General features: G+C 47.8%; 39 protein-coding genes and 1 pseudogene (2 of these 40 cut by a window edge). 12 read left to right on the top strand and 28 right to left on the bottom strand.

Features of this window, described 5'->3' with window-relative positions:
- The 4 genes from DFQ00_RS18420 to DFQ00_RS18400 all read right to left on the bottom strand — a co-directional run.
- Positions 1-156 carry the 5' portion of a TetR/AcrR family transcriptional regulator gene (locus tag DFQ00_RS18420; protein WP_110897941.1) on the bottom strand. Its footprint begins 450 nt before the window's first position, so 156 of the gene's 606 nt are visible here — the first part of the coding sequence; the start codon lies at positions 154-156; the stop codon falls past the left edge of the window.
- Positions 157-453: 297 nt separating this feature from the next.
- Positions 454-1,605: a S1C family serine protease gene (locus tag DFQ00_RS18410; RefSeq protein ID WP_110897939.1), complete on the bottom strand. Its 1,152-nt coding sequence runs from the start codon at positions 1,603-1,605 to the stop codon at positions 454-456.
- An 11-nt stretch (positions 1,606-1,616) separates the two neighbouring features.
- Positions 1,617-2,825, bottom strand: coding sequence for a hypothetical protein (locus tag DFQ00_RS18405; protein ID WP_110897938.1), 1,209 nt, complete (start codon positions 2,823-2,825; stop codon positions 1,617-1,619).
- A gap of 333 nt (positions 2,826-3,158) precedes the next feature.
- A complete protein-coding gene (locus DFQ00_RS18400; protein WP_110897937.1) occupies positions 3,159-3,584 on the bottom strand; it encodes a VOC family protein in 426 nt (141 codons plus the stop codon).
- A 442-nt stretch (positions 3,585-4,026) separates the two neighbouring features.
- Between DFQ00_RS18400 and DFQ00_RS18395 the strand changes: the two genes are divergently transcribed.
- Positions 4,027-4,782 carry a class I SAM-dependent methyltransferase gene (locus tag DFQ00_RS18395; protein WP_110897936.1) on the top strand — a complete coding sequence of 252 codons (756 nt, stop codon included), beginning with the start codon at positions 4,027-4,029 and terminating at the stop codon, positions 4,780-4,782.
- Positions 4,783-4,897: 115 nt separating this feature from the next.
- Here the strand turns inward: DFQ00_RS18395 and DFQ00_RS18390 are convergent, their stop codons facing one another.
- Positions 4,898-7,048, bottom strand: coding sequence for a penicillin-binding transpeptidase domain-containing protein (locus tag DFQ00_RS18390; protein ID WP_110897935.1), 2,151 nt, complete (start codon positions 7,046-7,048; stop codon positions 4,898-4,900).
- Between the two features lie 176 nt (positions 7,049-7,224).
- Here DFQ00_RS18390 and DFQ00_RS18385 point away from each other — a divergent pair, with 176 nt between their 5' ends.
- From DFQ00_RS18385 to DFQ00_RS18365, 5 genes are all read left to right on the top strand, one after another.
- The gene (locus DFQ00_RS18385) at positions 7,225-7,629 is read left to right on the top strand and encodes a CBS domain-containing protein (RefSeq protein ID WP_110897934.1); all 405 of its coding nucleotides are present in this window, start codon (positions 7,225-7,227) and stop codon (positions 7,627-7,629) included.
- Positions 7,630-7,940: 311 nt separating this feature from the next.
- Complete coding sequence (locus DFQ00_RS18380; protein WP_110897933.1) at positions 7,941-10,217, top strand: glycosyltransferase; 2,277 nt, start codon at positions 7,941-7,943, stop codon at positions 10,215-10,217.
- Between the two features lie 20 nt (positions 10,218-10,237).
- Entirely contained in the window at positions 10,238-11,398 is a 1,161-nt protein-coding gene (locus DFQ00_RS18375; protein ID WP_110897932.1) for a hypothetical protein, read from the top strand.
- Positions 11,399-11,429: 31 nt separating this feature from the next.
- Positions 11,430-12,851: an MBOAT family O-acyltransferase gene (locus tag DFQ00_RS18370; RefSeq protein ID WP_110897931.1), complete on the top strand. Its 1,422-nt coding sequence runs from the start codon at positions 11,430-11,432 to the stop codon at positions 12,849-12,851.
- A gap of 14 nt (positions 12,852-12,865) precedes the next feature.
- Positions 12,866-14,107, top strand: a complete 1,242-nt coding sequence (locus DFQ00_RS18365; protein WP_110897930.1) for an alginate O-acetyltransferase AlgX-related protein — start codon at positions 12,866-12,868, stop codon at positions 14,105-14,107.
- Positions 14,108-14,220: 113 nt separating this feature from the next.
- Here the strand turns inward: DFQ00_RS18365 and DFQ00_RS18360 are convergent, their stop codons facing one another.
- Positions 14,221-14,670 carry an SMI1/KNR4 family protein gene (locus tag DFQ00_RS18360; protein WP_110897929.1) on the bottom strand — a complete coding sequence of 150 codons (450 nt, stop codon included), beginning with the start codon at positions 14,668-14,670 and terminating at the stop codon, positions 14,221-14,223.
- 232 nt (positions 14,671-14,902) lie between these two features.
- Here DFQ00_RS18360 and DFQ00_RS18355 point away from each other — a divergent pair, with 232 nt between their 5' ends.
- A complete protein-coding gene (locus DFQ00_RS18355) occupies positions 14,903-15,439 on the top strand; it encodes a hypothetical protein (RefSeq protein ID WP_146236190.1) in 537 nt (178 codons plus the stop codon).
- A 31-nt stretch (positions 15,440-15,470) separates the two neighbouring features.
- Here the strand turns inward: DFQ00_RS18355 and DFQ00_RS18350 are convergent, their stop codons facing one another.
- The 3 genes from DFQ00_RS18350 to DFQ00_RS18340 all read right to left on the bottom strand — a co-directional run bounded on the left by DFQ00_RS18350 (position 15,471) and on the right by DFQ00_RS18340 (position 17,149).
- The gene (locus DFQ00_RS18350; protein ID WP_110897927.1) at positions 15,471-16,028 is read right to left on the bottom strand and encodes an isochorismatase family protein; all 558 of its coding nucleotides are present in this window, start codon (positions 16,026-16,028) and stop codon (positions 15,471-15,473) included.
- Complete coding sequence (locus tag DFQ00_RS18345; RefSeq protein WP_110897926.1) at positions 16,021-16,398, bottom strand: iron chaperone; 378 nt, start codon at positions 16,396-16,398, stop codon at positions 16,021-16,023. Before DFQ00_RS18345 ends, DFQ00_RS18350 begins: the two co-directional genes overlap by 8 nt.
- 91 nt (positions 16,399-16,489) lie before the next feature.
- Positions 16,490-17,149, bottom strand: a complete 660-nt coding sequence (locus DFQ00_RS18340; RefSeq protein WP_110897957.1) for a M48 family metallopeptidase — start codon at positions 17,147-17,149, stop codon at positions 16,490-16,492.
- Between the two features lie 164 nt (positions 17,150-17,313).
- On the opposite strand from DFQ00_RS18340, the gene DFQ00_RS18335 reads away from it, so the two are divergent.
- Positions 17,314-18,069 carry a GNAT family N-acetyltransferase gene (locus DFQ00_RS18335; protein WP_110897956.1) on the top strand — a complete coding sequence of 252 codons (756 nt, stop codon included), beginning with the start codon at positions 17,314-17,316 and terminating at the stop codon, positions 18,067-18,069.
- Between the two features lie 108 nt (positions 18,070-18,177).
- On the opposite strand, the gene DFQ00_RS18330 is transcribed toward DFQ00_RS18335, so the two are convergent.
- On the bottom strand, positions 18,178-18,600 hold the full coding sequence (locus DFQ00_RS18330; protein ID WP_110897925.1) for an ester cyclase: 423 nt from the start codon (positions 18,598-18,600) through the stop codon (positions 18,178-18,180).
- A 253-nt stretch (positions 18,601-18,853) separates the two neighbouring features.
- On the opposite strand from DFQ00_RS18330, the gene DFQ00_RS18325 reads away from it, so the two are divergent.
- Positions 18,854-21,337: a transglutaminase domain-containing protein gene (locus DFQ00_RS18325; protein WP_110897924.1), complete on the top strand. Its 2,484-nt coding sequence runs from the start codon at positions 18,854-18,856 to the stop codon at positions 21,335-21,337.
- Positions 21,338-21,525: 188 nt separating this feature from the next.
- Here DFQ00_RS18325 and DFQ00_RS18320 read toward each other — a convergent pair whose 3' ends face one another.
- The 5 genes from DFQ00_RS18320 to DFQ00_RS18300 all read right to left on the bottom strand — a co-directional run bounded on the left by DFQ00_RS18320 (position 21,526) and on the right by DFQ00_RS18300 (position 27,784).
- Entirely contained in the window at positions 21,526-22,428 is a 903-nt protein-coding gene (locus DFQ00_RS18320; RefSeq protein ID WP_110897923.1) for an SDR family oxidoreductase, read from the bottom strand.
- A 263-nt stretch (positions 22,429-22,691) separates the two neighbouring features.
- Positions 22,692-24,068 carry an amino acid permease gene (locus DFQ00_RS18315; RefSeq protein ID WP_110897922.1) on the bottom strand — a complete coding sequence of 459 codons (1,377 nt, stop codon included), beginning with the start codon at positions 24,066-24,068 and terminating at the stop codon, positions 22,692-22,694.
- Positions 24,069-24,427: 359 nt separating this feature from the next.
- A complete protein-coding gene (locus DFQ00_RS18310) occupies positions 24,428-25,435 on the bottom strand; it encodes a phosphotransferase enzyme family protein (protein ID WP_110897921.1) in 1,008 nt (335 codons plus the stop codon).
- Between the two features lie 75 nt (positions 25,436-25,510).
- Positions 25,511-27,277 (bottom strand): SulP family inorganic anion transporter, encoded by a 1,767-nt coding sequence (locus tag DFQ00_RS18305; protein ID WP_110897920.1) that lies wholly within the window; start codon positions 27,275-27,277, stop codon positions 25,511-25,513.
- A 177-nt stretch (positions 27,278-27,454) separates the two neighbouring features.
- Positions 27,455-27,784 (bottom strand): ArsR/SmtB family transcription factor, encoded by a 330-nt coding sequence (locus DFQ00_RS18300; RefSeq protein ID WP_110897919.1) that lies wholly within the window; start codon positions 27,782-27,784, stop codon positions 27,455-27,457.
- Positions 27,785-27,998: 214 nt separating this feature from the next.
- On the opposite strand from DFQ00_RS18300, the gene DFQ00_RS18295 reads away from it, so the two are divergent.
- Positions 27,999-28,943 carry an alpha/beta hydrolase fold domain-containing protein gene (locus DFQ00_RS18295; protein WP_110897918.1) on the top strand — a complete coding sequence of 315 codons (945 nt, stop codon included), beginning with the start codon at positions 27,999-28,001 and terminating at the stop codon, positions 28,941-28,943.
- Between the two features lie 154 nt (positions 28,944-29,097).
- The gene (locus DFQ00_RS18290) at positions 29,098-29,817 is read left to right on the top strand and encodes a suppressor of fused domain protein (protein ID WP_110897917.1); all 720 of its coding nucleotides are present in this window, start codon (positions 29,098-29,100) and stop codon (positions 29,815-29,817) included.
- A 156-nt stretch (positions 29,818-29,973) separates the two neighbouring features.
- Here the strand turns inward: DFQ00_RS18290 and DFQ00_RS29925 are convergent, their stop codons facing one another.
- The 11 genes and pseudogenes from DFQ00_RS29925 to DFQ00_RS18240 form a co-directional block, all read right to left on the bottom strand.
- Entirely contained in the window at positions 29,974-30,339 is a 366-nt protein-coding gene (locus DFQ00_RS29925; protein ID WP_244213916.1) for a TolB-like translocation protein, read from the bottom strand.
- Between the two features lie 75 nt (positions 30,340-30,414).
- Positions 30,415-30,801 (bottom strand): hypothetical protein, encoded by a 387-nt coding sequence (locus tag DFQ00_RS29920; RefSeq protein WP_244213915.1) that lies wholly within the window; start codon positions 30,799-30,801, stop codon positions 30,415-30,417.
- Positions 30,798-32,378, bottom strand: a complete 1,581-nt coding sequence (locus tag DFQ00_RS18280; protein ID WP_110897916.1) for a glycoside hydrolase family 43 protein — start codon at positions 32,376-32,378, stop codon at positions 30,798-30,800. The genes DFQ00_RS29920 and DFQ00_RS18280 overlap by 4 nt, the downstream gene beginning before the upstream one ends.
- A complete protein-coding gene (locus DFQ00_RS18275) occupies positions 32,375-33,274 on the bottom strand; it encodes a carbohydrate ABC transporter permease (protein WP_174812234.1) in 900 nt (299 codons plus the stop codon). The genes DFQ00_RS18280 and DFQ00_RS18275 overlap by 4 nt, the downstream gene beginning before the upstream one ends.
- Positions 33,275-33,289: 15 nt before the next feature.
- Entirely contained in the window at positions 33,290-34,264 is a 975-nt protein-coding gene (locus tag DFQ00_RS18270) for an ABC transporter permease (protein WP_110897915.1), read from the bottom strand.
- 256 nt (positions 34,265-34,520) lie between these two features.
- The gene (locus tag DFQ00_RS18265) at positions 34,521-36,191 is read right to left on the bottom strand and encodes an extracellular solute-binding protein (protein WP_110897914.1); all 1,671 of its coding nucleotides are present in this window, start codon (positions 36,189-36,191) and stop codon (positions 34,521-34,523) included.
- A gap of 156 nt (positions 36,192-36,347) precedes the next feature.
- Positions 36,348-37,949 carry a response regulator transcription factor gene (locus tag DFQ00_RS18260; protein ID WP_167433769.1) on the bottom strand — a complete coding sequence of 534 codons (1,602 nt, stop codon included), beginning with the start codon at positions 37,947-37,949 and terminating at the stop codon, positions 36,348-36,350.
- A 17-nt stretch (positions 37,950-37,966) separates the two neighbouring features.
- Positions 37,967-39,763, bottom strand: a complete 1,797-nt coding sequence (locus DFQ00_RS18255) for a cache domain-containing sensor histidine kinase (protein ID WP_167433768.1) — start codon at positions 39,761-39,763, stop codon at positions 37,967-37,969.
- Positions 39,764-39,958: 195 nt separating this feature from the next.
- Positions 39,959-40,126 (bottom strand): annotated as a pseudogene (locus DFQ00_RS18250) (DNA alkylation repair protein); the annotation flags it as partial.
- A 239-nt stretch (positions 40,127-40,365) separates the two neighbouring features.
- On the bottom strand, positions 40,366-42,540 hold the full coding sequence (gene gnpA, locus DFQ00_RS18245) for a 1,3-beta-galactosyl-N-acetylhexosamine phosphorylase (RefSeq protein WP_110897911.1): 2,175 nt from the start codon (positions 42,538-42,540) through the stop codon (positions 40,366-40,368).
- 14 nt (positions 42,541-42,554) lie between these two features.
- Positions 42,555-43,574 (bottom strand): glycoside hydrolase family 88/105 protein, encoded by a 1,020-nt coding sequence (locus DFQ00_RS18240; RefSeq protein ID WP_110897910.1) that lies wholly within the window; start codon positions 43,572-43,574, stop codon positions 42,555-42,557.
- A 178-nt stretch (positions 43,575-43,752) separates the two neighbouring features.
- Here DFQ00_RS18240 and DFQ00_RS18235 point away from each other — a divergent pair, with 178 nt between their 5' ends.
- Positions 43,753-44,739: an AraC family transcriptional regulator gene (locus DFQ00_RS18235; RefSeq protein WP_110897909.1), complete on the top strand. Its 987-nt coding sequence runs from the start codon at positions 43,753-43,755 to the stop codon at positions 44,737-44,739.
- 154 nt (positions 44,740-44,893) lie between these two features.
- Here DFQ00_RS18235 and DFQ00_RS18230 read toward each other — a convergent pair whose 3' ends face one another.
- Together DFQ00_RS18230 and DFQ00_RS18225 are read right to left on the bottom strand one after the other, a co-directional pair.
- Positions 44,894-52,609: an S-layer homology domain-containing protein gene (locus tag DFQ00_RS18230; protein ID WP_110897908.1), complete on the bottom strand. Its 7,716-nt coding sequence runs from the start codon at positions 52,607-52,609 to the stop codon at positions 44,894-44,896.
- A 21-nt stretch (positions 52,610-52,630) separates the two neighbouring features.
- On the bottom strand, positions 52,631-57,671 hold the 3' portion of the coding sequence (locus DFQ00_RS18225; protein WP_110897907.1) for a hypothetical protein. It continues 119 nt past the right edge of the window; the window shows 5,041 of its 5,160 coding nt (coding positions 120-5,160); the start codon falls outside the window, past its right edge — the gene reads right to left on this strand; its stop codon occupies positions 52,631-52,633.

Below are 57,671 nucleotides of genomic sequence, written 5' to 3'. Positions count from 1 at the left end.
TTTAAAATGATAATATATATTTCCCTTGCTGCTGCCTGTCGCGGCGACGATATCCTCAATTGAAGTTGCTTTATACCCTTTTTGTACAAAAAGGGCTTTCGAAGCATCCGCAAGTTTTTTCTTTGTCTGCTCGGATTGGAGCTGCTTTTTATTCATGTTCACTTACTTCACTCCATTCATCTATACATACTGAACGTTCGTTCTGTATTTTATCAAAACAACATTGTATCTGCAATAAAAAAAGAAGAACCCGCATCACTGCGCGCTCTCCCTGTTTGTTCAGATCGTTGCTTCCCGGTTTCAATTCCATGAATTCATGGCGTGTTTTGAAGCCTATTGAGATGCATCTTTTACCTCTTTTCGCCCACGACTGCGGAGAACTTCCTGGCTTGGAACGAATATTCAGCAAAATTGGCTTCCTTCAGCGTTTCCAGACACCTAAGTCAGATCATGTTATTGGATCTTTTTCCCTTGTCCGTGCAAAATCTTTATCTGACCGTTCTCATATCCAACCTGGTAAGTAACATTATATCGTGACGTGATGTATTCTCCATCCTTACGTTCTTCTGCAGCGATGACTGCGCTCACTTCCAGTTCATCCTCAGCCTTACGTTTGGAAGATATCTTCTCCAGACTGACATAACTCGTATACGTGTACCCTTCACGGAATTTCGCGTAACTTGTGCTGCTCTGCCAGTCACTTCCAAGCAACGCATAAGCAGCTACATAATCATTCATGCTAAGATAACTGTAAAAATCGGCAACCAGCCCTTCCGCTTCCGATAATTCAGCAGAGGACGTCTGTGATGAATTGTCCCGAATCGTCTGTGCCGACTTGCCATCAGAGGAACGCTCGGACCATTGCTGCACCTGTTTCAGCACGCTGGTGATCGGAATGCTGAACCCTAGACCGCCCTCCTGTTTTACCACCGTTGAGTTAATCCCAAGCACTTCTCCCGTCTCGGCATTAATTAGCGGGCCTCCGCTATTGCCGTTAGTGATTGGAGCGGAGATCTGATACAAGTTGGTATAGATATAAGGCTCGATCTCAAAGCTGCGATCAAGTCCGCTAATAATGCCAGTGGTGACGGTATTTTCGAATCCCAGCGGGCTCCCCAGTGCAAGAATCTCATCACCCACCTCCGCTTTGGCAGAGGAGATGGTCAGTGGCTCCATTTTCACAAGATCCGGGACTCTGACGACAGCCACATCGGTTTCCTCCCCGATGCCGATGACTGTGCCCTGATACTCCTGATGATCCAGAGTCCGAACAGTCACTTTTTGAGATCCCTCTACCACATGTGCATTGGTAATTACGTCACCCTTGTTATTGTATAAAAAGCCGGAGCCCAGCCCATCGCTGCTTTCGATCGTTACCACTTTTTTCTGACTATCCTCAATAATCTGTTTGCGTGTTTTTTTGTTCGAAGGATTAGAAGTGTTAGCTACTGTCGACTTATCCACTTCCTTAGAGGAAGCAACCGCCAGTTTGGGTGCAATCGCCAGCTCATCAACTGCCTGCTGATGAATCCAGAATACGCCTCCTGCCCCACCTCCAATGATTATTGCACTGGAAACAATCGTGCCCCATATTTTTTTACTCATTTGGTCCCCTCCTACTCCACATACCATGATGCATTTGTGACCGTTACATTTGTTGCTTCATACACCCCATAATAGTAGGTTTCAAAATAGCCTTCCTCTCCTACATCTAATATCGACGGGTATACATAAGCATCTGTCTCACCGATGTAATCTCCATTCGAAGCATTAATATTGACGATCAGAGCCACGGACGATATTGGACGTGTTCCCTGGTTAAATACCGACCCACTGATGTACAAGTCTCCATACTCATCCAGCTCGGCAGACAAATCGGTTACGTACACAGCCCCCGTGCGATTTCGAAGTTCCTCCTCGGCCGCCTGTTGCTCGGCAAGTCGAATACGTTCTTGCTCGGCTTTCTCAAATGCCTTCTTCTCCCGCAGCACCTCATCCCGATATTTGCTCAGCTTCTGGTCATCCGGTGCATAGGATAAACCGTTGTCCACGGTCTGAAGCGCTGCTGTAAAATCACGTTTCTTCACCTGTTGCTCCGCTTGTTTATAACTGATCCCTGCCAGCTTGTCGGTGATCTGCTTTCGCACAGCTTCCGCTTCCTTGCCGCTCAGGCTGGATATCGTTTTGAGTTTGCTGGCCAGTGCCTCCACAGTGGTTAACTGATCAATTTCTTTTTTGACCTTCAGCACGGCCAGGGTTACTTTTCGGTTGTTCAAGGCTGCCCTTGCCTTGGCAAACACGGGCTCCTGCCGCTCGTTTAACGTCTTCGCTGCCGCTTGAATAATTTTGTCCGCTTCGGACAGCTTTCCTGTTTTGAGTAAATCCGTAGCCTCATTCAGCTGATTGAACAGATTGTAGGCTTTAGCCGTTATTTGCCGATCCTGAACCAGCCCTTCTACCTTCGGTCTATAACCAAGCGCTTTATCCAGCAGCTTGATGGCCTCCGCATATTTGCCATTCAGTGCGGCTTGCTCTGCCTCATGATGCAGTGTCTTTACTTGAGCATTAATCGCATTCTCCTGAATATAATAGTACGTCAGCAACGCACCCATAATGGCTGCTAGCAGCAGCGGAATAATCCATAGAAACGGACTGTTCTTACGCTGGTTCACCTCTCCGGCAGCAGCTGCATTGCGAGGAGAGAGGCCTGCCGGCTCCCTCCAGATCTGCTCCTCCGTAGAGCTTACTTGCTTGAGCACAGTTCCGCACTTCTGACACTGTGCCTGACCCGAGCTGTTTTTTGCCCCGCATACGTGACAGTACACCCTGATCCCTCCATCTAAAAAATATGTATGTTTCCATTGGTTATCTGTTATCCGGCTATTTCTCTACCCGCTATCAGAATATGTGTATCTGAATCTAGGGGTGAATCGACATATATCATATAGCAAAAAGGTAAAATGCACCATATACTACTGCCATAAAATACATTATTCGCTATCGTCAGCGTAATATCGGGCTTATAATGAATTACCCTTTCCATGAAAAGAAGCATCACAGACAAGCAGCCGTAAATCTTCACCCTGATTCGTACATCTGAAAAAGCCCTCCTGTAATCAGGAAGGCCTCAACGTATAACACTATGCAAAAGGATACCTTTACTCTGTCTGATTGGATGGGAAGGCGCTCAAATTGATATAAGAAACTTCCCACAAGTGGTTGTCCAGATCCTGAAAGCTTCGTCCATACATGAATCCATGATCCTGCGGCTCGTTATAAGGCTTCGCTCCTGCATCCAGAGCGGCTTGCACAACAGCATCCACCTGCTCACGTGAATCAACAGATAAAGCGACAATCACCTCGGTTGTATCCGCAGCATTGGCAATTTTTTTCGTAATGAAGGAATGGAATCGTTCTTCTACCAGAAGCATGGCATAAATGTTCTCTCCGATGATCATGCAGGTAGCTAAATCGTCCGTGAATTGGGCGTTGAACTCAAACCCTACTTTCGTAAAAAAATCAACTGATTTCTTCAAATCCTTGACAGGCAGGTTGACAAAAATCTGATTAGCGCGAACGGCCACTATGGATCACCTCGGATACCTAGAATAGATTCCACCCCAAAATATCACCTCGCGTATGCGCTGTCAATTACGTATAATGAACGTATTCCAACATGTGAGGTGAAAGGGATGTTGTTCCCGATCGTTCGAAGTAATTAGGGCGTGTCTGAAAACGCTGAAGGAAGCAGATTTTGCTGAATTTTCGTTCCAAGCCAGGAAGTTTACCGCAGGCGTGCCGGAGCACGTCAAGGGAAAGTGACGCAGCAGGGGGCGAAAAGGCGGTAAAAGATGCACTTCAGTAGATTTCAAGATACGTCCTAGTCATCGGGCTGGATCAAAACGCGTACCAGCTGCCAAGGGGCAGGTCTGTCCATTTGAGCCTGTTCGATGCTTTACACACGAATGATTGTACAGGGATACACATCCATAATTATAACATCACATATTGGAGGAAGATTGAAGTATGACAAAAAAATGGGATTACGAAGCATTCTATGAACGTGTCGGTCGACAAAACGGTTGGGATTTCAGCACAATGAAGGTTGTATCTGATACCCCTGCTTGGGATTTCTACGAAGAGGTTATTCGCTGCACGCAAACATCAGACTTGCTGCTCGATATTGGCACTGGCGGAGGAGAAGCCGTGTTGTCCATTGCAGAACATGCTCATTTGCTTGTGGGTATTGATCTGGCTCAGGGCATGATTGATACTGCCCGGCGAAACCTGGAGAAAGCGGCCAGCGGTTCCAAGGTCCGCTTCGTTCAGATGGATGCAGACCATCTCGAATTCCCGAATGAGTTCTTCAACACCGTATCCTGTAGGCATTCCGTTTTCTCTGCATCGGAGGTATACCGGGTGCTCGCAGAGGACGGCATATTTCTGACCCAGCAAGTCAGCGAGCATGACAAATTAGATATCGCGCAGGCTTTCGGACGTGAGCAGCATTCCGTCATTAAATCTGCCACGCTGCTGGAACGCTACAGACAGGAGCTTGCACACGCCGGTTTCCGGCAGATCGAGGCCCGTGAATATAATGTAATGGAGTATTATGCTGCACCAGAGGATCTTCTGTTTTTGCTCATGCACACGCCGATTGTGCCTCATTTTGGAGAACATGTTTCCGATCTGGAGACTTTCAAACAGTTTGTGCAGGACCACTGGCACGAGAAGGGGATTCGCACCAACTCGGCACGCTTTATGATTACAGCAAAAAAATAATCTGAAATATATTCAAAAAACGCGCGTTGGCGAATCCGGGTGGATTCAGCCAACGCGCGTTTTGTTCATTATCCATGCCGCTCGCTGTTTATGAATAAAATATTACGGAGTCAAATTACTGATCAAGCTGCAGTTTCTCCAGGAAAGGCTTTAACCGATCCACTACATAGTGACTGCCCCCACGCCCGTTAACCTCTTCGATCACCGCTGCCAGAAGGAACGATGGCGATTCCGTGTCAAACGTAACGAAAAAGCCATTCTCCCGACCTTGCTCACCCTTCTTCGCTTTCAGCTCTGCCGTACCGGTCTTGCCTGCAAGGCCACCAGCAATCGAACTAAGGGCATGTGCTGTTCCTCCTTGACGAGAAACAACCTGCTTCAAAGCATTTTTCACGGTGTTGGCCACATCGGGTGTAATAATTGCCACAGGGTCAGAGGTTTCTTTGCCAACAATGAGCACGGGCTTTACAAGCTTGCCTTCATTCACAAACGGCGTAAAAGCAGTAGCAAGATGAATCGGCGACATTAACATCTCGCCCTGTCCATACGACGTGTCGGCAAGCAGCACTTCGGAGGATAAGTCCTTATGTGCTTCATTGGCATACTGACTCGGCTTCAGGTACAGCTCATCCATTCCGAAGTTATCACCAAACCCGAACTTCTGGATGCCCTCGATGAACTTGGCACTGCCCATTTCGGTCGCTTCCATCGCGAAATAAATATTGTCCGAATATACCAGCGCATCTACCATATTAACCGGGCTCAGGCTTTTCACCCGCTTGACATAATAACCACCCCAGCTGTCATCTTTCCTCCACTGCAAACCGGAAATGTCGTGGGTTTTATTCGCGGTTGTTACGTTCTCCATCAATCCGGCTGCCGCAGTAATTGCTTTGAAGGTCGAGCCAGGGGCATACCGTGTTGTTACTCGATTAATAAAAGGAAGCTTCTCATTCGCCGAATAAGCGTCCCACTCCGCCTGCGTCAAACCTGTGACCATTTTATTCGGATCGTACGAGGGTGCACTTACCAGCGCCAGCAGGTTGCCATCCTTCGGATTCATCATCACCATGGCTCCGGCGTCGCCACCGCCAGCCAGCGTTTGATATAGCCTTTTCTGCTGCGCGGAGCTGATTGTAAGCTGCACATCCTTGCCATTGACCGCATCCTTGCGAATCAATTCGGAAAGGGGATTCCCCGCTTCATCGGTGATCTCAATCAAGGCACCACGCTCCCCGCGCAGTTGCTTCTCCATGGATTGCTCCAGCCCAGCTTTACCAATCCAGTCCTCCGCGCGGTAATATCCCTCGCTGTCTTTGTCCAGATCCTCCTTGGTAGCCTTACGAACATAACCAATCAGATGCGCGGCTGCTTCTCCCAGGGGATAATAACGGACCTCCTTGCTTTGCAGTGAAACACCACGAAGTGAATCAGGAATATCAAACTCCTCTGTAGAGCCAATCGGGACAAAAAATCCCGGTTTTACCCACGTCTGATTCAGCGCCTTTTGAATGCCTTCTACAGATACGCTGTAATGATCTGCGATGCGAGCAATCATCTGATCAGGTTGATCGCCAAGCTTCTCAGGTACAATCCCCCATTCATTCATGGTGCCCTGGGTCGCGAGCGGCAACCCATCGCGATCTACGATATTTCCTCGAGTCGGGAACAGAGTCTTTACCCGAACCTTGCTTCCTTTTACCATATCACTGAGAATTAGCGATGGTTGCCAATTAATTTGCCAGATCTTGCTCCCGTCCTCCAATTCCTTTCTTACTAATGTTATCGTATGAGTCTCACTGATTTCTCCCAAAAAAGTGGTCAGGTGAAGATTATAGCTCGCCTCGTAGAGGTCAGGATTACTTTCGTTCTGTTGTGCCTTATCCTCACTCTCCTGACCCGTCTTGGCTTGTGAACTCGTCTCCCGATCTGTATTCTCTCCGGCATCCGCTCCAGCTTCAGTCTCTGATGACTGCGACGGCTGCAGTTCAGCCTTGATGACAGATACCTTCATTCCTGAGTATATGGCACTGTATTTCTCGACAAACTGCTCCTTTGTCATGCCTGCCTCGGTTAGCGAAGCGGGTGACATCAACGAATACAGCTGATCAAACTCTTTTTTCTGCAGATGCTCTATGTACTGATTTACGGTTGTCTGCGGTTTTGCTTCCTCGGGTTTGTTGTTCTGCATGTATAGAACCATTCCGATGCCGCCTGCAAACAAGATGGGCAAAAGTCCATATAATAACTTACGTTTTGATTTCATGTCAGTTCACCTCTACTCTATACTATAGATTTCCAGCACGGATTACACAATGTAACAAATCTGATGAATTTGTCATTAAAAATAGCCTTATACTCACATAATATGTTTAAATAAGAATAGTGAATTACATACTAAAGCTTTTGCTGTGAAGCAAAAGGCTGAAAAGGAGCCCGATGATGGAAATCAGCTATTTTTTACTCCCCAAAGCCGAAGTGGCCTATATCGAGTCTACCGCTTCCATGAAAGATGCTATCGAGCAGCTGGAATCGCACCACTACACCGCCATTCCCGTAATTGACCCGGATGGAAAATATGTTGCTACTCTGTCCGAAGGCGATCTGTTATGGAAAATGCGGGGCACCCCCGGTTTGACATTTGACAATATGGATCAAGTGCAGGTGCATGAGATCAGCAATCGCGTTTATAATGAATGCGTGTACATCGAAGCAGAGATGGAAGATATGCTGACCCTTGCAGCAGATCAGAACTTTGTACCCGTGGTCGATATAGATCGTGTCTTTCTCGGCATCATTCGTCGTAAAGATATCATTGAATACTACACCCGCAACATTTCGGATTAGATGAGTCTGATTGCAGCAGCAGATACGTGTTCATGTCTGCAAGAGTCATACGAAGAAGGCGAGCTTACGAGCTCGTCTTCTTTTGCTTTTTTTAAGCAAAATATCAAAAAAATCCATATAGTGGTTTCATAATAAAATTGTTGCTAATTTAATCCTAAATAAATACAACATTCATCACTTTTCAACATTTATCATCATCACTATACAAGCTCATGTTCAGAATCTGTTCAGTACTTTATTGTATGATAGGTCACAGCTTCTGGCTGAATGAACGCTCATGATTTTACCACGCATAGAGAGAGGTAGACACCTTGAATCGTTTAAGCACGCGCAACAAAATACTGGTCACCGCAACAGTCATTATGTCCTGTATTTACGTCATCTGGCGTACATTCTTCACTATCCCCTTCGGTCATGGCCCTCTTGCTGTGACTGCCGGTCTTGCCCTACTGATTGTTGAACTCATCGGCATGTTTGAACTGGCTGTGCATTTTTATAATATGACCCGGCTTGAATATCCTGAGCTCCCCGTTGTGGATGAATCTTTATATCCGGATGTCGATGTCTTTATTGCCACCTACAACGAACCAGCATCCTTGCTCTTCAAAACGATTAATGGCTGTCTCAACATGGATTATCCCGATCGCTCCAAAGTACATATCTATCTATGTGATGACTCCAATCGTCCCGAGATGCGGGAACTTGCTTCTCATATGGGCATCCACTATTTGACCCGAACCGAGCATATCCACGCCAAGGCTGGAAATCTGAACAACGCCATGAAACATACTTCCTCACCTCTAATCGCTACGTTCGATGCCGATATGATTCCGAAGCATGATTTTCTGACGTCCTGTGTGCCTTATTTTCTGACAGAAGAAAAAATCGGCTTTGTTCAGACTCCGCAAAGTTTCTATAATCCCGATCAGTTTCAATACAACCTGTATTCGGAGGCTCGTATTCCCAATGAACAGGACTACTTCTACCGTGATGTGCAGGTTGGGCGAAACAAATCCAACTCCGTCATCTATGGTGGAACCAATACAGTGCTGTCCAGACAAGCGCTTGAGGATGTTGGCGGTTTCTATACCGGGTCGATTACAGAAGATTTTGCAACAGGCATTGAAATGCAGAGCATAGGGTATCGTTGCTTTGCCACCAATCAGGTGCTGGCTTCCGGACTCGCTCCCGGTGATCTGAAAAGCCTGATCAAGCAGCGTCAGCGCTGGGCGCGTGGATGTATCCAGACCGGCAGAAAATTGAACATTCTGTTTAAGAAGGGACTTACCTTTGCCCAAAGGCTGAATTATATCTCATCTATTACTTACTGGTATGCCGGTTTAAAACGGCTTCTGTACATTATGTCGCCTATTCTGTTCGCTGTCTTCGGTGTACTCGTCGTGAAATGTACCATTCTGGAGATTCTGGTGTTCTGGCTGCCGATGTACCTGCTGACCAATACCTGTCTGCGCATGCTCTCGGGCAATATTCGAACGACCAAATGGACCAATGTATATGAAACGATATTGTTCCCGTCGCTACTGCCTGCGGTTATTCTGGAAACACTCGGCATCACGATGAACAAATTTGCGGTCACTCGCAAAGATGGAGCGCATAATGATCGCAGCTATCAGATCAAACAGATTATTCCGCATCTCATTCTGGCGGTGCTTTCCGTGATTGGTATTGTGAACTGCATTCACTGGACCTTTAGTCAAGGCACGATTGGTTTTCTTGTCGTTCTATACTGGCTATTGATCAACTTCTACAACATTATGATGTCCATCTTTTTCCTTAGCGGACGCAAGGTGTTCCGTAACTATGAGCGTGTGCTCGCTGCTGTGGAGTGTACGCTGACCACAGAGGGAGAAACCCTCTCGACTGTTACTTATGATATTTCGGAAGGCGGCATTTCCATTCTGCTTGATACACCAAGATATATTCCGAGTGAGCTTGAATTTGGCGTGCAACTGTTATCGGGCCCTTATTCGAGCAAATTCAAAGCCAAGATCACACACGTCACTACATTTGGAACCAAGTGGAAGTATGCATTTAAAGTGCATGAGATTAACGAAGCAGAGCAGCGCCAGCTGCTGCACATTGTGTATGATCGCGAGCCAACGCTTCCTCAGAAGCTGGACAAGGATATCAGTACATTTGAGGACATTCGTCTAAACTTTGTACGCCGTGGACAGATCGGCATGATGTCGAACCGCAAGCTGGCACGTATTTCGCTGAACCACACACTTGATACGTCCGAGTATGGCATGATTACCCTGCTCGACTTTAACTATGACTTTATACTCGTGAAGATGTCTCACCCGGAGATGGCCTACGAGTTTCAGCTGCCTCTTGCAGATCATCTGATTCTGGACTGTGTATGGGTGAAATCCATGCGAAGCAAGCAAGGCATTCTGTACCGGATTCGAAATATTCGTGACATCGCCCGGAGTGGTCAAATGTCCGAGCTGGAAGCCCTTTTGAAGCAGTGGAACATGGCCTATCTGGAGTCCCGCAAACCAAAGGGTACATCGTCTTACAAAAACTTCGTCTCCGAGGATGAACTGAACGAGATGGCTTATTTATAAATAATGGAGGCAAAAAAAGCATGCGTACGAAATGGCAGCAGTGGCTGCTTATCGCAATTGTGACGGGGTTGTGGAGCATGAACAGTTCCTATGCCAGTGCTTCAACACCGCCTGAACAGCTGAAATGGAGCGAACGCTCCATCCATAAGTGGAGCAACGGTGCAACGGTGCAGTCCAGCGTGGAACGTAATGGCAGCTTGCAGATCAGCACCTCCACACAGGGGCTGAGCAAGGGATTCTATTCTGCCTATGTATACGAGTTACAGAACAGAGACTGGTCGAGCAGCGGCGAGCTAAGGTTCTCCGTACGAAGTGATTCAGATCAGGTATTGCCACTGAACGTTGTAATCACCCGAGCGGATCAAGCCGCGCTCACTGTATCCGACGAACGTCAGGTCATTCTGATTCCGAAAGCAAGCAAAGAACCAGAGCTGGTTCGTCCCGTAAATGGATTGATTGAACTTGTGCCAGGGTTTGAAGGCGAGGTGCGTGTTCCCTTTGCCAGTCTCATGGTTCGAAATAAACCGGCTACCATCGGGCACGTCACTCCGGGGAACATTCTAAGCTGGGGCATTACCATGACGACATCGGAAAATGCACAGCTACGCTATCGCGTGGGGAACATCAAGCTGGTGCCTGTTCAAGAAGCCGCCAAGGAAAACAGCTTCTCCACTGTACATATCCATGGAGATGAACGTGTAGTCATCCCCGTAGCTGGTCAATCCATTGCCCAATATACAGTCACTGGTTCGCCAGAGAGCTCGGACGTCAGATTCCAGCTTGCTCATCCTGTGCAGGGCGTATCCATCACAACAGATGGCCTGCTGACACTTGAGACGGAAGCTTCGGAGGCCAAATCTGTTGTAGTTCAAGCGGTAATTGATCAGCGATGGACCAGCAGCTACATCGTGGCGCTAGATCCTTCCACGGCGATGAGGGTCGAGGAGGCCGACGGGACACCACGTTTCATCCCTGCGCCTGACCAGGTAGCCAAGGTGCTGGAGCCTTCTGCCATATGGCTAAAGCCTTGGATGGAATGGATGATTCGCATCGGCCTGCTCCTCGTTGGACTTCTGATTGTTATCCCTTACTGGCTGTGGAGAAACAAACAGCATGCCAGCCAATCGGGTAAAGCCCTGTCCATGAATCATCGTCGTTCCAAACGGTTGTTCCGCATGTAATTGTTTATTTTATCTCCAAGGAGGAAAGGCAGTGCTCTTTTCCAGTGTCGTTTTTTTATTTTATTTTTTACCGCTTGTATTAGGACTCTATTATGTACTCCGATTTTCAGTAACACTAAAAAACATGCTCCTGCTTGTAGCCAGTCTGTTCTTCTATGCGTGGGGCGAACCCCGCTTCGTACTGGTCATGCTCGTGTCCATCGCACTGAATTATGTGTTCGCATTGCTGGTAGACAAATATCGCGACCACCGCAGTGCCGCGTATACCATTATTACTGTGATGCTCGCTGCCAATCTGGGCATGCTGTTTGTTTATAAATATTTGGCGTTTGCCTTACGCATTGTGAATGAAAGCACAGGTTTTGGTCTGAGCATTCCACATATTGCGCTGCCGCTCGGTATTTCTTTTTTCACCTTTCATGCGATCTCATACGTCATTGATGTGTACCGCGGACATGGCAGTGTGCAGAAGAATCCGTTCTATGTCGCTCTGTATATTTCGTTTTTCCCTCAGTTAGTTGCGGGGCCTATTCTGCGCTACAACATGATTGCGGATCAGATGATGCACCGTAAAGAGAGCTGGGACAAGTTCGCAGTAGGCTGCTGCCGATTTATTGTTGGGTTGAGCAAAAAGGTGCTGTTATCCAACAGCATGGCCATTGTTGCCGATCACGCCTTCAGCGCGGGAGGAACATCCGATATCGCTGCCAGTCTGGCTTGGTTAGGAGCTATCGCCTATACGCTGCAAATTTATTTCGACTTCTCCGGTTATTCCGATATGGCGATTGGACTGGCGTTAATGTTTGGCTTCAAGTTTGAAGAAAACTTCAAATATCCATACATCTCCCGCTCTATCACTGAATTCTGGCGCCGCTGGCATATCTCGCTCGGAACCTGGTTCAAGGAATACGTTTACTTCCCGCTCGGAGGATCACGTGTCAGCAACAAGGACAAAATGATCCGTAATCTGCTCGTCGTCTGGGGACTCACGGGCATCTGGCATGGTGCGGAATGGACATTTGTCATCTGGGGTTTGATTAACTTTGCGTTCATTGCACTGGAGAAAATCTTTAATCTGGACAAAGGCATTCGTTTTGCTCCGCTCAGACATGTCTATGCCATGTTTGTTGTTGTCATTGGCTGGGTTATATTCCGCTCACCCGATCTGCTGCAGGCCGGCAACTATCTTGGCAACATGTTCGGCTTGTACGGTAACGGGTTCTGGAGTGATACCACCTGGATGTTCCTGAAGGAATATGCCCTCTTCTTCATACTCGGCATTCTGTTCTCCACACCGATCGCCTTACGTATGAACAAATGGATGGTGGATGGCGTTCGCTTCGGTAAACCGCTTGAACTGATCTACCCGGTAAGCATCATCGCATTGTTCCTCGTATGTGTATCCTATCTGGTCAAAGGAACATACAATCCGTTTATTTATTTTAATTTTTGAGAGAAGGATATGACATGCATAACTTTTTTGCCAAAAAGAGACTTACTGCCTTCCTCTTCATCGTGGTGCTGGCTGCGCTCTCTGTACTCAATCTGATGCAAGCTTTCGAGCCGTTAAAACAGACGCTGGGTTCGGCCGACTATCGTTTCTCCAATGCCAAAAACATCATTAACAAGGTGGATGCGGACATTAACGAGCATGTTTTTGAAAAATTCGGGTTCGTGGAGGCCTATGGTTACTTGCAAGCCCTGATGTGGAAAAACGAGGAGAACAACTTCGAGGTGGTCAAAGATACAGAAGGCAAGCTGCACTATACCTACTTCGCCACAGGACCTACAGATACAAAGCAGCTTTCTGATCGGGTGGCAGAGCTTGGAACTCAATTGGATGGAAAAACAAAGCTGACCTATGTTATGACACCCGACAAATATGTACGTGGACATACAACGTTCCCGGAAGGCATTCCTTACAATTATAATAACGAAACCGCCGATGGCTTCCTGAATCATCTGAAGCAGGCAGGAATCGACACACTCGACTTGCGCGAGGGATTGCTGGAGAATGGCATCCCGGCGAAGGACCTTTTTTTCACGACAGACCATCATTGGAAAATCAAAACGGCCTTCTGGGCCTTCGGCCAGCTCGTTCATCATCTGGATGACATGTATGACAAGCCGCTTGATCCGAACAATTATTTTACAGACATCAACAACTATAACGTCATTCCGTATAAAGACTTCTTTATCGGCTCACAAGGCCGCAAAACGGGAAAATTGTATGCAGGCGATGATAATTTTGATCTTATTTATCCGAAATTCAAAACGAACTACTCGTTTTTCTTCCAGACAGGCGAAACGAAGGCCACATTAAATGGTCGCTTCGAGGATGCCCTGCTAACAACGTATCCGCTGAATGTAAAGGGAGCACCCTATGATCTGACCGCTGACAAATACTTTACATATCTGTATGGTAATCAGGGGATTGTACATGTGACAAATAAAGAAAAACCGAACGGACTCAAGGTACTGTTTATTAAAGACTCGCTGGCTGTGCCGATGATCTCTTTCCTCTCGACCGTTGTCTCCGATGTGTATCTGGTTGATCCACGGTATTATACCGGGGACATTATTGATTTTGCGAAAAAAACCGATCTGGATCACGTCTTTGTGTCCATCTCGCCGCAGGACCTCGTGGATGAATTTTTCCCTTACGGGAAAAACAAAAGGACAGATGCTCCCAACAACAGTTCGAAGTAAAGGAACCAGCTAACCTGAAAAAGGGTACTTCCATGGCGTTCTGCAGCCAAGTAAAGTACCCTTTTACTTATCAGGGATATGTCCAGCATTATCCACACTGGCCTATTGCACCTTTACAGCGTCGTCACTTCTGCCAATTCGAAGTACCACTCCAGGAACGCATTAAAATCCGCCCATTGTGGCTTGCTCTCTCCATTCAAAAAGCGTTCAATCGACTCGCCCAGCTCAACCAGTACAACTTCACCTGTCTGGCGATTATAGAAAAAGCCACCCTCGCCCTCAAAACTGTCCAGCGGAATATATGCCTCAGGCAGTCCGAGTGTGAGCTGAGCTACATTCATATCCTCCAGGTATACCGTATTCTCGATTACCCAACAGATCTGATACAGCTCCTGATGCCGACTGTAGAACGTTGGTCCATCCTCTGCATGCAGGTAAAACTGTGCAAAATCCGAATTCAAATCCATACCAAGCTTACGCAAAGCTTCCTCGTATTCAGCCGGCACATCTTCGTGCCACCAGCCGTTCATGCGACAATGTTCAATGACTTTGGTGGATAACATCGCAAGCCCTCCCGTTCATAAAGCCGTAAAGCCGTACCTGATGGTTAAGTAGGATTACAAAATAAAATACCTTCTCACTATATCGCCTGCGGTGTATCGGTTCAAGTCAGATCTGAAATGCAACCTTCTCAGCTTTTGCCCGTCTAACTTAAAGACTATACCTCAAAAGGAGATGACTATGCGAATAAGCTGCAGTCCCGGTTTTCCAGGGCGTATGATTGGGTCCATCTATTTGAGACCAACTGAACCCAATCCGAGAAGTCAAATTACCGCGCATGTTGACCCGGAACTTATTGTGATTCCCTATAGTATTGATCCTGACTTTGGATCAAAGTTCGATACGATGAAGATCATGAAAGGTACATATCAGGAAGAATTTCACGAAAGCTATGATGTTGAGTTTACGATTGATGTAGATCAAAAAGGTTATATTACGCAGTTTGAGCATACCTTCACGCTGGAGCGTTATTTGGATCTGATCCGAACGCAATCGTACCGGGTGATACAGACGAACTGGCGCGGACAGTCATTTCACGTAATGACCTACGGCTACATGAAGGAAGTGCTCAGCCCCAATAATGTTATCCTCCGATGTACAGATGCAGAGGATGTCTTCATTGTGGCTGAACTCGTTCCCTTCCGGGCAGATGGTGTTGTAGAGCAGCCAAATCATCGCTACCTTCAATTCCACGCTTTGATTTCGGCCCGAGATGACCTGTACCCTATGGATTATATATGTCAGCCGGATTTCGATCTTAATCTGGACTAAGCCATCAAATAACTCCCTTTAACAAACCTTGTCAGTCCACATCATTAAACGGAGAATTCCATACATCGCTTTCCATCAGTTCATCCGTATACACAACTTCAACACAGCCCGACCAGTTCAGAATCGAACCGATAAAATCAGGAATGTCCAGCCCCTTCATCTCGTATGTATCCTCAGTATTCACTGTTCCCGCCGCATCCTCGATCAAGGTTACCTGGAACCCCTCATGTTCTGCGGTAATCGCTGTAAACAGGCAACAATACTCCATATTAAAGCCAACAATGAACACATGATTCACCTGCCGAGCGAGTAGCCACTTTTTCAGTTCATTGTTGCTGAAAGCGCTCGGTTTGCTTTTCTCAAAAACGGGATGCTGCTTTGTATCCAGAACAATCTCAAGATTCTCCGTCTTCTGGCGGTAAAGTGAGGATTGCTCGTCCTGCTCATCTACATGTTTGATAAATACAATAGGCCAGCTCCGCTTCTCAAAGGCCATTATGATAGATTTAATCTTGTCCAGCGTCGCAGACACATCTCTCAGACTTGTTAGTCCACGCTGTACATCCAGAACAATCAAGGCTTTACTCATCTCTCCGACTCCTCTCTACATTCTCCTTCACCCTGAATTCAACCATCTGGCGGATCAACTCCTCTGGCAGCGGCTCATCAAGCGGAAACTGTACGGAGCCCTTTGCTCCCTTGAACCTGGAGAGCTGCTCCTTAAAAGCCGATATACCGCTAGGTGCAGGATAAAACCCGATATGTTTCGTATATGCGGCAAAATGAACCAGATTCCCATGCTGCGCATATGTCGGCATCTTGTAACTGATCTTTTCTTCGGCAAGCGGAGCTGCCTCCCGAATCAGCTGCCGCAGCCTCTGTAATTTAAGCTGCACATCTGCCGGGAATGCAGCGATATATTCGTCCACCAGCGCCGAATGTTGCCCATTTTGATTCATCTTGTGCTCCTTTCCCGCAACTAGATATGAGTAAAATAAAGCCAGTATGCTGTGCAGCGAACTACATGATAATCTGTAAACTAATCTACAGCTATAGCGTCATCGCTCGTCCATTGCGCATCAGATAATTTTCTTTTTCCTTGTAATCCGGCATAATGCTGCCTACCCGCCGCCAGAACGAGCGATCATGATTCATATGATGAATATGGCACAGCTCATGGATTATAACGTAATCCATCACTTCTGGTGGTGCCATGGCAAGCCGGTAATTAAACGTCAGCTTTTTATCCCAGCTACAGCTCCCCCATTTCGTGGGAGAGTCTACGATCTCAATAGACTTCGGCTTTACCTTCAGCTCCTGCTGATAACGTGTAATTCGCTGCCCGATCATGCGTTTACATTCGGCAAAATAAAATTTTTTCAAATTCGCACGCAGCTCTTCTTCCGTAAAGCCCTCTACAGGGATTAATTCATTCAGGGCATAAGTCTTGCCAAAGAGCAGGAATGCCCCCTTGCCCTCCTTCTCGTATTCCTTGGCCTGAGGACCATCCAGTACCTGCTGCATTCGAGCTGACTTTTCTATAATCTCAGCACCATGCTGCATAACCAACTGTCGAAGCACCTCCTCACTCGTACCGTTTGGCGCTTTAATCGTGACCATGTAGGGCAGCTCCATCATAATGGAAGCCTTTTTTCGTTTACCATATTCGATATGACACTGCACCTCATGTCCCTGAATCTCGATTGTAATCATGCTGTACTCCATTTCCATGAATTGAGCTGCTCTGTTCTACAGACTATGTAACATCCTGCAAGCCAGGATCAGAATATTGCTCAATACTTTAGTTTGAATTTTTATACATAAATATGTATTATTATAAATCATATAAATCGAAGGGGGCACTGCATGTGCAGATGACTAAGTCTACGCTTCGCCAGATTGAAGAATTAACGCTTAATCATTGGCAGCCTTTATCCACAGCCCTTTATGACGGTTGGGTGCTGCGTTTTGCCAACGGGTATTCAAAACGTGCCAACTCCGTGCAGCCGATCTACACTTCTACACTGGATGTGCATGAGAAAATTATAACATGTGAGAACTTCTATAACTCCAATCAGTTAAGCACCATTTTCAAAATCACACCCTTTGTCCAGCCTGAAAATATAGACGAGCTGCTGCAGCATCGAGGTTATACGGTCGTTGATCCAACGATTGTACAGCTTCGCCATCTGGATAACCTGGAAACTCCCGAGCCTGTGGACATCCACATCGCCGAGCAGCTGACAGACGAATGGCTGCATCATCTGTGTCGCTTGAGTTCGGTAAACGAAGAATCGCGAAAAACGATGACACAGATGCTGCAGAATGTCCGTGCACATACGTGCTTTATCACCTTGTCCGTTGATAGTCAGGTGGCAGCTTGTGGTTTTGGCGTACTCGAACGTGGAGTCATTGGGCTGCATGATATCATCACAGCTGCATCCTATCGCAACCGCGGTCTGGCAGAACAGATGATTCTGCATCTGCTGCATTGGGGTAAACAGCGCGGTGCACAGTCAAGCTATTTGCAAGTGGTCGCAGATAATGCTCCTGCACGCAGATTATATAAAAAATTGGGATACACCGATGCCTATACATACTGGTACCGGGTCCAGAAATATACGAATTAAAGCTCAACTTCAGCAGTTAATTCAACTCACTAATTAGAACGGCCCTCTCTTATAAAATAAGAAAGGGCCGTTTTCACTTCCATTTTCACGATAGTCATGATTCTCGTTTTATCTGTTCAGGTTGCGCTCCAATTGTCTCTCGATACCCAAGCGATCAATCTGAATCCAGTACTCCGCAATTTGTTCATTCTCCACCCGATAGACCGCACTCGCAATCTCGACCACCGGGAGTCCCGTTGGGCTGTAGTGATCCACCTGTCCCGTATGAGTACCTGTTTGCTTCCAGCGCACATATACTTTGCTACCTTGTGTGATCATCTCCTGTATCTCCAGCGTAAACGCCCCGTATGCTTCGATCATCTCACGCACATGCTCCGCATAATCGGAAGGTGTTCGCTTGACCGTGACTTCTTCCTCGGATATTACTTGATGAGCCAGCACCTGCTCTGCCATCACCTGGCTTGCATAATCCGGATTCAGGCCTGATCGGACTTCTTCAAAAAATATTCTGACAACCTGCTCTGCAGTCATGCACCGCTGCCTCCTCTAACGTTATTCTCCACTGATGAATTTATCAAAGATGATTGAACTATTTTAGCATAGTTTTAACATGAGAACGTTGATCTTTTTGACCTGGTTATAGGTCTTTAAGACCCTTATATTCCCTTGACAATAAGCCTGTATAACCATACACTAGCAATAAATATTAGGAAATTAATAGGAGGTTTAAGCGGTAAGAGGATTGAAAACGAGTTTTAACCAGAAAATTAGAAAGTGGTGTACCATGAAACGATTATTAGTCATGATGTTTGCACTAACATTGCTGCTGGCCGGGTGCCAAAGCAGTGAGCAGGAGAGCAGTAATCCCGAAAGCAATCCGACGGAACCGAAGCAGGGCTCCAGCATTTTAAGTCTGAAAGAGAAGTATGGCACAGCTTCCGAAAAAGCAATCATGCCCATGTACAATGTGGCACAGGATGAAGAATTTACGTTTAAGTTTAAAGGCGATCTGAGTAAAATAGATTATTATTCCAATGATATCATTTCAGTACATACCGATATTAAAGGCCTTAAAGCCAGTAGAGTACATTGGTTGGTAGATTACAAGGATAATAGTGTTTCCGTAAGACCTATGGGCTGGGGTGTTCTAAGTTCTGATTCCATGCGTACAAAAGGAAACAGCAGTTGGGGTGGCGCTCCGATCTATTATATTCGTCTGAACTATGATCCGGATGCAGAGAATCCCACTTTGCTTGACGAACCCATCATTATCCCTTTCACAGTAAAATCCGAGCTTTCGGTGCCTAAACTGAGATATGAGATTGACAAAGACAGACGCTTCAAGCTTGTCTGGGATAAGGTTGAAGGTGCGACCCAATATAACATCTATAAACGTAGCGATCCAACCAAAGCTTTTGAACCGGGTAATCTCCCCCTTCAAGGAGCAGAGAGCGGTTATGAGGGGGGGCTACCTTTGTTAATCGCAACGACAAACGAAACAACGTTTAATGATTTTATGAGAAATGGTCGTGGGGGCCTAAGTGTCTATAACGATATCATTACAACAAATCAAAATTTCGGTATTATAGGAGAATACTACGTAACTGCACTCGGAGACGGCAAGGAATCCAATTTTAGTAATGGAGTGGCTACGGCTCCACTGGCATCGCAGTTACCCTCATCTTTAAAAGAAGACCTCTATCGAAACAAGTTACAAAATGTTAGCGAGCTGCCTCAGAAAATAACCGTGGAATACAATGACGGCTCACTAGCCCGTGAAACACTTGTCTATGATACGGCTAATGTGAAGATTTCAGAGTTCCTTGAAACGGAAATTCCTTTCCACGTCAAAGGAACAGCACTTAAAAGCTACGTCCGTGTAGAGAATGTGACCCAGGAGGATCTGGATAAACTTGCACAGCAGCGTGTGGCCGACTCCAGCAACGGATTTGTTGAACCCAAAAACGACACACCCTATGTGCCTGCACCAGATGTACCAACGATCATCAATAACAATGACACACCACCAGCAGTAGAAGAAGAAACTACCGACACGTCATCGAATGCCACAACAGAGACCACAGACGGTACCAGCGAAGAAGCAACCGATGCAGCAACGACTAGTGATTCTACAAATGCTCCTTCGAATGAAACAGCTGCTCCAGAGCCATCTGCCGAGGAGAACCTGATAGATGAGCAAAAGTCTAATACCGAGCAGCAGGTAGAGCAGGGGAATCAGGAGACCGTGCCTGAACCGGCTACAGGGGATGCGTTCATTAACGCAGATTCAGCTTTGGAAGAGGTTTTAGCTAAAAATATGATTGCCGCTCAGGACAGCATTTCACTGAAAGCTTTTCCTGAAGCACAGAATTTCACTACACTTTCGGACGTTGTCTTGAAGGTAATGTACCAGAATCCGCTCATTCTTGGCGTAGAAGGATTCGAATACAACTATGGCACACTCACCCTGTCCATTCATTACAAAGAGTCGGCTGCCGATATTCAGCGTAAACAAAATGAGATTATTGCCAAAGGCAAAGATGTTGTCGCTTCAATCATCAAACAAGGCATGAGCGATGATGAGAAGCGCAAAGCCATCTATGATTACTTGAACGACAATGCAAAATACGACGACGCTGCCCTGAAAAATGCAGAGCAAAACAACTTTAAGCATGTCGATGCACAGTTCAACGATTCCTTCACCACATACGGTATTCTCGTTAAGGGTGTAGGGGTATGTGCAAGTTATGCTTCCGCATACAAGCTGCTCTCGGACCTGTCCGGATTGGAAAGCATTGTCGTTACGGGAACCTCCAGCGGTGTACCCCATGCATGGAACAAGGTGAAAATCGGAAACGAGTGGTTACATGTGGATGCAACCAATAACCTGACAAACTCCGGCATTCCTTATTTCCTGTACAACGCTAATGATGAGACAGCTATAGGCCAGAAGACGGTAGCCGACAAGGACTACTGGCTTGATTCCGAGCTGGATCGGTTCAAGGGCGATGGTGACGCCAACGATTATTATGTGCAGAACGATCTTGAAGTGAATTCCATTAACGATTACAAGAGCAAAGCGGAGACACATCTGAAAAAAGGAGAAACCTCTGTCATTCTTCGGTTTGCCTCACCGGTTGACTCCGAGGCGCTGATGACAGCCGCAGGTGAAGTCTTGACTGCTGTGAATGAAGCCCTGCTCGATAATGCACAGCTTGCCACACTGGGCAGCTATGTCATACTGGAAACCAAGCCAAAGCAGAAATAATACACACGCACTCTTCATGAATATAACAATGTCTGGAGCATACCTCGGGACACCCAAAAGGGACAAAGCAGCGCGCGGCTGCTTTGTCCCTTTTACTTCACAATAATCCATGTGCGCAACACGCCGAGAAGCCGAATGGTCTGCCGGCAGCCGATCCCCATCCGTTTCTGTGAATGAATCGCTTATGCTTATGGACTAACCGTCCCCCCGTTCGCATTCAGGGTCTCCCCGCTCACATAGCTGGATTCCTGGCTTGCGAGAAATACATACGCCGGAGCCATCTCGGCAGGCTGTCCTGCCCGGCCCAGCGGAGTATTGCTGCCGAAATCAGCCAGCTTCTCTATAGGCTGTCCACCGACAACCTGCAAAGGGGTCCAGACGGGTCCCGGCGCAACCACATTCACCCGAATGCCTTTGCTGCCCACCTGCTGTGCGAGCGCCTTGCTGAAGGTATTGATCGAAGCTTTGGTCGTGGCATAATCCAGCAGAATCGGGGATGGCTTATAGGCTTGTATGGACGATGTGTTGATGATTGAGCCGCCAGCCTTCATATGTTTCACCGCTGCTTTGCAGAGCCAGAACATGGAATACACATTGGTTTTGAACGTAGCATCAAATTGCTCTGTGGTCAGGTCTGCGATCTGCTCCACAAACTGCTGCTTGCCTGCAACGTTAGCGAGAATGTCAATGCCGCCCAGCTCTTTCACTGCGGTCTCAATCAGCTGCTCACAGTATTTCTCGTCCTTCAGATCACCCGGAACAGCAACCGCTTTGCGGCCAGCTTCCTCGATCAGCTGCACAACCTCTTTCGCATCTGCTTCCTCTTCCGGCAGGTAAGAGAGCACCACATCGGCCCCTTCACGCGCATAGGCAATGGCCGCCGCCCGTCCGATGCCGCTATCTGCCCCGGTCACGACGGCTTTACGGCCTGTTAGTCGGCCGCTGCCTTGATAGCTTTTTTCACCACAATCGGGTATTGGGGTCATCTCACGCTGCAATCCAGGCTCCTCCTGCTGCTGCTTCCAGTCTGGAGTGGCCTTCGGATATTGTGTCGTTGGATCTTGAATCGAATGCTGATCTTGCTTCGCCATATCAATTCCTCCTCGGTTTTCGGGTTATGTGTTATGCATTTCATCTGTTCATCTGTGTAAAGGTTCACTCTTTCCTTTGTAACCGAGATGTCCCTAATTTAAACTACACAAAAAAACACTCCAGGAACGTATTGGACTTTGGACAGGTCCTTCCATACGATTCCAGGAGTGTTATTGGCTGCTGTACAGGCAGCTTTAATTTTATTAGAAAAATGCTCTTGTAAAACCGTTACCTTCCCGTGCTGTTATTCGGGCCATCCGTATTATTTAGGATCATTTGCCTTTGATTGTCGGCTTCCTATGCCAAATACGTAATAACCAATAACCACAAGAGCCATAAATGATGCCCCTACAATCAGCGGCAGGCGTGTATCCGGGTTAAAGGCCATACCGATAATGACCAGCACCAGATACACAATAATAATATAGTTGCTGATCGGGAACCATTTGGACTTGAAGTTGTGCTCTGCCAGCCCATGCCCCCAGCGCTTTCTGAATTTGAACTGGCTGATCGCCAGTGCAAACCAAGGCACCATACCTGGTAGCACACTTGCGCTGTAAATATACAGGAACAGCTTCGAATCTGGCATCAGATAGTTCAGAATAACCCCGATCAGAAGCAGCGAGATCGTTACAACGATACTGTTGCGCGGAACCCCGCCTTTGGACAGCTTTTTGAAAAAGGCAGGTGCCTGTCCATTCTCCGCAAGAGTGTATAACATTCGGCCTGCACTGTAGATTCCGCTGTTACACCCTGACATTGCAGCTGTCAGTACCACGAAGTTGATGATGCCTGCGGCGGCTACAATCCCCACTTTGGCAAAGGTAAGCACGAATGGACTTCCAGTCTCACCGACCTCATTCCAGGGATACAGCGTAACGATAACAAATATTGCGCCAACGTAGAAAATGAGAATACGCCATACGATGTTTTTAATCGCTTTGCGCAGCGTGTGTTTTGGGTTTTCCGCTTCCCCGGCTGTAATACCAACCATCTCAACCCCTTGATAGGCCGCAGTCACAATACATAATGCAAAGAGAAAACCTTTGATTCCACCAGGGAAGAATCCCGAATGACTCACAAGATTGGACAAGCCAATCGGCTGCCCTCCGTTGCCCCATCCGAAGAAAATAAGTCCTGTGCCGATAACAATCATCACCACAATGGCCGTTACCTTAATCAAGGCAAACCAGAACTCGAATTCTCCATAGAATTTCACTGCCGCCAGATTCGCTGCCGCAATGATCAATACTCCCGCAAGTGCCGGAAGCCACTGAGGAATATCCGGGAACCAGTACCCGACGTAAATTCCGATCGCCGTGACTTCCGCCATGCCTACCGTAACCCAAAGGAACCAGTAACTCCAGGCCGTGAGGAATCCGGCAAGCGGGCTGATATATTTGTGGGCAAATGTTGCAAATGAACCGGTGACCGGCTCCTGAATCAACATCTCACCCATTATTCGCATAATAAAAAAGATAATGATACCAGCCAGTAAATAGGCCAGTAATACGGATGGACCTGCCCATTTGATCGTGCTTGCCGATCCCATGAACAACCCGACCCCAATCGTGCCGCCAAGTGCAATTAGCTCAACGTGACGAGGTTTTAACCCGCGTGATAGTTCTTTCGCTTCCAAGTGATTCTCCCCTTTTCTGAAATACAGCTTGCTGTCACCATACCATCTTAAAATCATTCACATTAACGCAATGCAGAATTGCTTCACCAAATTGTACGAGATGTGCGGCAGAAATACAATATGGAATGTGAGGAAGTGCAGCTTCATATCGAATGTGTGGAAGAGCATCTTAACGGAAACTGTCCCAAGGCAATGGCGTATTGATTGTAGATGCCCAGCCTGTTACTGATCTTATTTCTGTTTCACCTAGAAGGGCAACAGTAATCAGCCCGCCAATAATAGCCTTTATCACCTTGTACAGCAAAACGAGTATGCAGAAATAGAGGCCACATACTCGTTTTGCTGATTTTTCAAACTCATTATTTCACTAAACCAGTCTCACGAAACTCTTCGATGAAATCGTTGAGCCAATCTGCACCGTAATCCAATGCCCCCATATCACTCTCGATAAACGCAACGTCCAGACCCATAACCCAGAACCTGCGAGCAATGGCAAGCAGATCAATGGCTTGCTCATCTGCGTCTGTAAATCTCCGAACAGAGCGATACCCCTTCATAAGTGCATCCCAGAGCTGTTGCTTCTGCTCGGAATCTCCAGATTGTCGTTTTCGAATCTTCACTTGCGCCAGATCATACGCACGCCATCCTGGAGCGGCCCACTCGAAGTCATAATGAATGAACTTGTCTTGCTGTTGAAACACATTGTTGTTTCCATGCATATCGCCATGGCACAGAGCATATTCCAGGCCAGCGCCGGAGACGACCAGAATCTGTTCTTTTAACATAGCTGCAAACGTTTGCAAAAATATTACTTCTTCATGGCTTTCTCCTATGTAACGAACAATTCGCTCCAACGGCTCATCAATAAGAAATGTTGTATTCAGCTCAAATCTCGAAAAGCCCGGCTCTAACTCAAGCTTGATCTGATCCATAGCCTCATGTAATTCGGCCGCAGACTGACCAAACGCATAGCAGGAAGCCTCGTCTTCCAGATTATTTTCCACACCCTCAATATATTGAAACATAACCGCAGCACGCTTTCCTTCAGCCGCATCCAGCATAATATAACCGCTCTGTTCTGTCGTTGAGACGAAATCTCCAATGCCCGTGTGGGCATGGTTCTTCAGGCTTTCTTTTAGTGTAGTCAATACATCAAGCTCATAACGAACATCCGCTTCTGTCACCTCGGTACGATAGATACGTAATATGAACGTTCCATTGCTCGTCCGTACCCGGTAAGTATCATTCAATCCTCTGAGCCAAAATAGACATTCTTCCCACGTCCCGATATCGTAATGTGCCTGTAATGCCCACTGCAAGTAAGCCGGACTCAGTACTGAACGCAAAGCAGTTGGTTGGTTAAACATCGTTAAGTTCCTTCCTGTCTGATTGATTTGTAATATACTTAATATATCTCAGACAGGAATAAATTGGAATACTAATCAAGATGTTACTTTAGCCGCCACGCGCTTCCACTTTTGCTGTTGTTCAGGCTCAGTCCCAGCGCTCGACAAGGCCGCACATTCCCGAAAAGCAAAATGCTTGCAGCCCTTGCACTTGTCTTGATTCAGATGCTGTAACGCATAATTAATCGCTTCGCCTGTATGCTCGAATCGGTGCGCCGGATTGATCCGCTCCAGCAGACCTGTACGTTTGAGCATTTCAAGTGGCTGCTCTTGAATGCCTGACAACAGTACCATACCGCCTGATCGTTCAAAATGCTTGATCAAACTCGCCAGATTCGCCTCGCCTGTTGTATCCATAAAGGGAACCTTTCCCATACGTAGCAGCAACATGCCCGGACGCTCTGAGAGCGAATCCATCACCGATTTTTCAAACATATCTGCCGCCCCAAAAAATAACGGGCCTTCAATGGTGTACAGGCTGATCTGTGGACAATCATGCCCTTCCCGCACCATGTGAGCCATCACCTTCTCATGTTTGTGATCAGGATCAGGCAGCACCTTGGCAACCTTCAGCATCTCGCTCATTCGTTTCACAAACAGAATGACTGCCAAAATCAAACCAACCTCAACCGCTGTGGTCAGACTCGTGAATACGGTTAGCAGGAAGGTGAGCAGCAACACGAGTGAATCACCTGTTTTGGTCCGCAGCACATGGGCAAAAGATTTTCGCTCACTCATATTCCATGCCACCAGCATCAGCACAGGTGCCATACTTGCTAGCGGAATAAGGGATGCATAGGGTGCGAATAGAATCAGGACAAGCAGCACAACGACACCATGAATCACACCCGACAATGGAGATACTGCGCCAGATTTAATATTTGTTGCTGTACGTGCAATCGCTCCTGTGGCCGGAATACCTCCAAAAAGAGGTGTCACAACATTGGCGATCCCCTGCCCGATCAGCTCCCGATTACTGTTATGACGGCTTCCGGTCATACCATCAGCAACTACCGCGGACAACAGAGATTCGATTCCGCCGAGCATCGCAATAACAAAGGCGGGCTGCAGCAGCTTCATAATCCGCTCCCATGTGACCTCTGGCAGATGGAATTGAGGCAAGTTCGCCGGAATTGCGCCAAAGGATGAACCAATCGTTGCTACCTGACCTTCAAAAAAGATAGTAGCGATGAGTGTTGATAAAATCAGACCAAGCAGCGAGGCAGGCACTTTAGGCGCAAACTTTGGCACAAGCAGAAGAACAGCCAGGCACACCCCCGCTGTCAGCAAACTATATATATTGATCGTGCCGATGTGCATTCCGATTTCTTTCATATTGGAGTAAAAATCCTCATGCTTCGTAACCCCTTTAAGCCCTAGTACGTTAACAATCTGCCCGCTAAAGATCAGCACAGCAATACCCGCTGTGAAGCCAATGGTCACGGGTCTTGGAATGAATTTGATCAGGGCTCCCAGCTTGAACACACCCATAAGAATGAGCATTACCCCCGCCATCATACCCGCTATTAACAGATTTTCATAACCATACTGCATCACAATGGCAAAAAGGATAGGAATAAACGCTCCTGTTGGACCGCCAATCTGAAATTTGGACCCGCCTAACAGTGAAATTAAAATACCCGCAATAATGGTGGTATACAATCCATATTCCGGCTTCACTCCCGAAGCGATAGCAAAAGCCATGCCAAGCGGAATCGCTATAATACCTACAATCAGCCCCGATATTAGATCTTTGCGAAGATCGGATAATCGATAACCCGCATATCTCCCGATGCCTTTCATGCTCCATAACCTTCTTTTCTTCATATATTTGAATATTTGAATATATACTGAACACTACTCCCTGATATATGCCCTGTCAACCGGAAATATCACGCTTTTCCATAAGACTGCTTCCTGCAATCATACAAAAAAACAAGAGACTCCGGTCCAGACCAGCAGTTGCTCTTGTTTTCTGTGTCAGCTGTCTTTGCGCATATCTTCCAGCATTGATATAGCATCGACCAGATGATTATCAAAAATCTGTTTGGCAACCACCAGCAGGTCTTTAATTAACGGATCACGCAAGGAGTACGTAACCGTTGTGCCCTCCTTCATGCCTTGAACCACATTTTTACTGCGCAGCACTGCGAGCTGCTGAGATACAGCGGAACCTTCCGATCCGAGAATGCTCTGCAGCTCGTTTACGTTTTTATTCCCTTCACTCAGCAGCTCCAGAATGCGGATACGCATCGGATGTGCCAGTGCCTTGAAAAAATCAGCCTTAAACTGCTGTACGCTCTGATTCATACCCTTTGCTCCTTCAATTGCTCTATCATGCTGCCCATATCATAACATATCCAGTGCCAGAGCTTCACACCAGACTGAACAAGCCCCTCTGTTTATTCAACATCATAGCCATCACAAGCAGGGTTGACCTTGAAGTATACTTCAAGCTTTATACTTTAATTACTCTCCCCCATCACAATATTCAAATTCGATCAGAAAGGAACGTGAACCAGAGATGAGCCTTTATATCCATAACAAAAAACGCTCTGTTACGAGCTACATATTTGAGAAATATATCGCAACGTTAGATACCAAGAAAAATTTATCAACCCGAGAGCTTACCCGTAAACATCTGGACCATATGGGTATGGAAAATATCAAACCTTATCAGATTGGAAAAGTAAAGCTGGTCTCTCCCATCACAGAGCATATCTATGAGGACATTCAAGTATTTACATTAAATGATCAGCACTCGCGCAAACAAAAGGTCGTTCTCTATATCCATGGCGGAGCGCATACACATCAACCATTATCTCTGCACTGGAAGTTCATGGACCACATGGCCCAGGCTCTGCATGCCAAAGTTGTTGCTCCAATCTATCCGAAAGTTCCACATTATAACTACAAGCATACGTATCCCAAACTGCTTCAAATCTATCGCGACATTCTGGGTTCCGTAGACCATCCCGCACAGATTACCATTATGGGCGATTCCGCAGGGGGCAACATCTCTCTTGGGTTAGCCCACTATGTAAACATGCACCATTTACCTCAGCCCAAAGATATCATTCTGTTATCACCTTGTGTGGACATGGTGCTGGACAATCCGGTGATCTTTGACTATGAAACTCGCGACCCGATGCTGGCTGTGGAAGGCTACGATGTCATTCGCCGAATCTGGGCCGCCGATAAGCCGCTGCATGATCCATTAATCAGCCCCATCTATGGCGATTTCAACGGCTTGGGCAAAATCAGTATCTTCATTGGCACACATGAAGGCTTGTTCCCTGACAACATGAGACTGGACAAGCTGCTTACAGATCAAAGCATTGATCACCATACGTATGTTTATCCCAAAATGAACCACGTATTCGTTCTATATCCCATCCCTGAAGCACGGGATGCCAAGCGCAAAATAATTAACATCATTAATGCTACAGCACCTGAATACAAACCATAATCGAATCAGTCGCAATCAGCAACCTGATCGGAGGGCTGATTGCGACTGCTGCTGAGCAGCTATACAGCACCAGATAAAGCCTCCCGCTGCTACTATGTTCAATATGATATGATGAAAGGGCAGGTATACTACATCGTGCAAGGGAGAGGTAAGCATGTCCAATTCTTCAGAGTTTTCGTCCTCTGGCGTTCCTATTCTTCGTCATAAGCAGCTTGAACGTGAGTTTCAATCTACTTCTTATGTCGAGGACAAATGGCTAAAGAGAATCGAAACACACGCAGACAAATATCTCGGCGAAGCCGAATCCGTATTCCATGAACTGGTGTCAGACCATGTGCACATTGATGTTCATGTGGTTCGCCCAACGCCGGAACGCAATTATTATACGCTGTATACAACCGGTATGAGCGCTTTGGCAATGAACACGCCTGAAGATGCACAGGAATATGAGTATGCAGAGCTGGTGATGTGTTTGCCGCCAGATTGGCCTCTATTACAGGAGGAATTGGATAATTCGGAAAACTACTGGCCAATACGCTGGTTGAAAACGATGGCTCGTTTACCACATGATTATGATACCTGGTTAAGCTGGGGGCATACTGTACCGAATGGTGATCCCGCGTTACCACTCTCCGGCAACACCGATATGTGTGCCTTTATTGTGCTTCCTCCGCTTGAAGTGCACGAAGATTTCCTGACGCTGGATATGGAGGATGGACAAACTGTGCATTTTTATGCGATTCTCCCCATCTATCTGGAGGAGCTTGAGCACAAGCTGGAGTATGGCTTGGATGCTCTGCTTGACCAATTTGAAGCACATCACGTGAATGAAATTTTGGATTTAAGCAGGATGAATACCTGTGCGGATGTTTAACCTAAAGAACTCGGATACTCTTCGCAGGAGAATTTCTCGCCTTAAGCATCTAGGTTGATACCCTCCCCTGCACCCTTGAACGGTGACAGTCAAAATGAAGCGGCCTCCCTCCATTAAATTCAGGATCAAGGCCGCTTCATTTCTTTATCATTGTATTTAAGAAGCTTGTATATATTTGTCCAGCTTCCAGAATTGTTGAAATTCTTTCTGAGTCATTTTTTTAATCGGTTTGACCTTCTTGCTTACTGTATTATATCTAAAAAGACTCAGCTGATTGGAGGGATATTCGCTAATATAATCCAATGCTTTTCCATTGATATGCCAAAGAACAAGTCCTGTACTGATGTAGTTTGTTGTACGTGGCAGATACTCAAAAGCACCTGCATTGGCATCATATACGGCCAGGGAGCTCTTTTCGGTATTTCCATAGGAAATAGCGATCTTATCCCCTTCAGGTGACCAGTTCCATGCCGGAATGCTTTCCACCCCTTTCTTGCCCGCCTTTACAAGAAGGTCATTCAATATCCGGGACTCTCCTGTTTTTAGATTGACAAGAATAATGGCATAACCAGCACTTTTTGATGCCTGTATCGACACTTAGTTTCCTGATTTTGAATGAACAACACTTTGAACCTCATGCAGCTTTTCCGTGTAATGATCTGTTTTAATTGTGTGTTTTACCTTTCCTTCGGTAATGACAATAGATTCAATGACTTTCGATTCAAAAGCCGGAACATGTTCATCTTCAACGATATTTGCGACTAGTTTAATATGATTCCCAGTCCAGATCACCTTGTCGGAACTTACTGTCTTTTTAAACTTTGGAACCTTATCATACAATGTAAAGTCCACCAACGACTCTTTTGCAGCAATAGGTGAAGCTATCTCACCACTCTGAAAAGCCGAAGCTGGAGAGACTCCAGATAAAGTTGTGATGACTCCTGCCACTAACACACCCGATAATATTGTTTTCGCAGTTTTCATTCATTTGATCCGTACTCGAACCAGTCGAAATCAGCGGCCTGATTCGAGGACTGACCGTTACTGCTGCTGAACATACCGATACAGCACCCGACAAAGCCGCCAGCGACTTCCGTGCTCAAGCAGGTTGTATCCACTTGTCCTGCAACCAGATGGTACTCACTTCCATCGGTGCTGTAATAGAAGCTGAGCTGCTGTCCGAGCGCAGCCATTTTGATGTATACACGCGGAGCATCCCCATTCAGCTCTGCCTGAGCCACCTTTGTTTCCTCACCGCCAAGCCACGTCATCACTCGCAGTACCTGCTGCTCTCCTACAAGAGCCCGTTCAATCCGCACATGATACTGGTCATTTTGAATAACCACCAGACCCGCCGTCTCATATTCATGCTGTGGCACAAATTCCAACGCTGTAGCTGCCACATAATCCATATGTCTTTGACGCACGCAGACAAAGCTGGAGTTCTCAAGCTCCTTCAATGTTTGCGGTTTCAGCTTGAGACGCAGATAGCCTTTGCGTTCTGTCAAGGAATACAGGTCCTCCTGCGGATTACGTAGGAACATCCATTGCAGGCCGAGATGATCCCTGTCAAAATGTTCACAGCGCAAATCCGGTGCCACAGGCACTGCGGGCAGATTAAGCACACCCTGCTCTTCCAGCTTGCCAAGCCCCCGATTTACAACAGGCCAGCCATCTTCCCACTCCACGGAAGCAATAAAAGTCTCCCGGCCAAGATTGCTGAAATCTCCGCCATACGGTCTGGAAGCCAGCATCACCATAAACCACTGACCATTAGGAGCTTCTACCAGATCCGCATGTCCTACATTAATTACCGGATAATGCTTACCCATGTGACGATGCGTAATAATCGGATTATTCGGATTGCCCACATAACCTCCGGTCAGGGTGCTGCTGCGTGCGATCGTGACTGCATGATTCAGCCCTGTGCCACCTTCGGCAATCATCAGGTAATAATAATCGCCAATTTTGTACAGATGCGGCCCTTCCGGCCAGATCACATCCACCATCGCTCCGCGCCACAATACATAGCTGTCTCCCACCAGCTTCATACTGCCCAAATCCAGCTCGCGCAGCCACACTTCCCAGTTTCCGTTATAACGTACGCCCTCGGAGCAAGGCCGGGTTCCCAGATAGTAAGCTTTACCGTCTTCATCGAAAAATATCGTTGGATCAATGCCTTCCGCACCTTCAATAAAATAAGGATCGGACCAAGGCCCCGCCGGGTCTGTAGCCGTCACCACGAAATTACCTCCATGAGATACATTGGTGGTAATCATGTAGAAGAGCCCTTCATGATACCGAAGCGTCGGTGCAAAAATGCCTTGCGAATGCCCTGCTCCCTGCAGGTTGAGCTGCGAAGCACGATTCAACACATTGCCAATCTGCTTCCAGTGAACCAGATCGCGGCTGTGAAAGATCGGAACGCCTGGAAAATACGCAAACGTAGATGTGACCAGATAAAAATCATCTCCAGCCCGGCATACAGACGGGTCTGGATAAAATCCCGGCATAATCGGATTGTTAAACGTGCATTGCTCGTGTTGATTGGCATGATTCATTCTTTTACCCCTCCAATGGTGAGTCCAGTGACAAAGTATTTTTGCAAGAATGGATAGAGCACAACGATAGGCATCGCTGTCACGATGGTGATCGCTGCCCGAATAGATACGGGGGTGACCATGTTCGTCACATTTTTGTATTGATCCACATTAACCGTTCCCCCTTGAGATGTTGATGAGGATAACAGCTTCATCAATTCGTATTGCAGGGTGGTCAAATTGCGGTTTCCTGCCGTATAGAGCATGGAGTCAAACCAGGAGTTCCACTGACCCACAGCAATAAATAGAGCAACTGTAGCAAGCACCGGCTTGGACAGCGGAAGCACAATGCGCAAGAAGATACGGAAATCTCCGGCCCCATCCATCTTTGCCGATTCAATCAGTCCCTCGGACAAGCCTTGAATATAGGTACGAATGACAATCATGTTGAACACCCCGATCAGGCCAGGGATGATATATACCCAGAAGCTGTTCAAGAGTCCCACTTGTTTAATCAGCATGTACCCCGGAATCAAGCCGCCGCTAAAATACATCGTGATCACAAAAAGGGTTGTGACCAGTTTGTTAAACATGTATTCCTTGCGACTCAGCACATATGCCAGCATGGCCGTACAGAACAGCTGTACCACCGTTCCGACCACCGTTCTGGCAACCGAAATAAATGCAGCTTGGGTCAGATTTGGATTCTGGAATACCGAAATATAGTTTTGCAGCGTCCACTCCCTCGGCCAGAGATAGATTCCCCCGCGAATCGTATCCAGGCCATTATTGAAAGATACGGCAATGGTGTTTAAAAAAGGATATAACGTAACAACCATGACAAGCAACATAAATATGCCATTAGGGATAGAGAAAATAGAGTCACCCAGGCTTCGTTTTCCACTAATTCGGTTCACTGCGCTTCCTCCTTATCATATCAACCGCTCTTCACCAAGAGATTTGGCAATCCCGTTGGCGATGAAGATGAGCACCAGACTGACTACACTTTTGAAAATCCCTGCTGCGGTAGCAAGTGAGTAGTTTCCAAGATTAATCCCGTATTTCAGCACGAAAATATCAATGGTCTCGGATACATCCTGCACCAGTCCATTCCCCAGCAAATATTGAATCTCAAAGCCTGCATTCAGCACGTTACCCACGTTGATAATCAGCAGGATAATGATCGTTGGTTTGATGCTTGGAAGGGTGACATTCCACATCTTGCGGAAGCGGCCAGCTCCATCAATAGAAGCCGCCTCGTACAAGCTCGGGTTGATCGAAGCCATAGATGCCAGATAAATAATCGTGCCCCATCCAATCTCCTTCCACATGCTGGACAGACCCACGATGCCCCAGAAGTATTTCGGTTCAGCGAAAAAATTGATCGGCGTGTCGATTAGCCCAAGCTTGGTCATCAGCACATTCACAATTCCGTTTTCCGTTGACAGTACATTCGCAACGATACCTGTCACAATGATCCAGGACAGAAAGTGCGGAAGATAGGACACCGTCTGCACGACACGTTTAAATAAAACCAGCCGCAGCTCGTTAAGCAGGAGCGCCAGCCCAATTGAACCAACAAACCCGAGAAACAGACTGATGAGACTCATCGCCAGTGTATTGCGAATGACACGTAGAAAGGTCGGGTCCGTAAATAAGGTGTGGAAATGATTCAGCCCCACCCATTCCTGTTCCATAAAACCAATGCCCGGTCTGTAATTCTGAAAAGCCATCAGCCAGCCCCATAGAGGCCCATAAGCAAAAATAGCGATAAAGATAATGAAGGGGAATGACATCCACATCAATTGACGCTGACTTTTCATTCTGGACAAGTTATACCCGATCCAGCTTTTCCCTGCAGGGATATGGCTGGTATTTAACGAGGGCTGTAGCTCCTTTTTGGCCATATGTTCTCTCTCCTTGATTACGAGTTTTATCTATATCATCCAACCCGGATGATTCGAAATCCATTCCTGTCCAATGGGTACACGTCTATGTGTTGAATAAGAAAGGCTATAGGGATGCCCCATAGCCTCTGACTTATTTCAAACCGTTTACTTGCAGATGCTGCATCCGTGATAACTTGTTGTATTACTTATCGTTTGGCTAGTCATACTACTTGTCGTACTTCTTGTTCGTACTTTTTGCTAATTTGCCCTGCAACTACCCCCACAGTTCTACACGTCTGCGGACTTCTTCGGTCAGTGCATCCTCATAAGCTTTAATATCCGCGCTCTCTTTCAGCGTCGATTGATATTCTTCCCATGTCTTATCGAACTCGGCTGGTGAAGTCATAATGACTTTAGGCAGCCATTTCCGTTTCACATCATCCATCTTCTGTCTCGCAATCGTCTCTGGTTTATTCGGTTCAAAATTGAACGTATAGATCGGGAACCATGGCTCGTTCTCTTCCGCAGGCTCCAGGAAATCGGTAAATTTCGTATATCCGTAAGCCTTGAGCACCTTTTGGTCGATATCATTCAAGGTAGCAAGGTACTCTTCAGGCTGCTCTTTCGGATCTATTGCATTTTTGCCGTCTGCTGTCATACCTTCATGATGCGGGAAGTACACTAGCGGGCTACCCATGTTTGCAAGCACCCAGTCCGGGTCTTTGGAGTTAGCACGCTGCTCCTCATTACGGGAGAAAACTCCTTTGTCATCCACCTGATAATCTACATCTTTTTGTCCCCATGTTCTCAGAACCTCAACTTCTGGGTCGAGCAGATCATTAATATATTGAAGTGCTCCTTCAACATCTTTACAGCTCTTCGTAATCGCAAGTCCGCCGTTGACATTCAGGATTGGCTTATGCTGATAACGTCCTTTGACATCCTCGGATAATGTAATGGACAACGGTACGTATGTTCTTTCATACAGCTTTTGTTTGACAAGTGAAGCCTCTGCATCGAGGAACTGCCATCCCTGATCGACCATACCCAGTACACGTCCCGTTGAAATTTTGGAAATGTACTGATCGTAGTTGGCTGTGAACGTTTCGTTATCCACCAGCCCTTTGTTGTAAACTTCATTGATCTTTTTAAAATAAGCTTTTGCTTCCGGAATTGTATTGTAGTTCTTCGCGGTTAATGTAGCCTTGTCGATAATAGCGGCTCCTTCGTTCGGATAACCAGCCAGGAACAGCGGCGGATTCTCCAGCGCGAAGTAACGCCAGTCGTAAGAGATGATCTCGAAGCCAATCGTTGGCTGACCGTTAATCGTTGGATTCGCTGCTTTGTACTTCTCAATCAGGTCAAAATACTGATCCAGCGTTTTGATCGTTGGGTAGTTCGCCCACTCCAGCACCGCTTTTTGAATCCAGAAGGCTTCCCCGTCGTGGGATACCTTCATGGAATCACCCTGCACATTGCCGAATTGCGGAATGAAATAGATGTGACCGTCGGTTGAATTTTTCATCTTTTTCCAATTATCACCGAGGTAATTTTTAATATTTGGATATTTGTCGATATAGTCTTCCAGCGGCACAAGTGCACCGGCAGATACCAGTTGCTGCGTACCATCACTGCCATCAATAAAGTCCGGATACTCTCCACCTGCAATCATGACACCGATTCGTTCTTTGGCAGTCTGGCCTGTTAGCCAATCCATCGTAACTCTTACACCTGTCTTTTCTTCAATAGCCTTCATCACACGATTGTCGTCAGGTGCGATCTTGCCTGGTACGGCAAAAAATGCGGAAAATTGCTTCAGTTCCTTGCCGTCTGCCGTCTTCTCTTCCGTTTTTGATGCTCCTGGCGTACATCCAGCAAGCACAACCGTAAGCATTAACGTCAGTAAAACAAACTGCCTGAATCTTTTTCTGACATCCTTATTCATCATGACCCCTCCAGCGAAGTATATTGAGAGATGCTCTTTGGAAAGCGCTTTCCAAAGGCTGACTTAAAATTATCATTGTTACCTGTGCTGCTCAACGGGACAAATTATAGGGCCGATCCCAATAATTCCAGATATGCAAAAAATCCTGCTCCCCCCTCAAGGAGTGCAGGATGATGAATCCGAAATATGCATCGCTTGTGCCCTTTTTCGATACTGTGCCGGCGTCTCACCACTGATTTTCTCAAAGCGGTTAATAAAATAATCCGAATCCCGGTATCCAACCATCGCAGCAATTTCATACACCCTGTAATCCGTTCTGCGCAGTAGCCGGGTAGCCTCCTCGATCCGAATCTGATTCAGGTAATCACTGAAGCTGACGCCGTAATGCTTTTTAAAAATCTGCCCCAGATATGCGCTATTCATGTAAAAATGCTCTCCGAGCAGCTTCAGACTGATATTATCCATATAGTGCTCATGAATATACGCCTCAACTCGGGCCAGCACGCCCATCGCATTCCATTTCTGATGCTCCCTCAGCTTCTCGGCACATTTGTATGAGAACTCACACAGATTCTCGATGTTCTCTTCCATGGACAGCATCGCATAGTTCTCCTGCAGAAATGTCGATTGCATCCATTCCCCGTCCAGACTCAGATCGGAGTCGTCTCTGTTAACCAGTCCCAAGAGGGTGTACGCCAAATAATGAAGATGGATACCCACGATGCCCGGCTCGATCCGTTCCTCCAGAAAAAATTGAAAGATCGCCTGTGCATGACTGCGTACATCCTCGGTGCGATGCTCTTCTATGGCTCGAATCAGGCCGTCGAACAGCTGTTTTTCCCGACCGGCGGGTTTGTTATTAAACACTCGTGTATCCACATGCTCAAAATAATAGATGGGCCCGTATGCACTAAAGAAACGCAAGCTTTTGATCTTGCTACAAGAATAATAAGACTCGTGCAGCTCCTCCAGACCGCCGACCTCCTTGCCTGCATAGATCGCAATTGCTGCACTCTGAATACGGCTCAGCTCGCTATACAGCCGTGTCACATATTGTTCCAAGGACAATGCCTCTTGCTTCAGCAGCAGATCGGTTACGATATGCAGCATCCTGTTTTTTTCACCAGTAAAGGATTTCAGCACATATCCGGCATGAGTGTTGTTTATAGCTGTTTCCACTTGCAGACACCACGCGGCTTGCTGATGCTCCTGCTCCGACTCCGTTTCAATCATCAAACAGCGAAACTTGGCTGCATCCCCGTAATGGGCTCGCACATGCACAAGGGTACCCTCATCGGCTGTTCCAAGTAATATGGATTGCACATGCTGGGCAAGGACGATCTGTTCCTGCTTCTCCTGATGCCGCTTTTCTTCCGTTCTTTCCAGAAAGGAATCTCTGAACGCCTCCAGCACTTGCAGCAGCTCGTCTTTTACAATCGGTTTGAGAATGTAGTCGTCTACCTGATACTTAATCGCCTGCTTGGCGTACTCAAACTCATAGAAACCGCTAAGCAGCACCATTTTCATCTCGCCGCCGTACTGCTCGTATATTACTTTTGCAAGCTTCATCCCGTCCATTTCCGGCATTTTGATGTCAGATATGACAAGATCGGGCTGCACAGCCCGGATACATTCGAGTGCCTGCACCCCGTTTGAAGCCTCACCGCAAATCTGAAATCCAAGCGCATTCCAATCAATCAGCAAAAGAAGTCCTTGGCGAATAAATGGCTCATCGTCCACAATCAGCACGTTGATCATATCCTCGCTCCTTATCCCTAAGATGCTTGTACAAGAGGGATTTTGATGCATATCGTTGTTCCCTTGTACCTTTCACTGACAATATCCACATGTACACGTTCATCAAAATACATTCGAAGCCGTATAAAAGCATTCATCACTCCGATGCTGCTAAGCTCACTGAGCCGCTCAAGACTCGGATCAAGCATCATATTGCGCAGCAGAGCCAGCTTGTCCTCCTCCATGCCAACTCCCGTATCACGTATCAAAATATGCAATTGCTCGTGCTGCTTCTGGAAGCTCACTTCTACAACACCATCATTGGAGCCACCCTCGATACCGTGAATACACGCATTTTCTACAAAAGTTAATACGGTCAGCTTCGGAATTCGCATCTCCAGAATGTCGGGGTCCGCGACGTCAATGACAAATTGCAGCTTATCACCAAAACGATATTGCTGAATCACCAGATAACTCTCCACAAAACGAATTTCATCCTCAACGGTAACGAGATCATTGCCCCAATTAATCGTCTGCCGCAACAGCAGCGCCAGCTTCTGAATGATGTCAGACGTTTCATGCTCATCCTTGATCAGACTGCGCATGCGGATTGTTTCAAGTGTATTAAACATAAAGTGTGGGTTAACCTGGCTCTGCAGCGCCTTTAATTCAGCCTGTTTCTTCGAAAGCTCCAGCGCCTGCCGTTCAACCTGTCCTTTAAATACAATTTCGATCAGATTCCTGATTTTGACCACCATCATGTTATAGCTGTGGGTCAAGCTGCCGATCTCATCCTTGCCGGCGGGTTCTGTGATCACTTCGAATCTCTCCTGTTTAACCTGGTCCAGATGCCTCGCGATGCGGCCCACCCTGTCAACAAGGGATCTGGAGATCAGCCAGATCAGCAGTGTTGGCACCAGCAAATTAAGGATAACCAGCAGCAGCAGATTCGATCTGGAGTCTATCATCTCCGTTAGAAAATCCAGCCTCTCTCCACGAACGATAATTTGCCAATTTTCCGATACAACAGGAATGGATTCTATGGATTGCGAAGCATCCGGCTCCATGCTGGACATCCGTTTAAACGGCTTCCGTGCCTGATTCATCTGTGCATCATTGGAGAAAATAATACGATCATCCGAAACGATATAAATTTTGCCGCCAGCCCCCTCATTTTTGAAAGACTTATTGATGAAGGCATAGTCCAGATCGACCTTTAACACCTTCTCCACCTGCTGCTTCCCGAAATAATTCAGTTTACGGATAATGCTAACCTTTCGTCCACCTTGAGTTTGCGACATCTCTGCCTGCTGTTTGTCAAAATACGAATAGATCAGCATCTGGTCGTCCGTGTTCATCAGTGCCTGATACCATTCACTCTTCCTGATGTCATCATTCAGCTTGATGAAGTTGCCGCCATTCACAAAAGTATCGTTGTCCACATAAAACGTCACCTGGTTCACCTGCTGATAGCTGTAATAGTATCGAACCAGATTGTTGCCGCTCAGCATATCATAATATGCAAAATAATAGTCTTCCTGATTACGGTATTTGGACTCCATAAACCGATTCAGCGTGGCATCCGTGTATAAAAAATTGGATACGTACAAGCTGTTATCCAGACTGTTCCGCAGATTAAAGCGAATCCGCTGCTGCATTTCATTGAGCCTGCTCTGCTCTTTGGCCTCAATCTGTCCCTTGATGCTCTGATAAAATACCGCATTGGTCGCCAGCACAGGAATCAGCACACAAAAAATAAATAATATGTATAGCTTCGTTCTAAGGCTCCAATCATCCAGTATCTGAATACGCTTACAATCAAACTTGCGTTTCATGATCGTTGTTGTCTCCCCCACCTGTGTCATCCATTAACACCATTATAACGAGCTATGGCGATAATGGAATACACGTTTCGGATTAACATCTGACATATTTGCGTTTAAATCCAAGCTGATTGCGATCCAGCGCCTTTTGGATATTATCGAAGGCATGGATTGGCTGCTTTTGGGCTTGTGCTGATTTACTTCCAACAGTTGCTCAGCGAGTGGCTGATTTTTCCTGATCTGCTTTGCCATCGGTTTCATCGCCCCGGTAGCCACACCAAACAACGGTTCATGTGCACCGTTAGACAGATAAATCTTTTTTGTGCGTTCCTTGCCCAGCACTTCCAACTCCTGCATAACCTCATTTACCTTCATGTGAGCAGCTCCCTTTGTAAAAATTACGTTTACGCGGACACTCCGAGGACAGAACAATCTGGATGGAGTCGTTACAATCGCTTTTATCAGTCTAGCACAGGAGGCCGCATGTCCATACATGCAACGTGTGGCATTCAGCAAGAAAATGCTGCGTTGATCACAACAAAAAGCTCAAAGCTTTGCAGCATATGTGCTGCGAGCCTTGAGCTCTCTTACTAGGGAGACAGTTGCCCCTTACGTTATACCGATGCCTGCGCTCCAATTCGGGTAATAAGCGTATCGTATGGAGCGATGTTAAACGTATGCATCCCATGCTCGGTGTCAATCGTTGTCGCCTGCGCCTGATCACTATTGTTGATCACAACCAGCTTGCCGCTCTCGGGAAAATACGCACATTCGGTAAGCACATTATCTGTAATATACTTGGCATTGTGCTGTTCATTACCGGCAAAACAAATCAGATTCAGCAGCAGCCTGGCATTCGCCCAGCTCAACTTGTACGTGGACAGATAGATGCCCTTTCCTTTGCCAAAAGCATGAACAGACAGCGCAATGCTCCCTCCTGTTTCCTGCACCACTTCAGCCGTTCCATCCGTCAGATAGAGTTGCTGGTTCCCTGTCACAGACGCACCTTCTGGCATAAGCTCATACCGATCCTGTACATCGTAAGCCCATTTACCATGCACCACGCGCGCACCTGTATCCTGATCGACTCCAAGCACATGAGCCATTCGAAAAAAGGTATCATAGCCCTCCACCGCCGATGGCTCGTTAATACCAATAAATGTGCCCCCGTCATGCACCCAGCGGGTAAGCAGATCCACACAGGCCGTATCATGCCAGTGCTCACCGCCGCTCCACGCGGAACCGGCTCTGCCTGCATTAATGACCACATCCACCTCGCCGAGTACACCTTGACGGATATCTTCAAAATCGATAAACCGAACGTCTAGCGGCAGCCCGGATAACGCCTCGTTCACATGGATCAATTCATGCATGCAGGTTTCGTGAAAATGTCCAGACAAGGTCCACGATCTTAATCTGCCCCAGCTATGGAGCACCGCTACCCGTGTCTGAAGCTGAAACGGTTTGCCTGCCTGATGCAGCTCTTTGATCTCTCTGAACTCATCCGCAACCTTCCCAATATAGTTTACAAAATCAGGATATGGCTCCACCAGATGCAGATATCCCCCGAGTCCAATCCGGTTAATCTTCTCACGCAGCAGTGCACGCCGAATGTTAATCCAGTAGTTTTTGGCATCCAGCGTTGGATTTCCACCTTCCTTAAAGGTCGGCAGTCCGCCCAGTCCGACGGGGAACAGATAGGGGTGAAGACGAATTTCATGGGTAGCCACCTTGATGCCTGAACACATTCTGGCCTCATACCCGGAGAACACACACTTGATCATACCGTCGAAGCCAAACTCTTCAAAGCGTTCGTTATATGGCTCCATGCCCACCCAGCTGTCATCGTAGAATACGTACGCAAGCTTGCCATGCCGATGCACGATATCAATCAGTTTCTGGCCAAACGCAATGACAAAATCATGGATGAATGCCATCCAGTCCAGCTTTCGCTGCCCTGCAGGCATATGACTGACCTGGTACTTTCCACCATTCACAAAATCCTCTGCCGTGAGTGAATAGCCATATTTTTCAGCAAATAGATCAAGCCCTCTCGAACTTACCGTGAAATCGTAGGAGCCCCAGTCCGAGAACAGATGTCGGTTTCGCTCATCACTGCCCCATATCCAGGCAAAATTATAGAAGAGGGACGTAAACCGAACCACCGTTGTTTCCGGGTGAGCCAGGCACCACTTTTCCATCCAATCCAGCAGATAGGTCTGCGTATCCGCATAGATCGGGTCGATCTGCATCAGGTGCTCCTTGTCCCAGTTGTTCGTGGTGTGATTATACATCGAGATTTCTTCCCAGATACGATAAACCATGAAGCTCACTGTGTACTTATGCCAAGGCGTAATTCCTGTGAGGACCACGTTTCCGGATTCCCTTTCGTAATTCCAGTGGCTTCTTGGCACTTCCTGTCCTGTCGTACGGTCAAACACCTGCCAATACTTCAACGCTTCTCTGGAATCATTAACTCTGAATTGTTCGGCAAAAAAATCCTCCAGCAGATAGATGGAGATGTAATCCTGCACCGCCACCTTCGGCTGAGTAATTAAAAAACATTGCTGCAGCTTACTTGGATTTCTGGATGCCCACTCATTATGATCGCGGATGATACAGATCGTCGAATAAATGCCGTATCCGGCCTGAATAATCTCCTCCGACAACTTGGTCCCGTCACTGTCGCGAATGACATCGGCTCCCCACCGTTCAGCAAGCTCCAGTGTCAGCGCCTCATAACCTGATTCTCCCGGCAACGTGAAGGCGCCTGTGCTTGAATTCGGCATTCGTTTCCCTCCCCTTATCTCAGCAGGTCGGACAGAAACGCCAGTGCCAAGCCCTGCCCCCAGCCTTGAATCCAGTCCTTTGGAATGTTGCGGTAACCGTCACGGTCTTTCATCACGGCCGTTCCACCGGATACCCCGAGCACACGTCCGTCCTCGCTGATGTTGTTTAGAATGCCTTCAAGCGCTTTTTGCACATATTTTGTATGCAGCGGATTACCATTATTGATCATAGCGGCAGCAATACCGCACGATGCAGACACTTCCTCATACGCTTCCGGGTCATCCAGCACCGTATGCCACAAGCCATGGTCCGTTTGCAGCAGCTTGAGGGCAGCGAGCTGGTCGCGTAAGGAGCATTCCACGTCCATACATTGCGGATACAAGTACCAATCTTTAAGCTGTGGTTTCACCTGCGACATCGTGTAGGCTCCCCATGCATTCGCCCGCCCCCAGTAAAATCCCGACATATGATCCTTGTTTACGTTGTTATAACCGTGATACCAGAGGCCTGTGCTTGGGTCCTGCAGGTATTTGATATGCCAGTAATATTGATTCAGGGCATCCTGAATCATCACCTCGTCTTTCAGCTTGCTGCCCACCCGAAGCAGGAAAAAGGCAGCCATAAACAGCGTATCGGCCCAGGCCTGCTCGGGAAAATCATTCGCTGTGGACACCGTATGCTGCAGCACACGATCGCCAAAGCGGAGCGCATGATTTTGCAAATAATCCACCTTGCTCATCACGATATCCCAATACTTCTGATCCCCGGTCTCTTCGTATAACGTAATCATTACATGCCCCATCGCACAGGTATTTACCGTCCAGCTCGGCAAGCCAAGCTCAATATATTCATCTGCCCATTTCACCAGTCTGTCCAGAATTTCCTGATTGCCTGTCGTCTGATAGGCTCTCGAAACACCATAATAGGCTACGCCGCAGGGCCAATCCCAGGTCAAATCCATATCCAGCGTTTTGTTCGTTACGTTCTGAATCACGTTTAATAAATGTTCACGGTCATATTTCACTTGCAGCATGTGTATTCCCCTCTCCTGCGCACACTCCTCGGATGGAACCGTGAGAAGTGACCGTCCTGTGATGTAAACGCTTTACTTATTTCATTGTACGCAGTAAAATAGTCTGCATCTAAGCATATTCGTAACAAAACTGCGCAATTTCGATCATTTATAATCCGACGAATGGGAGCAGCCGGACATGCCCAAACCGAAAAAACCTGTCATTGAATACCGCCATTACAGCTTGCCCATTGATTTCCCGGTTCTACTGCTCAGCGGGGAGCGCTGGAAAATCTCGGATATCAAAAGTGAGCATCTGCATTTCCATAATCATATGGAGATTGGCATCTGTTATTCGGATGGAGGTGTGATGGAGATCAAAGGAGAAAACGTGCCTTTCCGGGCAGGAGATGTCACATTCCTACCTCGTTATCTGCCCCACACCACCTACAGTTCGCCTAATAAAGCTAGCAGGTGGGCCTATCTCTTTTTTTCACCGGAAGAGCTGTTTCAGCATGTAATCAAGACGCCCCAAACGAATATGGAGCCGAATCTTCGGGCCATTCAAGCCCGCCGTTGTGTTCTGCATAAAGACCAGTACCCCAGGGTGTATACACTGGCAACATCAATCGTTGAAGAAATTCAACGACAATCCCCCTTTTACCGTGAGAGCGCGTATGGGCTGTTAATGTCACTGTATATTGAATTGCTGCGAATTCATGCACATGATGAGAACGGGCCTATCCGGGAGCAGGAGAAGTACGGGGAGCACGCCCTGGAGCAGAGCAGGGAACAGGAACGGCAGAGCCGTCAGCCCGATCTTGTGATCTCGCCCGCCCTTGAATTTATTACGAAAAATTACATGCTGCCCGTCACGATTGACGAGCTTGCAGAGCTGTGTCACCTGAGCACTACCCATTTTCGCCGCAAATTCCATGAAATTATGGGTACGACACCGCTTGATTTTCTGAACAGCACACGTGTAGAAGAGGCCTGCAAACGTTTGAAAAGCACCGATTCGTCCGTCCTGTCGATCTCTGAGCAGGTAGGCTTTCGATCCATCTCCAGCTTCAATCGCTGCTTCGCCAGATTAATGGGGGAATCGCCAAAAGTGTGGCGGAAAGGGGCTCATATTGAAGCCCAATCTGCCAAAGCATCAATATTGGCATTTACAGGCTGGGTGTAGGTGCATCAATATAAAAATCCCGAAAGTCATGAAGACTTCCGGGATTTTTTAATTTAACCTTATTGCTCATTTAGTGCTGACTTCTGTTGTTGCTTATTGGTTCTTGATTCTTGTTTCTTGCCTCGTTTCATATTGAAGAAGCAACGTGCCCTGCTTATAGCAGGTCCAGTTCCACGAGCAATCTGCGGACAAGGGTTGCCATCTCGGCACGAGTTACAGGCGCCTTAGGCTCCAGCTTTGTTGCCGACTTGCCTTGAATAAGTCCCAGCTTCACGGCTTGCGCGGCACTGTCCTTCGCCCATGAAGACAGACCTGATACGTCCGTGTAACCTTCGAGCGCGCTGGCAGCACTGCTTGCTGCCGGTGCTGTGTGCCCAGCCATTTCGTAGGCACGAATCAGCATCACCATTACTTGCTCACGCGTCATCACATCCTGTGGCCCAAAGCGGTTGCCGCTATAGCCTGTCATCAAGCCATAGGCTGTTGCCGTTTGCACAGCATCGTTATACCAGTGCTTTGCAGTAACGTCTGTGAAGGATGCAGTAACCCCCTGGGCTGCATTTGCATCTGCGCCTGACTTTAATCCAAAGGCTCTTACCATCAGTGCCGCAAGCTCGGCCCGTGTCATGCTACGTGCAGGCTCGAAGCTTGCAGCCGATACTCCGTTCACCACCAGACGTGATGCCAGATCATTTACCGCTTCCGCAGCCCAGTGATTGCTCATATCACGGAATGAGGTTTGATAATGCACAGGCAAATACACGCTATTGGTCATGCTGCTTGCAATCGCAATCGTACGTCCTTCCCTGACTTCAAAACGTGTCGGTACGTGACGCAAACTCCCATCTGCTTCGAGTACAACAATCGTGGAAACGGAACGCTCATCCTCCCCTTGAGGCAGATTCAGTTCTTTCGTTGTCATGCTTAAAAGCTTGTTGATCTCTAACGTTTTACTTCCATCACTTGCGATCATATCGAAGGCTACTGGCGTTCCTCTCGGAACGATACGGCCTTCCTTCGCCAGCTTGGCAGCATGCTGCTCATAAGTCATTGCTGGCCTTCCTACATTCAAGCTGACCTGGATATCCTCTGCCTTCTGTCCAGAGAAAGATGCCTCCACTGCCTTCACATCAAGCGCTCTCCAGTCCAGTCGATAGCTGCCCCAATCACTCTCCAGATCCATCGCCATGTCTTTTGCTGCGAGCTGTTTGATCAGATCGGCATCGAGATCCAAACGCAGCTGCTGCATCTGACCTGTCACGTGCAGACGAATTCGCTGATCTTGCTGTGAAGCCTTCAGCAGCGCTTCCCTTACGGGATGAGCGATCACTGTCGGGCCGTCAGCTCCTGGAGTAATATCTACCAGCAGCAGCCCTTCCTGCTTCACCCCATCCAGTTCCAGCGGAGCCTTGAGGTCACGTACTGCAGCCGTACTGTCAATTACAATCCCCCCAACAGTTAATGGGCCTGAGGGAATGTTGGATGCTGGTGGCTTGCTGTTTTTGCTACCTGAGCCAGAGCTTGAAACCTCTGTATCCGCCGAAATTCGTTCATTGACCTTCACTGCGGCAGAAGCTGCTGTCAGCAGTTTAGGCTCCTTCACCGTACGTTTGGCAATGATAATCCACTCGCCAGGCTTGGCTTTGATGATTTTATCTGCAGGCAATGTACTCCACCCGCTGATATCCTGCTCAAACGTAGGCAATAGCACCTGTGCCTTACTCGTAAACACGCGATATGCCAGTTCGCTTCCAGCCATATTGCCTTTATGTCCGGCTGCGCTGATTGCCACTCGTGTTTCTCCTTTTTTACCTGTACCAATCGTTGACGCTTTAATCGTATCCATGTAATCCGGTGGTGCCGTTCCCGTCTTCGGTGCTTCAACAGAGACCACGTCCATGGTGTTCAGTTCAGTACCCTCCCAGGAATACGCTGCCTGAATCAGCGAAGCACCGACACGTTTACCCGTAAGCATCCCATTCTGCTCCAAGGAAACATTGGCTTCCCCGTTGACCATGCTGTACGTCATTTTACTGCTGTCCGCAAGCTCACGTGTGCCATCTGTGTATTCCACATAGGTCTGAACAGATGCTTGCTCTCCGCCTGCAACGAGTTCTTCAGGCATGACCATTTTCAATCTGCGTGGAAGCTTGAACTGCCCGTTTAACACCTCAACCACCGCTGAGTTCACGTTACCCGCAGCATCCTCGGTCTTGATCCGCAAGCGGGTCTTCAAACGACTTCCGTCCACTGGCACCTCATGCTTGAAGTCACCGTTATCATCAGGTTTAAACTGTGCCAACGTTTTGTCGCTATCCGCATCCGTTACGGTAATGTCAGCATCAGTCATGGTCGTACCCTGTACGAGCGCCTTGCCTCCCTGTGTACGTTCACCCTGAGACGGCGATTCCAGATAGATCATTGGAGCCGTCGTGTCTACAGTGATATACAACATCGTTACCGATGTATCTCCCGTACTGGTATTTCTCGCCTTGAGCTGCACCGCATAGACGCCATCCACCGCAAAGTTAAATTTCATCTTATCTGTTGTGCCCAAATTATAGGTTCCGAGCACAGCATCATCTGTAGATGCCTCCACAACCACGTTAGACTGGTCGGAAGCGGCGTTGACAGTTACCTCGCCCGAACGAGTCACCATCTCCACCTTGTTGTTCACCACTTGTTTATTATTCAGTGAGAGTAACGGGCCTGTCGGAACTGGAAGCCGTTTCCCCTCACTGTAAGTAGTTGTAGACAGACGCAGGTTGCCCTTGTCATCCGAGGCCGGTTTACGCGCAACGGTCACCCCGATGCGATACGTTTTGCCTGGCTCCAGCCCCGAATGTCGGACTTCCTTATCCTCCATTACAATCGTACCGTCCGCATTGCGAAGCACCTTTCCATCCGCTCCCAGCTTAGGAGTCCCCAGTGCATTCCAGCCGCCGACCGTCACATGGTATTGACCCTCCTTGAGTGAGGCCTTCAGATCAGATTCACTGTAGCCTTCCTCTCCAAATGCCTCGTACAACTGTCCCTGCTCATCTGATGCAGTCAGAATATACATGAACCCGTCAGCCTCTTCCGCTACGGTTTTCGCGATTGCAGGGAAGGTTACATCGAGCATACCGTTACCGATACTCTTGGTTTCCACAAATGGCACAGCCACTGGAGCCAGCGGGTCTATGAGTGTATAGACCTCTTCAGACGACAGGACGGAGAACGCCATATCTGTCTTGAGCTCAGTTCGCAAATAATATTTGCCCTGCTGCAGCAGACCCCGAAGATCGGCTCCCCCCAAATACGCCATATGCTTCACGTCAAAATTCATCTCACCCGAGGCACGACCGTCTACATCAATGTCGGCACTCTCGATTTCAATGCCTTTGGCAATCATAATACCCGGATCAACCTTCTCATCCGGTGTTACTGCACCTTGCAGGCGATCGGAAGACAAGTACAAATCTACCGTATCCCCTGCCGAGGCATTATCCACCGTCCAGCGTGCCGTAAATTGATCCGCATCCTGCGCATTCACTTCCAGTCCCGTAGAACGGAGTTCCGGGAGTACAGGAATGTTCATCAGCTTGGACTTAACGGATTGACTGGAGGTCAAGGTCCAGCTGCCTGTTTTGGCATCCTCTTGCGGAATTGCAATATAAATGCGGCGTACATCCGTGCCTTGCTGCTCTTCCTTCTTGGTTACAGTTGTACCGTCACCCTTCAGGTCGCCTTCTTTTGGAGCTTTGATGATCTGCTCAAATGCAGTTGCATTTGTATCCGATGCTTCCCCAAAGATGATATTGTACGTACTTCCGTCATCTCGTTTCAGGGTGAGCGTAGGTCGGGTTGTTGTAAAATACTCCACTTCCAGCAGCGCATCCCCTGTGACTCCGTTCATCGGGATTACATGAGTCTTGCCTCCATTGGACGTGCGAATACCGCCGATGCCCAGATTTTGCGAGCTGTCCTCGATCATATCAATACCCTCTGCAACAGCCGTATATCGAATCTCGTAACGCTCAGGCTCTTCATTCTCCCATGAGGTTGCCAAGGTTGTAATACCTGTCCCAATCTGCAACAAGCGTGGTCCCTGCTCTGGATCATTAATCGCAAGATTAGCGAGTGCTTCATTATCCAATGCCGATCCATCGGTCATAAACGAGATGCCGCCGCCCCAATAATACTTGATGCCGAGCGTCAGGAATAACAGAGAGATGCCTGCCCATAACTGGTCGTTATTAGCCCCGGCACGAACGCCAAAGCCCATACCGCCAACCACCGGGACAGATCGCGGCACTTGTATTTTGGAGCTGACCATGCCTTCAAAATCGACGCGTCCCTTCTCCAGGTTCTCACCGATAAACAAGCTGGCGCTGCCGACAATAATATCCCAGCCACCGACATCAATCTGCGCACGGGCACGGATAAACATCGGGCTGGCCCATTGCGTCTGAATCAGTGCTTCGGTCAGCATTGGAATGACCTTGCTGCCTTCGCCAAAGCCCAGTTTGCCTACCACTTTGAAACCAGTCGCCTTCAGTGTCAGATCCACACTGCCTGAGAAGACCGCAGGCTTCTGACCAATCTCCATGTCGATGCCTGCTTCAAGTGTGAGCGGCAAACGCTCTGTCCCGCCAGCAATGGTCATGGCAAGTTCACGAACCGCTCCGCGCAAACTTGAGATTTTGGTTGCCGGATTAATGCGGATACCCGGATCAGGAAGGTCTGATCCAAACGCGATCACGTCAGGAATAATCCGACCATCTGGAACACGTTTGAAGGCAAGCTCTGCGCTAATAGAGAACAGATTCTCCAGTTTGGCTTCAAAATTAACACCATATGAATTCATTACCCCGTATTTGTTCGGGTCTTTATAATGCGTGACATCAATGCCGCCTTTGATGCTATCCTCGGAGTCTGGTTTGAATAAACCAATGCTGTTGTCCAGCTGGAATTTCAATGCGGATTCGATGCCCACAAACCCCGATTTGTTGAACATGACGTTTTTCACTTCACCATCAACGATAAACATCTTTATTGCACCGCCGAATGAAACCCCATCCTGTCTCAAAATGAAATCATTCAGCTTCAAGCCAAACCCGTTCAGCGAGAAGGATGGCGTGGTGAACAACGTATGTTTGTTAAAATACACATACGATACGAGCAATGTCCGATAGGGGTTCAGTGCGTCACCAATCATACCGTTCGCCCACGTCAGCGTTCCGTTCAGGGTAGGGTCTTCAGGGTTGCGTCCCTCCTCCCAGGCCTGCTCTTCATCGCTTAGCTTCGATTCGGTACCGAGTGACTTGTCGAACCCGTTGTAGAAATCGACGGTCCACTCCCCGGAATGAAAGACAAATCCGCTATTGGCCACACTCAACGTGCCGTCTCCGCCTACAAATAGCGACTGCAGGAACGGGGTATCGGTATTAGCCTTCAACCGATCGGCCAGCGGGAATTTACCGGTGGAGATGGTCAGATCCTTACCCTTGTAGGCAACACTTTGGTTGAGGATTGCCGGTTCGGTATCGGATTGGACCGTATATTGAGCGTTTACGCCTGTACCAGACTGCACGATTTTACCGCGCACTTCAAGCACAACTTCCTGCTCTTCGTCTTCGTCCAGTTCATTTTTGAACCTGTCAAAGGACTTCTCATCCTCAAACGTTTGCACAGCATATACCGGCGATTCTGCTGCATTGAGCGCCCCGGCAATGTCCAGTGCAGGATCAAGCTTGCGGGAGGCCGTAACCATCTCCTGCTTCGCAGCTGTGAATCTTGCTCTGTCCTGCTCCAGTCTTGTTTTGAATTGTGCATCTGTCAGATTCCCATACGTCCATGGTAGAGCATCTGCGAATGCCGCCTTGTCACCTGCACCTGCATTCAGATCCAGTTTCGTTTTGTATACAGCGAGAATACCAGCCTTACGAACACGGTTTTCTTCATTGTCTGTTACAGCAAACGTCTGGCTTGTTGTGAAGCTAAGTGCTTCAGATAACTCGGGAATCGTTTTGTCCTTGTAATCGAGCTGTACAGCATACTCGCCAAGCGGCAGGACAGAATCGTTCAGCACTTCCAGTGTTGTCCCGTCCGGTTTGACCTTTTCCCCTCCGCGATAGATCAGTTTCAGGTCTCCCGCGAAACCATTGCCAAGCGGCTGTGTGGTTACAGAACGGGTCACCGGAACTTTGTAGCGATCTCCGTTCTTGACGTTCACCAGGTACATATCAAAGTTAGCTGCTGTTGATGTAGCCTCATTACCGACATTGTATGCCGCAATATTGGACAGGTTCAGCGTGATGTATTTCTCATCCTTGCTGAACGTTTCCTCTGGCGATAACGCGTACACCAGTGTTTTGCGCAGCTCGCCAACAGGCGGCAGGAAAATAAAACCTGCCCTCGACGATTCATAGATCGCACGAATCTCCGCTTCCGGAAGCTCCTTGCTCTCACTGATCGTGGTCTCCAGCTTTTTCTCCGTTTCCGGACTGCTTACAGTAACCATGTACTGACGTGTGGAAGGCCAGGCTTTACCCGTGCCCTTTACTCGCCATTTGGCGGCAACAGTTTCACCGGGCTTGTATGGAATAAATTCCACGCCCTGCGCAGCCTGCTCTGGCGGAACGTCTTTGCGGAAGCTGAGCTTCTGGCTTCTCGTATTCAGCTCCTTGCCGTCTTCATCCACAAAGTTCAAGCCGTTCTCCAGTGTCAACGTCACATCTACTCGGCTGTGATTCATGCCGAACATCTCCAGATTTTCGATCTCGGTGTTCACTTCAAATATGCCATCTCGCATATAACCTGTCTCATCCTCGTTGGTCTCCAGCTTCTGTGTTGGATCGAGGAAACGTACGTCAAAAACCTTCTCTGGTGACACAATCTCACCCAGACCGTATACAAGCTCATACGTATGCTGACCACCAGCCTGTACCGTATCGGGCTGCCAATAATAAGCGACAGCGGTATCTGCGGTGCCGTACCTGTTCGTATCCTGGGTATAATCCAGATTCTCATCTGGTTCATAATCCCATTTCGTGCCAGCCAGGTTAGCCCAATGTGCAACAACCATCTCATCTACGATGTTGATGCCACCTTCAAACAAGTTGTTGAAGCCGTAGGCGATGACGTTCGTTGCGGACGGGTTCCCTGGCTCCAGCTTATCCCGCATAACCCAGTATGCGGGCAGCTTGTGCAGATTATAGGCCTGCTCGTCCACGTTTTTGTCATAACCAAGTTTCTCCGGCTCATGAACCAGCTTGCGCTCCACCGTCAACGGAACTGAATAGTTCTGTCCGATCTGGAATGCAGGCCCGTCATTGCCACCAACAGAGGTATCCAGCAATACACGTGAGCCGATCTCTACTTTGGCATCCGTTGTATTTTCTACAACGTACTGCACACGTGCATTACCGCCCTGATCCTTATCTTCCTTGAGCAGCAAAGTGATAATCTGACTGATACGAATGCCTTGAACAGTCCAGACGGTCACCAGGCTCTGTGTACCGTCATTTCCTGTAACGACCTTCGGAGGGGTCACCTCCGAGGTCCAGTTGGGCGCCATTTTATACGGATTACCGAAAATCAGGTCCGTTCCATTAATCTTAAACGTTGTAAAAGAGGTCTCCGGGTTATCTCCGCCAAAGATCATATCTACGCCGTTATCCTTTTTACGAATAGGTTGTCCGTCTTCGGTGCGGATGCTGAAGCGGCCGCTTGCATTATCCACCGTTACTTTAATGAACCCGTTCTTGATGGATGTTGTACCCGCAGCAGAAACTGCTGCTGCAGCAATATGGAGCGGCAGCACACTAATCAGCATTACTGCAGCCATCATCGCCGCAATCATTCGTATGATGTTCTTCCGTCGCATGGGTGAACCCCTTCCGTTTCTCTAATTGGCCCGGTTAACGAGCAGTGTGGAGTATACGCGTTCGCGTTCCTGATTCTGCACTACGATGGTGTACCATCCGGCTTTGGGCAGCGTGACCTTGAAATCCTTGCTGACCAGTTCCTTGTACGTTACTTTGGTTGCGATATATTTCATCTGTCCTTCTCGCACAAGTCCAGGGAAGTAATACACGTCGTATGTGCCGAGCTCATTCTCCAGCTTGGTTCCACCCGTAGAAGCAACTGTGCGGAAATGGCTCACATTAAACGTAACAATACCCGTGTTAACAATGGCTGTTTCCGATTCGGTATCAGACAGCGGAATGCCATTGGCTGTTACAAACATGCCGTCACTTGAACGAACAAATACCGTTTGAAGGGCATAACTTACGTTACCGAGCTGATCCTTGGCAGTGTAACGAAGGGTGTGTTTTCCCGTAACATTCAGGTTCAGCGGTTTGTCCACGTATTGCCCGCCTTCCAGCACATATTCAGCCGCAGTTACCTGAATGTTCTCTGCTGTCGACAGATTGTCACTCACCACGTAGCCACCCAGATCTTCAATCAGACTAAAGCCCGGTTTGTTTTGCAACAGTGTTGTAGATGTTTTATTGAGACGAATTGTTGGTGCCGTATTATCCAGACCCTCTATAGTGAAGTTAAGTTGCCTCTTGTTGCCAAGCAGATCCGAGAGCAGGATGGAGTGCTCACCATTGGTTGTATACTCACCACTGAAACTCGATACCGGCGTTGCTCCCGCATAAATGACATTGCCCTCCATTGCCGCTGTTGGCATCACCAGGCTTACACGTACTTTACCTTTGGAATATCCATGCTCTCCGATCTGTACAAGCTTGCTATCATCCATAATTTGTCCGTCATCATCCACCCGAACCATCGTAATCTCGTCTACCGCAGGAATAGAGCCAACCAATGTCGAGATAACATCCGATTCGATTTTTGCGCTGTTCCCGGCAGCATCTGCCAGCGAGAATCGTGCTTTGTTGCCCGATTTCATCACAATCGACGATTGATTTGTGCCTGAGCTGTTTGATACTACCTGATAGTCAGGAACCCCTCCTGCTTTGGGTGTCACTTGAGCCACAATCAGATTGGAGGCAAGAACATTATCACGTGTCGGAACGGCAAAATGAGTGAATTCCCCGTTTGCACTGTAGCCATCCCCCGCACTGTCCACGACTGCCGTACCCGTGCCATAACGGATTAAGGCTTTAAGGTCTGGATGATTATAATGCAGCGTAATGTCGGCTTCCGGCGGTGTTGTATCAATATTGCTTACTGTCGCTGTCACACTTCCGGTGAACCCGACCGCATCCTCATATTCAAACGTAAACTCTCCATTCTCATGGAAGGTTTTGGTTGAGGTTGGCAGATTCGTAATCCGAATCGGTTCGCTGGATTTCAGACTGACCTTCACTGCTCCGTTAGTCGCTGCAATCGTCGAATATTTCACATTTACTACTGGCGGCGTATCATCAAAATTGGAAACCACGATAAATACAGTCGCTGTATTGTCGCCATCCTTCACCGTGAAGGAATAGCTTCCGTTCCGGTAAATTTTAAAGCGTTTGTTCGCCTCCAGCGTCTCCGGCATTTCCGGGTTACTGCCGGTTGGCTTCACCGTCTTGCCCTCTACCAGATCAAATACGATGTCCTGACCCTGATTCTGTCCGCCATGCTGCACTTTCTCTCCACCGCGAACCGGCATGATCTCTTCCAATGAAGCGAGGGCATAGGCAGGAGCATCCTGAATCTGAATCTCAGGTGTTACAATCTCGCTGATATTGTCGTAAAAGCCTTTGAACTTCACACGAACTTTGGACTTCAGCTGGCCCACATCGTTGGTGTCCACAGGCACACCTACATAATTCGTATACGGCAGCCATGTACTCCAGTTGTCTCCACCATTCGTGGACACGGAGTAGAAATATCCTTCCTGGGCCGGTACGTCAACCGTCAGCTCCATAATGGCGGTATATCCGTCATCTCCCGGCCCTTCGGTTCGAATCAAACGTGCGCTGCCCACAGGCGGTTCACTGCTTAAATAAAACACGGAGAATAGACCGCTGGTGTGAAACAGTTTGCCGTTCCCCAAGCTATCGGTGGCATACACGTACAGGCGATAGTTTCCGTTATCTTTTTTATTGTCCACCTGAAGCGTGATGAGGCGATCCGCAGGTGATGTGCTCCAGCCTTTTCCATCCGGGTCGGGTTCCTGCTCCTCATGTCCCTCGACCACCTTGATCCATTGGTAACGGATGTTCTTGGCGGCCACACCTGCAAAGTCAACCAGCGTATCGGATACATCAATCTGTACAGACTGCTCCGGCATTGGATACAAGTAGCCTTGAGAACCAAATTTCACAGTTGGCGGCAAATGATCAAACTTGTACTCCTGATAGTAGTAATAGTACCGTCCAGTATCCTGCTGTTTGATGCGTACATGGGCATACCATGTGCCATTTAGCGTTTTGTCGGCCGGGAAGCTGTACTTTTCGGCAGCCACATCGCCCAGCTTGGTTTCTTTAGGTGCATCTTTAAAATCAGTCCATTGGCTGTTGCCCGCAGGACGCTCGGAGCTTTGGGTGTACTGGTACTCGGCAGTATCAATCGGAATACCAGCCACTGTAAAGTCCGGTCCGTCATTGATTGCATACGCGCCGGGATAAGCTTTGAATTTCGTGGAAATGACCAGCACATCCACCGCTTTCGGCTCAGCTGTTGCTGAATGACCCGCAACATCCTGTGCTTTGACATGCAGCTCATAACGACCGCCCTTGGTAATTGCCGGGTCTTTCAAGGTCGTTATTTCGACCTCCCCTGCCGCATTTAGTGCAGCATGCTGCCAGCCGGAAGCAGTAACATTTTTGCCTGCTGCTACAAACTGGTACTGAATCTTATTATCCTTAATGGAAGAGGTTGGGTCCGTCGCTTTGACCGTAGCCTTCACATTGTCCGAATTGTTGTCTACCACATTGCCGATCACAACGCTTGGATCATCGTTGTCGATCTTGAGCAAACCAACATGATAAGACCAGTTCGAGTCGTCCTGCATGTAATCGGAAAGCGGCCATTGCGTAACGTTTCCATAATCCGAAAGGTTAGGAAGTATATGCTGTCGATAATATCCCTCCAGCTCCGCAGGGGTTGCATCCGGGTGCTGGGCAAGATAAGCGGCCCGTTCCGCACTTCCCTTGTCATACTGCATCCGTTGACGCGCAGAATCCCATGTCATGTCCGCTGTCCATGTGTGCAGGTACCAATTCCCGTTCAGGGGTGTACCGTCATCAGGCAGTTTTACTTTGATGCCGTTCTGCCCTGCTGACAGTGTCACTCCCTCATATCCTGAGGGGTATAGCTCGTCTGCTGGCTGCTTCTGCGTCAGAGAAAATCGTTTCACAGCTGCAAAGTTATCGTTCTTCCCTGCAAAAGGATCAGCCTGGCTTTGATTCAGCACATAATATACCAGTCCTGAACCGTTGCCCGGACGAAACAAGCCTTTGCTGGCCTGACCATTCAAGTCGGGATCAAACGCCTGAATCGTAAACGAACCATTTCCCACATACTGTCCTTCGGGGATAACTTCTCCATCCTGATTTTCATAAACAAAATTGACTTCAGGAGCGGTATTGTCCACAGACAGATCTGCCCATTCGATCTTCTTGACGGGTTCAACGAGTACGTTGCCTGCATAATCGGTTAAGGCTTTTCCATCCCCCGGATTGCCAGCATGCTCCAATGCAGCCGTCTCCAGCTGTGACGTTTCTATGCTTTTGCCATCCGGCACAGTCATGCGGAATGTCCATGTATTGCTGTTCTGACCGCTGACGTAAGCGGCGGTCAATCCATTGGAGAATTTGAGCCATGTGTCCTCAGTCGGCTTAAATGCACTGATGACCTGCTCGTTGAGATATACGGTAAAATCGACAACATCGCCCTTGTTCAGCACAAGTCCTGTCAGCACCTCTGGCTGCACACCGTTGCGGGATGCCGAGTATTGAGGAACCCGAGCATCGATAATGGTGCGGAATGTGCCGCCAGGTTCTGCATTATCTGCAAAAGGAACAGTACCAATGCCGTTAAAGGCTGGAACCGGATTACCCGCCCCATCTGTGAAACCTGCCGCATTCATCCGTTCCAGGAAGGTTGGTCGATCTGCCTCTGAAGGTGCGACCAGACGCTTGGGATCAATCGGGACATTACCCGTACTATCATTCATCGCAGCCTGATAACGGAAATTAAATCTGGAACGTGCATGGATGTTCCGATCCAATCCACCATTAGCAAAATCACTGTAGCCGCTGTCTGCGCTGGTCAGATAATAAACCGAAGGTTCGAATCCGTCTCCCCCCGGATTGCTGAATAGCTCTGTTCGCATAAAGCTGAACCTGTCATTCACTCGATCCGAAGCATCCTCTGCAAAGGAAGGAAATACCGGTTCGCTGAAATTCAGCGCTAGGTTCATGTAACTGCCTTGTTTCAGAAATAGCTCATTCTTCTGTACAGCCGGATCTGCATTAAACCGAACAACTCCGTTATGTGTAAAGGTGTTACCGTTATATGTAGGCGGTGTGATGTCCGCGAAATAAAGCTCGATGTCGCTGGCGCCTTTAAAGAACCCCCCCATGTGAATTTCGATGGTATCGTTACTATCAAAAGCAATCCATGAGCTGTTCACTGATCCGCCACTGAGCTGCTCAAATTTTACTTTCCCATTAATAATGACAAGAAATTGTGCACTATTCATAAGGGCATCCACTGATCCAATCTTCAAAAGCATTTTGGCTTGACCAGGTTCAGCAAGACGCCTTAAAGACAGATTGTTCGCTACCGAAATTTTGGCAGTGAATGTACCAAAACCATCTGCTTGGACATGCCCTGCACTAAATGATCTGATTTTGTTTTTATCTACCGATGTTCCTGGCGCACCACCCGCAAAAATGCCAAAGCTGTTCGCATCAAAATTTTTAATATTGTTATTCCAGGAGGGCATATCTCCCTGATTAATAATTTTGCCGCCACCG

The organism is Paenibacillus barcinonensis, from assembly GCF_003217495.1.
GTDB classification, from domain to species: domain Bacteria; phylum Bacillota; class Bacilli; order Paenibacillales; family Paenibacillaceae; genus Paenibacillus; species Paenibacillus barcinonensis.
This window is presented reverse-complemented; position numbering and strand designations above follow the sequence as displayed.

What these genes read in the sequence shown, in the direction of transcription:
- DFQ00_RS18410 (WP_110897939.1), bottom strand. Translation starts at nt 1,605, where the DNA reads ATGAGTAAAAAAATATGGGGCACGATTGTTTCCAGTGCAATAATCATT.
- DFQ00_RS18395 (WP_110897936.1), top strand. Translation starts at nt 4,027, where the DNA reads ATGACAAAAAAATGGGATTACGAAGCATTCTATGAACGTGTCGGTCGA.
- DFQ00_RS18390 (WP_110897935.1), bottom strand. Translation starts at nt 7,048, where the DNA reads ATGAAATCAAAACGTAAGTTATTATATGGACTTTTGCCCATCTTGTTT.
- DFQ00_RS18385 (WP_110897934.1), top strand. Translation starts at nt 7,225, where the DNA reads ATGGAAATCAGCTATTTTTTACTCCCCAAAGCCGAAGTGGCCTATATC.
- DFQ00_RS18375 (WP_110897932.1), top strand. Translation starts at nt 10,238, where the DNA reads ATGCGTACGAAATGGCAGCAGTGGCTGCTTATCGCAATTGTGACGGGG.
- DFQ00_RS18365 (WP_110897930.1), top strand. Translation starts at nt 12,866, where the DNA reads ATGCATAACTTTTTTGCCAAAAAGAGACTTACTGCCTTCCTCTTCATC.
- DFQ00_RS18360 (WP_110897929.1), bottom strand. Translation starts at nt 14,670, where the DNA reads ATGTTATCCACCAAAGTCATTGAACATTGTCGCATGAACGGCTGGTGG.
- DFQ00_RS18350 (WP_110897927.1), bottom strand. Translation starts at nt 16,028, where the DNA reads ATGAGTAAAGCCTTGATTGTTCTGGATGTACAGCGTGGACTAACAAGT.
- DFQ00_RS18345 (WP_110897926.1), bottom strand. Translation starts at nt 16,398, where the DNA reads ATGAATCAAAATGGGCAACATTCGGCGCTGGTGGACGAATATATCGCT.
- DFQ00_RS18335 (WP_110897956.1), top strand. Translation starts at nt 17,314, where the DNA reads ATGACTAAGTCTACGCTTCGCCAGATTGAAGAATTAACGCTTAATCAT.
- DFQ00_RS18330 (WP_110897925.1), bottom strand. Translation starts at nt 18,600, where the DNA reads ATGACTGCAGAGCAGGTTGTCAGAATATTTTTTGAAGAAGTCCGATCA.
- DFQ00_RS18325 (WP_110897924.1), top strand. Translation starts at nt 18,854, where the DNA reads ATGAAACGATTATTAGTCATGATGTTTGCACTAACATTGCTGCTGGCC.
- DFQ00_RS18320 (WP_110897923.1), bottom strand. Translation starts at nt 22,428, where the DNA reads ATGGCGAAGCAAGATCAGCATTCGATTCAAGATCCAACGACACAATAT.
- DFQ00_RS18310 (WP_110897921.1), bottom strand. Translation starts at nt 25,435, where the DNA reads ATGTTTAACCAACCAACTGCTTTGCGTTCAGTACTGAGTCCGGCTTAC.
- DFQ00_RS18305 (WP_110897920.1), bottom strand. Translation starts at nt 27,277, where the DNA reads ATGAAAGGCATCGGGAGATATGCGGGTTATCGATTATCCGATCTTCGC.
- DFQ00_RS18300 (WP_110897919.1), bottom strand. Translation starts at nt 27,784, where the DNA reads ATGAATCAGAGCGTACAGCAGTTTAAGGCTGATTTTTTCAAGGCACTG.
- DFQ00_RS18295 (WP_110897918.1), top strand. Translation starts at nt 27,999, where the DNA reads ATGAGCCTTTATATCCATAACAAAAAACGCTCTGTTACGAGCTACATA.
- DFQ00_RS18290 (WP_110897917.1), top strand. Translation starts at nt 29,098, where the DNA reads ATGTCCAATTCTTCAGAGTTTTCGTCCTCTGGCGTTCCTATTCTTCGT.
- DFQ00_RS29920 (WP_244213915.1), bottom strand. Translation starts at nt 30,801, where the DNA reads ATGAAAACTGCGAAAACAATATTATCGGGTGTGTTAGTGGCAGGAGTC.
- DFQ00_RS18280 (WP_110897916.1), bottom strand. Translation starts at nt 32,378, where the DNA reads ATGAATCATGCCAATCAACACGAGCAATGCACGTTTAACAATCCGATT.
- DFQ00_RS18270 (WP_110897915.1), bottom strand. Translation starts at nt 34,264, where the DNA reads ATGGCCAAAAAGGAGCTACAGCCCTCGTTAAATACCAGCCATATCCCT.
- DFQ00_RS18265 (WP_110897914.1), bottom strand. Translation starts at nt 36,191, where the DNA reads ATGAATAAGGATGTCAGAAAAAGATTCAGGCAGTTTGTTTTACTGACG.
- DFQ00_RS18260 (WP_167433769.1), bottom strand. Translation starts at nt 37,949, where the DNA reads ATGATCAACGTGCTGATTGTGGACGATGAGCCATTTATTCGCCAAGGA.
- DFQ00_RS18255 (WP_167433768.1), bottom strand. Translation starts at nt 39,763, where the DNA reads ATGAAACGCAAGTTTGATTGTAAGCGTATTCAGATACTGGATGATTGG.
- gnpA (WP_110897911.1), bottom strand. Translation starts at nt 42,540, where the DNA reads ATGCCGAATTCAAGCACAGGCGCCTTCACGTTGCCGGGAGAATCAGGT.
- DFQ00_RS18240 (WP_110897910.1), bottom strand. Translation starts at nt 43,574, where the DNA reads ATGCTGCAAGTGAAATATGACCGTGAACATTTATTAAACGTGATTCAG.
- DFQ00_RS18235 (WP_110897909.1), top strand. Translation starts at nt 43,753, where the DNA reads ATGCCCAAACCGAAAAAACCTGTCATTGAATACCGCCATTACAGCTTG.
- DFQ00_RS18230 (WP_110897908.1), bottom strand. Translation starts at nt 52,609, where the DNA reads ATGCGACGGAAGAACATCATACGAATGATTGCGGCGATGATGGCTGCA.